Below are 57330 nucleotides of genomic sequence, written 5' to 3'. Positions count from 1 at the left end.
AATCAGCGGTCGAAGCGCCAACGCGACACCCTGTGTCATAACCGCAGTCGCTTTCGGAGCGTTGTGCGTGACACGCTGCGGTCGCGCCGGGCGCTCCGCTCTTGAGCGGCGGAAAAAATGGGGTACGACGCTCTGGATGCCACGAGTAACCGGGACCGGTGACAAGCGGGCCTGGAGACCGGTCGGAAGCGGTGCGGCGGGCGCGGGTAAGCGCTGCGGCACGTCGCCACGTGCCCGCGGACGGCAGCGGGCACGTGGTGGGTCAATCTGTCCAGTTCGATCTCTGAGCCGCCCGGACTCCGCACCTCACTTCTTTCCCTGGCGGTAGCGGCGGATCAGCGCGTTGGTCGAGCTGTCGTGCTTCAGGTCGGGTTCGGTCGCCGCCTCGAGTTCTGGCACGATCCGCGACGCCAGCGCCTTGCCCAGTTCCACCCCCCACTGGTCGAACGAGCCGATGTCCCAGATCACCCCCTGCGTGAACACGATGTGCTCGTACAGGGCCACGAGCGTGCCCAGCGCGAACGGGGTCAGCTTCTCCAGCAGCAGCACGTTCGACGGCCGGTTGCCCGGGAACGTCTTGTGCGGCACCAGCCACTCCTCGACCTTGTCGGCCCGCACCTGTTCGGCGGTTTTGCCGAACGCGAGCGCCTCGGCCTGGGCGAACACGTTCGCCATCAGCAGGTCGTGGTGCCGCCCCACCGGGTTCAGCGACTTGCTGAACGCGATGAAGTCGCACGGGATCAGTTTCGTCCCCTGGTGGATGAGCTGATAAAAGCTGTGCTGCCCGTTCGTGCCCGGCTCGCCCCAGTACACCGCGCCGGTTTGGTAATCGACCTCGGCCCCGCCCAGCGTGACCCGCTTCCCGTTGCTCTCCATCGTGAGTTGCTGGAGGTACGCCGGGAACCGCTTCAGATACTGGTCGTAGGGGAGCACCGCCGCGGTTTCGGCGCCGAAGAAGCTGCCGTACCACACGCTGATGAGCCCCAGGATCACCGGGACGTTCTTTTCGAAGGGCGTCGTCCGGAAGTGCTGGTCCATCGCGTGGAAGCCGTCGAGCATCTGCCGGAAGTGGGTCGGGCCGAGCGCGAGCACCGTGGCGAGGCCGACCGCGGAGTCCATCGAGTACCGCCCGCCGACCCAGTCCCAGAACCCGAACATGTTGGCGGTGTCGATCCCGAACTCTTTCACCTTCGCGGCGTTGGTGCTGACCGCCGCGAAGTGCTTCGCCACGCTCGCCGGGTCCTTCAGTGTCGCGAGCGACCAGGCGCGGGCGCTCTCCGCGTTGGTCATCGTCTCCTGGGTGGTGAACGTCTTCGAGCACACGATGAACAGCGTTTCCGCCGGGTCCAGGTCGCGCACCGTCTCGGCGAAGTCGGTGCCGTCCACGTTCGAGAGGAACCGGAAGGTGAGGTCGCGCTGCGCGTAAAAGCGCAGCGCCTCGTTCGCCATCACCGGGCCGAGGTCGGACCCGCCGATGCCGATGTTCACGACGCTCCTGATCGGCTTCCCGGTGTGCCCCTTCCACGCGCCCGAACGAACGCGGTCGGCGAACGCCGACATCGCGTCGAGCACCTCGTGAACCTCCGGCACCACGTTCTTGCCGTCGACGGTGACGACGGCCCCCTTCGGGGCGCGGAGGGCGGTGTGCAGGACCGCGCGGTTCTCGGTGATGTTGATCTTCTCGCCGCCGAACATCGCCTCAATGCGCCCCTTCAGGTCGCACTCGCCGGCGAGCGCGAACAGGAGCTTGAGCGTTTCGTCCGTGACGCGGTTCTTGGAGTAGTCCGCGAACACGCCGACCGCCTCGGCGGTGAGGCGGGTGCCGCGGCCAGGGTCGGCGGCGAACAGGTCGCGCAGGTGCGCGGCCTTGAGGCCCTGGAAGTGCGACTGCAGCGCGGCCCATGCGGGGCGCTGGGTCAGGAGCGTGTGCTCGGCCATCTGACGGCTCTCCGTTTCGGTTCGATCAGCGCGGGGAGGAACCGATGATACTACGATTTGTGGCCCGGGTGGGAATTTCGCTTGTGACAAGTCGTCGGCATGTTCTGCCAGGGTGAATTCCGGCTACGACTTGGCGGCCCGCCGCTCCGGCCGACTCGGAACGCCGGTTGGATCGCGCTGAGTTCGCCCAGCGGTGCCGGTTCTGCAATCGCGCGTTCAGTGACTCTCAGACGCCGAGCCCCACGGAGGTGGCCCCGCTTTCTGAGCCGGAGGGCGACTGCGGACGTACTGGCGGTCGCCGCGGCGCCCGCGCTCCGACCCGGGCGCGGTACGCGGTACAATGCGCCACTGAACGGCTACCCCGAACCAGGAGCAACTGATGTTCAGGACGTTGGCGCTCGCCGCGGTCGTTTCTGTCCTGTGTGTGTGCCCGTCGGCGCGTGCGGACGAGGCCGAGGATAGGGCCGTGGCGTTCGTCGAGAAGCTCGGCGGGAGGGTGACTCGCGACACGAGGCCGGCCGGCCGGCCCGTCACCAAGGTCTACTTGAGCTTCACACGAGTGACGGACAAGGGGCTGAAAGAGCTGGCCGGGCTTAAGAACCTCACCCACCTCAACCTGTTTAGCACGTGGGTAACGGACGCGGGCGTGAAGGAGTTGGCCGGGCTCAAGGGCCTCACCACCCTCGATCTGAACAGCACGTCGGTGACGGACGCGGGTATGAAGGAACTGGCCGCGCTCAACAACCTCACCACGCTCAGGCTGAGCGGCAAGGGCGTGACGGACGCGGGGCTGAAGGAGTTGGCCGCCCTCAAAAAGCTCGCTAACCTCGACTTGAGCCACACGAAGGTAACGGACGCGGGGCTGAAGGAGCTGGCCGCGCTCAAGGGCCTCACCACCATCCGCCTGAACAACACGGAGGTGACGGACGCGGGGCTGAAGGAGCTGGCCGCCCTCAAAAAGCTCGCCGACCTCGACTTGAGCCAAACGAAGGTAACGGACGCGGGGCTGAAGGAACTGGCCGCGCTCAAGGGCCTCACCTGCCTTGGACTGCTTGGCACGAAGGTAACGGACGCGGGGCTGAAGGAGCTGGCCGGGCTCAACCTCACCGACCTCCACCTGGCCGGCACGCCGGTGACGGACGCAGGGCTGAAGGAGTTGGCCGCGCTCAAGAACCTCACCCATCTCTACCTGTTTGGCACGAAAGTGACTGGCGTGGGGCTGAAGGAGCTGTCCGGGCTCAAGGGCCTGACCACCCTCTACCTGAACAACACGAAGGTGACGGACGCGGGTGTGAAGGAGCTGTCCGGGCTCAAGGGCCTCACCACCCTTGACTTGAGCTACACGGAGATGACGGACGCGGGTGTGAAGGCGCTGGCCGGGCTCAAGGGGCTAACAAACCTTGAGTTGTACGGCACGAAGGTGACGGACGCGGGTGTGAAGGAGTTGAACTCGGCGCTACCGAAGTGCAAGATCTTGAATTGACGTAAGGCCGCGGTCGGCACCACGCCACGGGCGGCGCCCCGGAGAGGTCGGGCGTGGCATCCGCGTTGGTGGGCCGCGGGCCGGCGCGGGTGCGTCAACGCGGTGCGGCTCGATCGGGACCGGTACAAGAACGTGCGGCCGGCGAAAACGAAGTCAGTGGACCGCATCGGCGGGGCGGTCGCGCGGCTGATGCCGCTCGCGCTCCCAGACCCGGGCGCGGCCGGAGCCGTCTGTGTACGAAGGGCGGGGTTCCGCACGCCGGGACCCGCGGCGCCGTAAGACCGTCCGGAACTGCCTCAGAACTGGAGACACCGATGCTCAGGGTGTGCGCTCTCGCCTTGGCCCTTGCGGTCCTGTGGGTGTGCCCGTCGGCGCGTGCGGACGAGGCCGAGGATAAGGCCGTGGCGCTCGTCGAGAAGCGCGGCGGGAAGGTGACTCGCAACACGACGCCAGACGGCCGGCCCGTCACCAAGGTCTCCTTGAGCTTCACGCGGGTGACGGACACGGGGCTGAAGGAGTTGGCCGCACTCAAGGGCCTGACCACCCTCGACTTGAGCTACACGGAGGTGACGGACGCGGGGGTGAAGGCGCTGGCCGCGCTCAAAGCCCTGACCGCCCTCGGGCTCAAGGGCCTCACCACCCTCGACCTGACCTTTACGCGGGTGACGGACGCGGGGGTGAAGGCGCTGGCCGCGCTCAAAGCCCTGACCACCCTCGACTTGAGCCACACGCTGGTGACGGATGAGGGGCTGAAAGAGTTGGCTGCGCTCGGGGCGCTAAATACACTCGGTCTGGGCGGCACGAGTGTGACGGATGCGGGTGTGAAGGAGTTGGCTGCGCTCAAGGGCCTGACCGCCCTCGACCTCGGTTCCATGGGGGTGACGGACGCGGGTGCGAAGGAACTGTCCGGGCTCACGGGCCTGACCGCCCTCGGCATGTCTTTTACGGGGGTGACGGACGCGGGTGTGAAGGAGTTGGCCGCGCTCAAGAACCTCACCCACCTCGAACTGGCTGCCACGGGGGTGACGGACGCGGGGGTGAAGGAGTTGGCTGCACTCAAGAGCCTAGTGCTGTGTCAGGCTAACGAATTAGGATGCCACGGGGTCCATTGGTATGATGGCAGCCCCCCCGTGAGGTGCCGCCGTGATGAAGAAGTATATCGTTCGTCTTTCGGATGCGGAACGGGCCACTCATCGCGATGCGATTGGGTCCGCCGCCCAAGGGCTTCGCCAACTGGAGCCTGCGGTTACTGGCCGAGCAGGTCGTCGCGTTGGAGGTTGTGGACGCCATCAGCCACGAGACCATTCGTCAGACGCTCAAAAAAACGCGATGACGCCGCGGAAGTTGGAGTACGGGGTGATCCCGCCAGACGCCGACGCGGCGTTCGTGGCGCACATGGAATTGGTCCTGGACACCTATGCCTTGCCTTACGATTGCCTCTACCCGGTACTCAACATGGACGAGCAACCGATCCCGTTGCTCAAGGAGACGCGGGCGCCGATTCCCGCGACGAAGGATCATCCGCGCCGGGTGGACTACGAGTACGAGCGGGCGGGCACGGCGAGCATCTTCATGTTCTGTGAGGCGCTGGTGGGGTGGCGCCAGGTGAGCGTACGGGAGCGGCGGACGAAGGTGGATTGGGCGTTGGAGGTGGCCGAGTTACTACGGACTCGCTACCGGGATGCCGTGAAGGTGATCGTGGTGTGCGACAACCGGAACACGCACACGATCGGTGCGTTCTACGAGGCGTTCGACCCGGAAACGGCGCGGGCGCTGGTGAGGCGATCGGAGTTCCGCCACACGCCCAAGCACGGGAGTTGGTTGAACGTCGCGGAATGTGAGCTGGGCGCGATGACGCGGCAATGCGTGCAGGGTAGGCGGTTCGCAACGATAGAGGAGTTGAGGGTAGAGACGGCCGCCTGGCAGGACTACACCAACGACAAGCAGCGTAGCGTCGATCGGCAGTTCCGCACCGACGATGCTCGCAACAGGCTCAAATCCCTCTACCCTAAAATCAAAACCTGACACAGCACTAGTTAGGGGGCGGAAACGAAAAACCCCAGTTCTCCGCGGCTCATAGCCGCGGCCGAATTGAAGCGACTACTCCGCTGCCGAGTACTCGTAGACTGTGATGGTTCCCGCTGCCGCTGGCCGAGGCCTTCCCCACCGCCCTCACCCCGCGCCTCCGCCCGCTGCTCCCGGCGGACGCCCGTCCGGCCGCTGTGCCGGCGAGCCGGAGCGGGCTGTCGGTCGTGGTGGTCGACGGGAAGAAGATCAAGCGGATGGCCAAGCGGCTGCTCCCGACCCGGAACCGGCCGGGCAAGCGGTACGGCGGGAAGCTGCTGGTCGCGTACCTACCGGCGGGGGGCGTGGCGGTCGGGCTGGCCGCCGACGCGGACGGGGAGGCCAATGACATCCGGTCCGTACCCCATCTGCTGCCGACCGTCCGCGAGGTGGTGACGGGTCCGCGGCTGCGGGTGGCCGACCGTCAGTTCTGCGACCGGATCCCGCCCCGCCGGTTCGCCGACGGCGGGGACCACTTCGTCGTCCGGTACGGGCACAACACCGGTTTCCACCCGGGCCCGACGCGGGCCGCGGTCACGGGCACCGATGCCGACGGCCGAACCGTTCGCCAGGAGTGGGGGTGGCTCGGGGCCGAGGTACAAGGGGAGCGCCGCTTGTACGTGCGGCGGGCCCCCCTGATCCGCCCGGGCGACGAGGACGTGGGGGTGATCACGGACCGTCTCGACGACCGGCTGCACCCCGGCGCCGATCTGCTGGCGGTGTACCTCACGCGCTGGCAAATCGAGAACGTATTCCAACAGATCACCGAGGTGTTCCACCTGCAGCGGCTGATCGGGTGCCGCCCGCCGGCGACCGTGTTCCAGGCGGCCTGTGCCTGGTCCTGTTCAACGTGCTGCAACTGGTGCGGGCGTACCTCACGGCCGGGCGCCCCGAGCACACGCCCGTCGAGGACGTGTCGGCCGAACCGGTGTTCGCGGACATGACCCGCGAACTGATCGGGTTGCACGAGGTGCTGACGCTCGACGAGGTGGCCACCACCCTCCCGGTGCCGGGCGACGATGCGCGGACGCGTGGGCGCGCACGAGAGCGGCTCTCCGGGCGCGAGTCATCGAAGTGGGTCAAGGTGCACAACCAGAAGCCGCGACCGGAGGAGCCCCCGCCGCGGAAGTCCGGGGGACACACCGCGGTTCACAAGCTGCTCCAGCCGAAACCGCCAAACGGTCGAACACGACGGTACGCATCAGATGTGCGCAGCAGTGACGCCTCGGCACCCTTCTTGAGGACCGCCTTCTTCCCGCCGTGGAGCCGGTTCTCGGTGGCCGAGGCGGCGCGCCACCTCGGCCACCGAGAGCTTCTGCTCGGTGATCATCTGGACCGCCTGGAGCTTGAACTCCGGCGTGTAGACCTTGCGCGTACCAGCCATTGTGGTGCCTACCTTGTACTTGGAGTTTACACCGCTTTGAGCTTGAACTCCGGCGTGTAGACCTTGCGCGTACCAGCCATTGTGGTGCCTACCTTGTACTTGGAGTTTACACCGCTTTCCCGCTGTTCACCATTCGTGGGGAACTTCAGTGGGTCACGGCGTTACGGAGCGCGGCCAGCACCTGCGGCGCGGCACCCCGGCGCATCCTCACGCAGGGTCACTTCGCACACGTCGTGGCATTGGTTCTGGATGAGCCGATGCGACCGGAGCCCGTCCAGAGGTGCTCGTGCGTCGGCTCGCTCGGCCGGCAAGCTGGTGATCCCGTGCACCAACTCCACGGTGGTCACACCTCGGATCGTCCGCTTGCGGGTCACCCGGCATCCTTGCTTCCGCCCGGTCCACCGGTCGTGGGCGGTTCGGGCCGGGGGGGGCGCACGGTCCGCGCCTCGATCCGCCCGTGCCCCGGGTCCACCGTCGTGGCCGGGCGCCCCAGTTGCTCGCTCGGGCGTGGGGAATGGCCCCCACCCGCGATCACCTGTCGGGCCAGATCCCGCGGACAGAGCATGGCGTCACCGGCGAGCACCGAACCGCCCACCGGTATGATCCACAACAACGTCTTGCTCGCTCTCCGCAAGCGACTTAAGCTCAAGGAGGAGCCTAAAAGCGCCCCCTACCTGCACCCGGCGCCGTGCCCGACCCGCCGAACACCTTTCCCCAGAGTGCCCGCATGCCAAGGCTCTCGTACCTACTCGCTGCAGCCGTTGTGGCGGGCGCGCCGGGAGCGGCCCGTGCGGGCGACGTTCCGTCGTTCACCGCGGATGTCGTCCCGCTGTTCACGAAAGCCGGATGTAACCAGGGCGCGTGCCACGGGAAGGGTGCCGGCCAGAACGGGTTCCGGCTGTCGCTCCGCGGGTTCGCTCCCGAGCAAGATTACAAGTGGGTCACCCGCGAGTTCGACGGCCGCCGCATCGACCGCACGAGGCCCGAAGAGAGCCTGCTGCTCCGCAAAGCCACCGGCCAGACCCCGCACGAGGGCGGCCGGCTGTTCTCGGCCACCAGCCGCGAGTACGGGTTACTCCTCGACTGGCTGAAAGCCGGGCACCCGGGGCCGAGCAAGGGAGACGTTCCGGTCAGCAAGCTCGAACTGGCGCCGGCGTCACAGGTGCTCAAGCCCGGCGAAGAGGTGCAACTGGTTGCGACCGCCACGTTCGCCGACGGCTCGCGGCGCGATGTCACCTGGCTCACCAAGTTCGATTCCAACGACCCCGCGTACCTCGCCGTAACACCAGGCGGCCGGGCGAAGGCGCTGCGCCACGGGGCCAGCGCCGTTCGCGCGATGTACCTCACGGAGGTCGCGGTCACGGTGATCGGCGTTCCGTTCGACCGGCCGTTGGACGGCGCGCGGTTCGCCGCCGCGAACAACTTCGTCGACACCCATGTGTTCGCGAAGCTGAAGGAACTGCGGGTCGAGCCGTCGGACCTGTGTACCGACGCGGAGTTCGTCCGGCGCGTGTTACTCGACGCCTGCGGCGTGCTGCCCACTGTTGACGAGGTGAAGGCGTTCGTTGCCGATCCGGACCCCAAGAAGCGCGAACAGTTGATCGACGCGGCGCTCGCGCGCCCGGAGTTCACCGATTATTGGGCGCTGCAACTGAGCGACCTGTTCCAGAACCGCAAGGAGCGGGACCACGACGTGCGCGGGGTGAAAGGCGTGCGGCAGTTCCACGCGTGGCTCCGCAAGCAGGTCGCCGCGAACCGCCCCTGGGACGCCATCGCCCGCGACGTGCTCACGGCCACCGGCCCGAGCACCGGGAGCCCCGCGGTGGGGTACTTCATCGTGACGGTCGGTGAGCACCGGCACGGCGAGAGTTCGGAAGCGCCCGAGTCGGTCGCGCAAGCGTTCCTGGGCACCCGGATCGGCTGCGCGAAGTGCCACAACCACCCGCTCGAACGCTACACGCAGGACGACTTCTACCACTTCGCGGCGTACTTCAGCCGCGTGAAGCTCGACCGTAAAGAGGCGAAGGACGGGGCGACCGTGTTGAGGGTCAGCCACCCGGATCAGAACCAGAACAAGAACCCGGTGGGCGTGAGCCAGCCGCGCACCGGCGCGTTCATGAAGCCGCAGCCGCTCGACCGCACGCCCACCGACGTGAAGCCCACCGACGACCCGCGGGCACAACTGGCGAATTGGATCACCGATCCGAAAAACGAGTACTTCACTGGGGCGATGGTGAACCGGGTGTGGAAGCACTACATGAACGTAGGATTGGTGGAGCCGGTGGACGACCTGCGGGCCACCAACCCGCCCACCAACCCGGCGCTGTGGGCCGCGCTCAACAAGGAGTTCGTGGACAAGAAGTTGGACCTGCGGGCGCTCATGCGTGTTGTGCTGAACTCCCGCGCGTACCAACTATCCAGCGCCACCCGCAAGGGCAACGAGACGGACCCACGGTTCTATTCGCACTACTACGCGCGCCGCCTGCCCGCCGAGGTGCTGCTCGACGCCGTCTGCGACCTCAGCGGCGTGCCGGAGCACTTCGCCGGGTACCCGATGGGCACCCGGGCGGTGCAGGTGCCGGACCCGGGGGCGAACTCGTACTTCCTGCGCGCGTTCGGCCGCAGCGACCGCGTAACCGCGTGCGCGTGCGAGCGCACCGGAGAGGTGTCCCTGCCGGCGGTGCTGAACCTACTGGGCGGCGAAACCGTGACCCAGAAGCTGAACGCCGGCGGGTGGGTGTCCGAGTTGCTCGCGGCCGAAAAGGACGACGACAAGGTGACGGACGCGCTGTTCCTGCGGGCGCTGGCCCGCACCCCGACCGCCACGGAACGCGAAACGGTGCGGGGGTTACTCAAGGACGCTTCGCGGAACGACGTGTACAAGGACATGCTGTGGGCGCTGGTGAACAGCAAGGAATTCCTGTTCAACCGGTGACCCGGTCGTTTCGAGTTCCAGCACCCGGCGTCACAGATCGTCGTAACGGATGAACAGTTCTTCGCCGGCCCGGACGTCGCGCAGCGTGAAGTAGTCGTAGTTGGCGTCGTGGGCGAGGTTCGGCTCGTCCGAATCGTTCAGATACCACCCCGCGCTGACCCGGTTAAAGTCGGCCGGTACGAAGCACTCGGTTTCGTACCGCGTCGCGAAGTTGTTCTTCACCTCGTCCGGCACGGTGAGTTCGGAAAACTCTTCCCAGGTCAGGCGCCGCACGTCGCCCGGCGCGAACAACTCCGGCATCAGGGTCCCTTTCGGGATGTCGGTCACCGCGAACACCCCGACCCCCGCGCCGGGGATCGTGGACGGTCGCAACCGGAAGTACACCATTCGCGCCTCTCGCCGTCTGTTGGTTCCAGCACGCGCCGCGTGCCTCATGCCGCGGCGTGAACACCCCTCGGCCGACAGCACATTACCACACCGGCGGCTGGATTGCCCTTACAGGAGCCGGCCGCCGCGGGGTATGCTGCACACAGGCGCCCGCGTTTGTCGCACCCGTCCGAAGGTGACATGGCCAAAGTGACAGAACCGCAGCCGGAACCGCAGGTCACCTTTTGGGGCGCCGCGCAGACCGTCACCGGGTCCATGCACCGGCTCGACGCCGCGGGCAAAACGCTCCTGCTCGACTGCGGGCTGTTTCAGGGCAAGCGAGCCGAAAGCTACGCCCGCAACCGCGACTTTCCGTTCCGCACCCGCGACATCGACGCCGTCGTACTCAGCCACGCGCACGTGGACCACTGCGGGAACCTGCCGAACCTCGTGCGCAGGGGGTTCGCCGGTCCGATCTACTGCACCCCGGCCACCCGCGCGCTGGCCGCGGTCATGCTCGGCGACGCCGCCAAGATCCAGGAAGAGGACGCCAACTACCTGAACCAGAAGCGGGACCGCGGCGACGCGAAGGTGCAACCCCTCTACGACGCCCGGGACGTGTACCGCACGCTCACCAAGATGCAGGCGGTTCCGTACGGGAAGCCGTTCCACATCGGCAAGGGCATTGAGGTCACCTTCGCCGACGCCGGTCACCTGCTCGGCTCGGCCACCGTTCACCTGCGGATCGGCGGCCCCGCCGGTGAGCGCCGCGTCACCTTTACCGGAGACATCGGCCGCCCGGGGCTGCCCATCCTGCGCGACCCGGAGCCGATCCCGCCCTGCGACCTGCTCATCACCGAGAGCACCTACGGCGGCCACACCCACGAGCACGTCGACGAGACGGCGGACAAGCTCGGCGCGGTGGTGCGGCAGACGGTCGAGCGCGGCGGGCGGGTCGTCATCCCGGCGTTCGCGGTGGGCCGCACGCAAACGGTCGTGTACTTCCTGCACCAGCTTATTTCCGCCGGCAAGCTGCCCGCGCTGCCGATCTTCGTGGACAGCCCGATGGCGTCGCGCGCGACCGAGGTGTTCCGCGCACACACCGAGTGCTTCGACGACGAGACGCTCGCGCTGCTCGGCGCCCACCCGGACCTGTTCGGCGAGAAGCACGTCCGCTACGTCGAGACGGTCAACGAGAGCGTTAAGCTGAACCGGTTCGACCGCCCGTGCGTGATCATCTCCGCGAGCGGCATGTGCGAGGCCGGGCGCGTGCAGCACCACCTGAAGCACGCGCTGGGCGACGCGCGGAACACCGTCCTCATCGCGGGCTACCAGGCCGCGGACACGCTCGGCCGCCGCCTCGTCGAGAGGCGGCCGGAGGTGCGCATCCTGGGCCGCCTGTGCCCGTTGAAGGCCGAGGTCGTCGTGCTGAACGGGCTCTCCAGCCACGCCGACCACCCGGACCTGCTGCGGATGCTCGGCCCGCTGGCCGGTTCCACCGCCCGCGTGCGGCTGGTCCACGGCGACCCCGAGCGGGCGGCCAAGCTCGCAGAGGGATTGAGAGGGGTCGGGTTTGCGGACGTCGAAATCCCCGTGCGTGGCGACGTGGTGCCGGTGTGAGGTAAAGAGTGTTCACCGCAGAGGGCACGAGAGGGCGCAGAGAGAACACAAGAACAAATGATCGTTCTCTGTTTTCTCTCTGCGCCCTCTGCGGTGAACACTCTTCTTCTACTCCACCTCGGTGCGGCAGTTGGGCATCTCGATGCGGCAGCAGCCGAGGTTGAGCGCGTCCTTGGGGACGCCGGCTTCGACGGCGTCTTCGAGCACCCCGGGGCGGAGCGAGTACAGCACGAACCGGCCGATCTTCTTGCCGCGGATCAGGTTCGCGTTTCTCAGTACGCTGAGGTGGTGCGACACGTTCACCACGTTCTTGAGCCGCAGCATATCAGCGATCGCGGTCACGTTCTGCGGGCCGTCCGCGAGGAACCGAACGATCTTCAGCCGCTCCGGCGCCGCGAGTGCGGAGAGCAGCTTCGCGCAGCGCTGTGGGTCGAGCGGGTCTTTGGCCACGGTACGCGCCTCCGCCGAAAAGTTCTGTACGCGCCTCCATTTTAACATTCTCCGCACGAACGGGAAGCTACGTCCTTTTCTCCGCGACCCGGAACAGTTCGACCGCCCCGCCGGCCTCGCCCTTCGCCATGTACCGGCCGTCCGCGGTGAACGCGAACCGTGTGGCCGACTCGCCCGGCACCTCCCACTCGCGCACCGGTTTCCCGGTGCGGAGGCTCCAGTTGCGCACCCGGAGGTCGTCGCCGGCGCTCACCAGCGTGTCGCCATCAGCCAAAAGCAGTACCGCGCGTACCGCCCCAACCGTTCCTTTCAGCTCGGCCCGCACGATCGGCTTGAGTGCGGCCACGTCCCACAACCGGATGACGCCGTCCTGGGCGCCCGTGGCGAGCGTCTTGCCATCGGCCGAGTACGCGACCGCGTTCACTTCGCTCGGGTGCGATAGCACCGCCCGCTCGGTCGAACGGATGCGCCCGACCGACCACACGCGCACCGAGCCGTCACACGCCGCCGTCGCCAGCCCGGTACCGTCGGGTGTGAACGCGACCGCCTTCACCGCGTGTGCGTGACCGACGAGCATCGCCCGCGGGTCGGCGCTCGCACCGGCCCGCGGTTCCCACACGCGCACCGTCCGGTCCGCGCCCGCTCCGGCCACTTGCTTGCCGTCCGCGGAAAAGCACAAACCGTCGACCGCCCCGCGCGCCCCGCGGAGCACGCCCGCCTCGACCGCGATCGGATCGGTAACGTCGTACAGCCAGACCATGCCGTTCAGCGCCCCGGACCCGACGGCCAGGGTGCGGCTGTTGGGCGCGAACGCGAGTGAATGGAACAGGTCCCCGGCTTTACGCAACACGGAGCGCTCGCCGACCTTCGAGCCGGACACGTTCCACACGCGGGCGGTCCCGTCGGCGGCGGCCGAGGCGAGCAGGCACCGGTCGGGAGAGAAGGCGAGGGCGAGGACTCCGGCCGTGTGCCCCTTCAGGGCCACAATCGTTTTTGCGGTTTCGAGTTGCGCGTTCACGGCTGCCCCCTGTCCGGTCCCCGCTGCGGCGGTGCCCAACCAGCACTCTACAACACAACTCGTGCCAGCGCGGACCGGTTCGCGGGCGAACGAAATCGCTATCCTGAATCGTGTCGCCCCTGGTGCCTGAAACGCGATCGCCCGCGGAGTGAGCCCGTGACGCACGAGGTGTTCGGCAAACTGCGGTTCAAGGAAGCCGACGAGTCGTGGGCCGGGTCCGCCGGGCTGCCGCGGTTCGCGGCCGTGGGTCAGATGCCCGAACCCGCGCCGCTCACGGAGGAAGAGGCCGTCCGGATGGCCGCCGACATGAGCGCGGCGCTGGAGGCGATGAAGGAACAGATGCGGGCGCAGTTCGGCGAACGGGTGGACCAGGCGCTCGCCGAACTCGACCGCGCGGCCGAGGCGCCCGAACCGGCGCCCGCCGAGTCCGACCCCAAGGACCAGGAGCGCGAGCAGCGCCGGGCCGCCCGGCGCGAGAAGAACGCGGCGCTGTTTGCGAAGGGGCGGTTCCCGGTGCGCGTCGCCGCCCCCGGCGGGGCCGAGCCCTCGCCCGCTCAACAGGAGTCGTACCGGTTCCTGTGCGACAACGAAGCCGCGGTGTACGACGCCGTGGTCGCGCAGGTGTGGGAGTCGTTCCAGAGCGCGTACGAGCAGGAGCACTGGCGCCAGGTAGCCGGGATCAAAGCCGCGGCCACCGTCGCGGACCTGAGCGGCCGGTTCGCGGTCACGCGGGTGGACATCGCCCGCGAGGCCCGGAACGGGTTCGCGCACCTCGTGTTCCTGCTCGAATCCGACTGGCAGGACGAGCACGGGATGGTGGTGACCTACGCGCCCGACACGCGCGAGGCGCACTGGACCTCGTGGGAGGGCCTGTACGACCTGCTCGAATCGGACGAGCCCGAGAGCGAGGCCGAACAGGAGGAGTACGTCCCGTCGCCGCACGACCTGCTGCTCGAAGCGATCCTCACGGGCGACGAGCCCCTCGCGCGCGAGCTGGTCGCGCGGGGCGCCGACATCAACGCCCTCGGCGAGGACGAGTACCCGCCGCTGTGGATCTCGGTGGACCAGATCGAGGTGGAAGAGGTGCGGCGGTTGCTGGCGTTCGGCGCGGACCCGAACCTGCCCAACCCGGACGAAAAGACGACCCCGCTGAAGCACGCGAAGCGGATGTACCGCGACATGGGGTTTGCGCCGGCGAAGAAGCGGGACGCGCTGCTCGACGGGATGATGTCGCTGGTGCGAGAAGCGGCCGGCGAGCGGTTTCACGACATCCAACTGCGGCTCGAAGAGATCATCCGGCTGCTCGAAGCTGCCGCGAAGACCGAGAGCTGACACGAATCGGTCACCAAAAACGAAGGCATGAAGAGAAACTGGCCACAAAAAAGCACAAAGGGCACAAAAGGAAAGCGAAGACCAAGACAATAGAGTGAGTTCAAACGCACTTGTCTATTGTCTTGGTCTTCGCTTTCCTTTTGTGCCCTTTGTGCTTTTTTGTGGCCAGTCTGCCTTTGTTCTGTGCTTTTTGTGGCCGATCTGCCTTTACTTTGCCACGGGCGGGTGAACGAACCCTTCGGCCAGCGCGGCGCACTGCTCGACGGTCATTTCCCCTTCCTGCACCCACACCCGGTACTTGAGCTTCAGCGGCTTGTCCGCGGTGAGGTCGTACTCGAAGTAGTCCCCGAACCGGCCGTAGTCGCGCTCGCTGCCGCGCGTCTCCTTCGGGTTGTCCGGGTGGTTGATGCGGACCACCGTGTACCGCTTCCCGCCGGTCACGAAGCTGCACGCGTTCCAGGGGAGGTTGATCGTCTTCGGATTCGGCTCCTTCGCCTTCGGCTCCCAGTTCCGCGTCTCGCCCACCTTCCCCTTGCCGTCCGGGCGCAGGTAATAGGTGTTCTCCTTACCGTTCTTCGACACCTCCTGGTTGGCCCGGAAGTGGAACCCGGCGTGCTGCGGGTCGCCGTCCAACCGCACCTTCGCGAGCGTGGTGGAGAGCGTCGTGGACCAGTCGATCAGCGTACCGCTCTTGGCGGCGTAGGCCGTGACCGCGCGCTCCTCGGTCGCGAAGGTGGCGCCGTCCTTGCCGTGCCACGAGATCTGCGAGACGTGCTTGCCGAACACCTCACCGGCTTCGGTCGCGAGCATCTTGTCGTGCTGCGAGAACACGCCGTTGGTGCCGTGCCACACGTCGGCGGTCTGCTTCTCGCCGTAGCTGATCCGGTTGAACCCGAAGAACAGCCCGCGGTGGTGCGGGAACTGGCCGTCCTTGTCGCTTTTCGCACTCGTGTTGGTCAGCAGGACCTCGCCCTTCGCCGGGTCGTAGACGTTGTGGAACGGCTTGAACGTGTAGTAGTGGTTGGCCGGGTCGCGCGGCAGGTTGAAATACTGGAGCACCTTGCGGCCGTCGAACGACAGGACCGTCGTGCCGTCCTTCTCAGTGGCGAACTTGAACTGCGGGGGCGCCTTGACGTAGTTGAGCATCGTCGGGGTAGCGGTGACGGTTTCGCCACCCTTGAGCTTCGGCAGGACGAACACCAGCGACTTGCCGTCGGCGGTGGCCTGGGCCGGGACGTGCAGGCCGTCGGGCAGCGTAACCGAGTTGGCGTTCGAGCCGGCCGGCAGCGGCGCGACCACGACGGCGTCGGCCGCATCGGCCTTACCGCCGGTCACCTCGACCTTCTGTGCGTGTGCGATCAGCGGGGTCGCGAGCAACAGCGCAAGTACGGGCAGCGTGCGTGTCATGGGTCGCTCTGTGGGAAAGGGTTCGGCGCGGCGCGGGTCGCGGCGTAAGATGGACACCAACTCGCCCGTTCAGGGGAGCTTCCCATGAGCGTATCCGCCGCCGAACTGACCGCCAAGAAGTGTACCGCGTGCGAGGGCGGCACGCCCCCGCTCGCCGCGGACCAGGTGGCCGCGCACCTTGCGGCCGTCCCCGGATGGGCGCTCTCGGACGACGGCAAGCTGATCCGCCGGAAGTACAAGTTCACGGACTTCGCGTCCGCGATGGCGTTCCTGAACCGGGTCGCCGACCTCGCCGAGGCGGAGGACCACCACCCGGACCTGCACCTGACGGGCTACCGGCACGCCGCGGTCGAGCTGAGCACGCACGCGATCGGCGGGCTGTCGGCGAACGACTTCATCGTGGCGGCCAAGATCGACGCACTGGGCTAACACAAACGGGGAGAAGAATGTCCGCACAGGATCGACTGAAAGAGCTGTTCCGCGCCCGCGCACTCCAGTTCGGGGACTTCACGCTCGCGTCCGGCAAGAAGAGCACGTACTACGTGAACTCGAAGAAGGTGCTGTTCCACGCCGAGGCGCTGACCTTGCTCGGCGAGTTGCTCTACGACGCGACCAAGGACCTCGAGTTCCAGGCGATGGGCGGTCTGGAGGTCGGGGCGATCCCGATGGCCGCGGCGGCGCTGACGGCGTTCCACCGGAACGGCCGGCACCTCGAAGGGTTCTTCGTGCGCAAGAAGGCTAAAGAGCACGGCGCCAAGGAACTCGTCGAGGGGCAGGTCAACGCCGGCGACAAGGTGGTGGTGATCGACGACGTGCTGACGACCGGCGGCAGCGTGGTCCAAGCGATCGAGGCGGTGGAGGCCAAGGGGGCAACGGTGCTCCGCGTGGTGTGCATTTGCGACCGGCTCCAGGGCGCGCGTGAAGCCCTCGCGAAGTACGACTTCCGCCCGCTGTTCACCATCCGGGACTTTGGCATCGAGCCGCCGAAAGCGTAAGGCCGCCGTGTCGGGAGTTCCGGAAACCGCAACTCGGCGCTTGCGGTCCGGTGCGGGCGACGCTATCCCCCGCGTTCTTGGGGGAAGCAACAATGGTTCGCACGTTCACGCGGCCGGGGCCGGCGCTCGCTCTTGCGCTGGCGCTGCTCGCCGTCGCGCTCGGGTGCTCCAGCCCGAGCACCGTCGGGGACCGGCTCGCGCCGTTCCGGAAGCACGGCGTGCGCGCCGAGCGCACCAGAGAGGAACTGAAGGCGTCCGTCGGGTGGCTGGACGTCGCGGCCCAGGAGGCCGGGCGCAGCACGATCAGCACCGCGGAGCTGCTCGCGTTCGCCGAAAAGTCGCGCGCCGCGGCGCGGCCGGCGGTCCCGTCCCCGAAGCGGAACATTCTCGTCGTCACCGGGGGCGGCTCCTACGGCGCATACCCGGCCGGCGTGCTCGTCGGCTGGACCGCGACCGGCACCCGCCCCGAGTTCGATGTGGTGACCGGGATCAGCACCGGCGCGCTGCTCGGCGCGTTCGCGTTCCTGGGGCCGGGCGAGGACGCCGAGTTGCAGCGGTGCTACACTACGCTCCGCGACCGGGACATCTACAAGCGGAACCGGATCATCCCGTCGCTGCTGTCCGAGTCGCTGGCGGACAGCGGCCCGCTGGCGCAGGTCATCGAGCGAACGGCGAACGACGAGCGGATCGCCCGGTTCGCGGCGGAGCACGCGAAGGGGCGGCGGTACTACGTCGGCACCACGGACCTGGACGCGCGCCGGGCGGTCGTGTGGGACATGGGGGCGATCGCGGCGCGCAACACGCCGGAGAGCCGCGAGCTGTTCCGCAAGGTGCTCCTCGCCTCGGCCGCGATCCCGGGGTTCTTCCCGCCGGTGCGCATCCCGATGACCGTGGACGGCCGGCGGTACGTGGAGCGGCACATCGACGGCGGCACCACGTCGTCGATGTTCTTCGCCCCGCCGTACGCGCCGCCCGGGCACGAGCCGCCGCCGGGCTGGCTGCACGGCTCGAACCTGTACATCCTGGTGGCGGGCAAGCTGTACCCGGACCCGTCCCCGGTGAAGCCGCGCACGTTCGCGATCGCGAGCAACGCGGTGTCGACGGTCATCTACGACCAGACCCGCAGTGACCTGCACAAGCTGTTCCTGCTCACCGCGATGACCGGGATGACGTACAACGTGTCCGTGATACCGCCCGAGATCAACTCGCCGCTCGAGAGCACCAAGTTCGACCCGAAAGAGATGTCGCGGCTGTTCTGTGCGGGCGCGCAGTGGGCGCAGTCGGCGCAGTCGGCGCAGTCGGGACCGAACTGGCGGATCACGCCCCCCGGGTACGAGCCCGGCGAGGGCGCGAAGTACCGCTCCGGAACGGCCCTTACCGACACCGGTCGTAATGCCGGAACCGGCATCCTCGGCCCGCCGGTGAGCCCCATCCCGAGCGCGCCAATGATCCCCATGGCGCCGGTCGTGCCGGAGAAATAACGCGGAGTTGCGGCGTGGGAAAACGACGCATGCCGAGCGTGGCGCCCACGCGCAGGAGAAATTCACTGGTGATTAGCAAAATTCTCGGGCAGCAAGTAGGCTGTCCCGATGACCCTCGAAGAGTATGAGCGGCACTTGGTCGAGCGACTCTGTTGGCGGTGCCACCAGGCCACACACCAGAGTTCGGCCCGGCAGCGGCAGTGCCCCAGTTGCCGGGCCGAGTGGAGCTCTCACCGGCGCAAGACGGAGTGGGAACGGTCAAGGGGAGCGTGTTCCACACGGACGAGTTCGCCGGCTACAACGATGTCCAGAGCCACGGCAAGCACGTCCCGATCAACCACCAGGAGACGTTCGGGGTGGGGGCCGCGCATATCAACGGGATCGAGGGCTTCTGGAGCTCCGTGAAGCGGCTGTACCGGCACGTCCACGGGGTCGAGCCGGGGAACTTGCCGCTGTACCTGGCCGAGTATGGATTCCGGCACAACCACCGCGGCGAACACCTGAGGACCTTCCTGTATAACAGACTCGTTGCGCAATAGGCGTGAGTTGAGGCGGCCCCCGTGCTCACCATTATGTGTGTGCATTAGCCGTACATGCGGTTGTGGAGCCCGGCCACATTCTTCATCATGACCGTGTGCCGGCGCGGCGGGTTGCGGTACCGGTCCGCCGCGATCCGCCAGATCTTCATCTTCCCGATCCCGTGCTCGGCCACGATCCGCTCCCGTGCCAAGCGCCGATTGGATCGCTTCTCCTCGTCGCTCAGCGCACCGTTCCTCGGCTTCTTCCTGGGCACCCGCAGGTTGCTCCCCTGGTACCCGCTGTCACCCGACTTCGGTACTTCGGGGGCGATTCGCAGCCGCGACTGGTCGTACATCTTCTTGTCGTGAACGCGACCCTTGGCCGCCTTCGACACCGCCTTGATCCGCACCTTCTGCTTGCCCCCCGGCTCCTTTCGCTTGCGCGTCACCACCACCTGGTGCTTCACCGTGTGACGCTTCTTCTTCCCCGAGTAGCTGCGCCGCTGCCTCCGACTCGGGCGGTTGACCGGTTGCTCGGTCGCGTCCACGAACACCGCGACCAGATCGTCCGGGTCGATCCGCACCTGGCGCTCGGGGATGCGGAACACCCCGGCCATGCACAGTCCCAGTTCCTGAACGCCACGAGACACGGTTCCCTTATCGACCCCGAACAAGAACCCGACGAACTCCTGCGGGACGTACACCCGATCGTACAGCAACACCATCAGCAGCCGCTCGGTGAACAGCAGCTTCACCGGGCGCCCGGCCCCGGGCTTGCGTTGGCGCGGGCGGCCCGCGGCTCGTTTGGCCTTGCGGGCGAGCCACACCGGTTCGAGATCTGCCACCAACTGGTCGAACTCGGCGGCCGACAACCCCGTGAACATCCGGAACAACAACGGCTTACGACACAACTTCTCGTAATTCGTCATGCCCTATGAATAGCCCACCGACCGCTATTGCGCAACGAGTCTAACCGTCTGATCCGGGCCGCCGCCCCAACCCAAACCCAGCCCTAGAATTTTGCTAATCACCTTAACAGAGCACCGTTCGGCCCGCGCGAGCGGTACGAATGGAACCATAACTTTGTAGTCACTGGTAAAGGCGCAAAACTCGTCTTTTCCGGCGAGCGACAGAGTGGCGCGTGACCGCCGCGGCCGACGGGCTATCATTGGGGATACCCTCCCGAGGCCCGACGATGCCCGACGATCTGTCCGCGACCCGCGTGTCGGGACCGAACTCGCCCCACGCGCCCGATTCCAGTGCGACCGTCGCCCGGTTCACCGATCCGCTCGCGGCGCGGCGGCAAATGCTGGGCGAAGAGGTGCCCGCCGTGCCCGGGTACGAGGTCGCCCGCGAACTCGCCCGCGGCGGCATGGGGCGCGTCCTCGCCGCCCGCGAACTCACGCTCAACCGCCCGGTCGCGATCAAGGTGCTGCTCCCGCGCGCCGGCCGCGACGGCGCCCGGCGGTTCGTCATCGAAGCCGAAATCACGGCCCAGCTCCCGCACCCCAACATTCCGCCGGTTTACGCCCTGGGGCGGTTCGGCGACGGTACGCCGTTCCTCGTAATGAAGCTGATCGAGGGGCGCACCCTCACAGCCCTGCTCCGCGACCGCGCCTCCCCGGCCGACGAGCTGAACCGGTTCGTCCAGATCTTCGAGCACGTGTGCCTGGCCGTCGGGTTCGCGCACGCGCGCGGCGTCGTCCACCGCGACCTGAAGCCCGCGAACATCATGGTGGGCGAGTTCGGCGAAGTGCAGGTCATGGACTGGGGGCTCGCCAAAACCGCCGGGGGGCCGGACGCGCCGACCCGAGCACAGGGAACCGGAGACGAGCCGAAAACGCTCGGCGACCGCACCGGGTCGTCGGACGCGTTCTCGTCCGACCACAGTACCGAAGTGACGGCCGCGGGACAGGTGCTCGGGACGCCCTCGTACATGGCGCCCGAGCAGGCCCGGGGCGAGCCCGTGGACCCGCGGGCCGACGTGTTCAGCCTCGGCGCCGTCCTGTGTGAGGTGCTCACCGGCTCGCGCCCGTTCGCGGGGCGCCACTCGACCGAGGTGATCGGAGCGACCGCCGCGGGCATCCTCGACGAACCGCTCGCCGCGCTCGGCGCGAGCGGCGCGCCCGCGGACCTGGTGGAGTTGGCCCGCCGCTGTCTGGCCCCCTGGGCCGCGGACCGCCCCGCGGACGGCAAGGCGGTCGCGGACGCGGTCGCGCGTTACCGCGCCGGGGTGGAAACCCGGCTCCGGGCCGCCGAGTCGGAGCGCGCCGCGGCCGAGGTGAAAGCGACCGAGCAGCGCAAGCGCCGCCGGGTGCAACTGGCGCTACTCGCGGCGGTGGCGCTCATGCTCCTCGGCGCCGCCGGAACCGGCTGGTGGCTCGATCATAAGGCCGCCGAGCGGCGGATCGAGGCCGAGCGGGCCGAGCGCGAGCGCGCCGCCGCCGACCTGCGCCAGAGCGAGAAGGACGCCCGCGCCGCCGCCGACAACCGCCGCGCCCTGGCCGCCGACCTCGACCGGTGTGAGGCCGCGCTCCGCAACGACGACGCTGCTACCGCCGCGCTCGCGCTCGCGGATGTCACCCGCCGGGAGGGCCAGCCCGGCGGCGAGGAGTTCGGTGCGCGCATCGCCCGGTGCCGCACCGACCACGCGCTGCTCACGCGCCTCGACGAGGTCGAGACCTTCGCCTGGACCCCGGTGAACGGGCAACTGCCCCTGGCCGCCGACCTCCAGACCCGGTGGGCGACGGCGCTCGCGCAAGCGGGAATCGTACCGAACGCCCCGCCGGCCGAGGCCGCGCGCCGCGTGAACGACTCGCTGATCCGCGACCGGGTGCTGCTCACCTTGGACCTGTGGCTCGGGGCCGCCGGCACGGCCGACCTCGCGGCCCTCTTGCACGAGGCGGACCCGGACCCGACCCGCGACGCCGTCCGCGCGGCGGTTCAGGCGCGCGACGGGGCGGGACTGGCCCGGCTCACCGCGGCGGGGCTCGGCGACCAGCCGGCGCGGTTCGTGATCGCGCTGGCCGCGGCGGTGCGCCCGGGGCTGTCCCCCGCCCGGCGGCGGGCGCTGCTGGCGGCGGAGTGGGACCGGGCGCCGGGCAGCGTGCGGGTGCTGATGGAACTCGGGGGCACGTACCCGATGAACTCCAAGGAGGGCGCGGCCGAGCGGGCGCGGTGGTTCCAGGCGGCCGTCGCGCTGCGCCCGCAGAGCGTGCTGGCGTGGAACAAGTTGGGGATCGCGCTGCGCGACGGCGAGCAGTACGACGAAGCGCTGGCCGCGGCCCGCGAGGCGCTCCGCCTCGACCCGCGCGACCTCAACGCGCTGAACATTAAGGCGATCGCGCTGCGGGCGAAGGGCGACGGCCCCGGCGCGGTTCGGGTGTACGAGGAACTCATGCGCGCCGACCCGGACTGCCCGTACCCGGAGTTCCACAACAACTACGGTTCCGCGCTCGCCACCGCCGGCGACCTGCGCGGGGCGATCGTCAAGTTCCGTCAGGCGCTGGAGATGAACCCGAAGTTCGCGGCCGCGCACGCCAACCTCGGGAACGCGCTGCTGCGGACCCGCGAACTGGACGCGGCGGTGCAGAGCTTGCGCGCGGCCGTCGAGTGCGACCCGCGGTCCGCGGTGGCCCACGCCGAACTCGGCCGCGCCCTACAGTTGAAGCGCGACACGACCGGTGCGATCCGCGCGTACCGTGAGTCGCTGAAGCTGAACCCGGCGAACCCGGGCGCCGCTTCGGCGCTGGGGCACTTGCTGTGGGACCGGGAAGACCTGGACGGCGCGATCGGCGCGTTCCGCGACGCCCTTCGTTACGCCCCGGCGGAACCCGGGCTGCACAACAACCTCGGGATGCTGTTGCGCCAGACGGGCGACCCGCGGGGCGCCGCCTCCGCCTACAAGGAAGCGATCCGGCTCGACCCGAAACATCTGCGGGCGCGGTACAACCTGGGCGTCGCTCTGCGGGCCGCGAAGGACCCCGCCGGGGCCGTGAAAGCGTACCGGGAGCTGCTCGCGCTCGACCCGAACCACTCCGCCGGGCACAACGGCCTGGGCAACGCTCTTCGGGATCTGGGCGACCTCGACGGCGCGATCGCCGAGTTCCGCGCGGCCCTGAGCATCAACCCGAGCAACGGCCCCGCACAACAGAACCTCACGGACACGTTGAAACAGAAGGACCGCACCGCTCCGCGGCCGCGCGAGGTGAAGCGCTCGTAATCTGTGCGGGGCCGAACGCGAAGACCGGCATCGAGCAGGGCCGCAAAGCGAGTTCAAAATAGAAACGTTCGGGGCGCGGCGGCGGGAAGGTTCCTTCCCGCCGCCGCGGCGCCGAACGTTGATGCCACGTACCACCGCCCGATCAACGACCACAACCGGGCGCGAGGAACGCGATTATCACCACCGGCAGCGGCAAGCCCAACAGCAGGGCCGCAAGCCCCCAGCGGATCTTACCCAAACGGCTCGTCGGTTGTTCGTGCGGGGTCATATCGGCACTCCGTCAACGGAGGGTGAGAAAAGGCGATCGAGTCCGGCGGCCGTCTCTGACTGGCCGTGTGTGTTAATGCAACACTCGTGCCGGAACCGCGCCCGACCCAATCCAGTAGTTTCAAGTTTCAGGTTCCAAGTGAAGTCACGACGGCACGAGGCACCGGAGCTTTTTGACGAGCCAAGTTCCGACCTGGAACCTGGAACTTGAAACTACCGCAATCGTGAAGATTGCGCGAAGAAGCGGCAGTGACACTTGTTTTGAAAGCCCCAAGTCGAACTACCTAGTGGTGAGGGACTTGTGAATCGCTCAGAGGCGTGGTGATGGATTTTTGGAACGCGGTCGGTGAAATGGGCGGCTGGCCGCTGGTTTTCCTGTTCGTCGCTCTGCTGGTGGCGTTCGCGTTCGAGTTCATCAACGGCTTCCACGACACCGCCAACGCCGTCACCACGGTCATTTACACCCGCACGCTCTCGGCCACGCCCGCGGTGCTGTACTCGGGGGTGATGAACTTCCTCGGCGCGCTCCTCACGGTTCTGGCCGGCGGGGCGGCGGTGGCGTTTAGCATCGTGAACCTGCTGCCCGTCGATTTGCTCATCGACGCCAACTCCAACGCCGCCCTCGTGATGGTCCTGGCGCTGCTCTTCGCCGGGGTGATGTGGAACCTCGGAACGTGGTACCTGGGGCTCCCGGTGTCGAGTTCGCACACGCTCATCGGTTCGATCCTCGGGGTCGGGATGGCCAACAGCCTCTGGAAGGGCGAGGGGCTCAGGGGGGTGAATTGGGCCAAGGCCGGCGAGGTCGGGGCGGGGCTGCTCCTGTCGCCGTTATTCGGGTTCGTTGTGGCCGCGGCCCTGCTCCTGGTCATGCGGCGCACGCTGAAAGAGCCGAAGCTGTACGAACCGCCGCACGACGGCGACCGCCCGCCGCGGTGGGTGCGGGTGGTGCTCATTTGCACCTGCGGCGGGGTCAGCTTCGCCCACGGTTCGAACGACGGCCAAAAAGGGATGGGGCTGTTGCTGCTGGTGCTGATCGGGTTCATGCCGGTCCACTACGCGCTTAACGTCAACGACCCTGAGAAGGTGCCGCAACTCCTGCACGCCACAAACGAGGTGCGTGCGGCGTACGCGAAGTACGAGGTGCCGCTGCCGGACGCGCTGGACCGGGACCTCCGGTACGTTGCGGGACACCTCGACGGGCTCGGCAGCCTCAACGACCTGCGGACGCGCGAGGAGAAGGACGAGAACGGCCAGCCGAAGAACGTGCGGTGGGAGGTGCGCCAATCGCTGTTCCGGACGAACCGCGAAATCAAGCGGGCGGGGGCCGACCGCGGCACCCCTGCGGAGTTCCGGGCCGAACTGGAACGGGTGAGGAAGACCCGCATCGCGCCGACGATCGAGTTCGTGCCGGTGTGGGTGGTGGTCGGCACCGCACTGGCGCTCGGGATCGGGACGTGCGTCGGGTACAAGCGGATCGTGGTGACGGTGGCGGAGAAGATCGGCAAAACGCACCTCACCTACGGGCAGGGTGCGGCGGCGGAGGCGGTGGCGGCGGCGACGATTCTGGCCGCGGACATGGTCAAACTCCCTGTGAGCACGACGCAAGTGCTGTCGAGCGGCGTGGCGGGCACGATGGTCGCAAACGGGTCGGGGGTGCAGGGCGGGACGTGTCGGAAAATCTTACTCGCGTGGGCGCTGACGCTGCCCGCGTGCATGTTGCTGGCCGGACTGCTGTTCACCCTCGGCCGGCTCCTGGTCGGCTGACGCCGGAGAACTTGATCCTCGGGTCTGTCTGGGGTGAAATGTTCGCTCCGGGACGGGCATCATATCCGTGCCGAGAACCGCTGCCCTCGGCGCACCCTGCTGTTGCGACTCGCAGCACCTCCCGCGCCCGAACCGTCCCACCCGCGCGACGCGGGCCGCTACGAAACGGTTCCTCCGCCGCGCTCGTTATTGAGGGCTGCAACCGGCGGACCGCCGCAGGGACCGTATTCCGCGCGGGGGCGCCGCGCGGAAATGCGATAGAATAGGGTGCCCGCACTCTCCGCCCACTGTCGCTCGGAACCGCGCATGGCAACGCGCCTCACTTGCCCTTGCGGGAACGTTTGGGAGCACCCGACCGGTGAGCCGGTCCCGGACGACCCGCGCACCGTCTGCCCGGTCTGCGCGTTGGCGAGCGAGAACACCCGCGAGAACACTCGTCCCCCTGCGACCGGACCGATTTCGCCCCCGCCCCCGGAAGCCGGTTCGGCGCCCGCCCGCGGGGCCGCGATCGGACCGGGCCGGGTCATCGCCGGCTACGAGATCATTGAAGAGATCAACCGCGGCGGCATGGGGGTCATCTACAAGGCCAAACAGCCGGGCGTGAACCGCCTGGTGGCGCTCAAGGTCATTTCCCCGGGGAAGCTCGACCAGCCCGGCTCCCGCACGCGGTTCAAACGCGAGGTGCGCGCCTCCGGGCGCCTGAGCGACCCGTGCATCGTCACCGTGTTCCAGACCGAACTGGACGGCGAGATCCCGTTCGTGGCGATGGAGTACGTCCCCGGAATCGACCTGCTGCGGCTGGTGAAGCAGACGGGGCCGCTCCCGGTGGTGGACGTGGTGTACTACGCCCGCCAGGTGGCCGAGGGGCTCCAGCACGCCCACGAGGTGAAGCTGGTCCACCGCGACATCAAGCCGTCGAACCTGATGATCAGCCCGTCGCCGCTGGCGCCGGCCGAGGGCCGCACCGGCCGGCTGCCGAAGGTGAAGATCCTCGACATGGGGCTCGCGCGGGTCGCCGACGTGGACCACGTCGACCCCGAGACCGACGACCTCACGCAGCCGGGCGTGTTCGTGGGCACGCCGGACTACGTCGCGCCCGAGCAGGCCGAGAACCCGCGGGCCGCGGACAGCCGCAGCGACCTGTACTCGCTGGGCGGGGCCATGTACTTCTGCCTCACCGGCGAGGTGCCGTTCCCGGGCAAGACGCTGGCGGCGAAGCTCCGCAAGCAGCTCACCGAGCCGCCGCCGTCCGCCGCCGCCAAGCGGTCCGACGTGCCCGTCACCGTGGACGCCGTCATCCGCAAGCTGATGTCCCTGGACCCCAAGGACCGGTACCAGACGCCCGCGGAACTGGCGGCCGTGCTCGACGCGATCCTGAAGGAGGCCCCGCCGAAACCCGGGACCCGGGCCGCCCCGGTGGTGGCGTCGGTGTACGCGAAGGGGCACGACGGCGCGATCGGCGCGATGGCCGCGGCCCCGGACGGGGCGTTCCTGCTCACCGGGGCCGACGGGGCGCTGAAGCTGTGGCACCCCGCGACGCTGAAGGAGCAGAAGGCGATCCTGGGCGACCTCGGGCCGGTGGAGCACCTGGCGATCGCGCCGAGCGGCAAGTGGGTGGCGACGTGCGCGATCCGGCTGAGCGCGTCGGACATGGGGGTCCAGTTGTGGGACCTGAGCACCGGCAACCAGGGGCGCCCGCTCCGCGGCCCGACGGACAACATCCACGGGGTCGACGTGTCGCCGGACGGACAAGGCATCGCGGCCGGGTCCGCGGACAAGATGGTGTGGCTGTGGCTCCGCGAGGCCGGCCGGCCCACCTCGGCGGTGTGCGTCAAGGGCCACACGTCGGCGGTCACCGCGGTCGCGTTCGTGACCGCCGACTCGCTCCTCTCGGCCGGCGCCGACGGCACCGTGCGGCAGTGGGACCTGAAGACGGGCAAGTCGAAGGGGGTGCTCCCGGCCCAGGTTGGGGCGATCGGGGCGATGTCGTACGCCGCGAAGCGGGTGGCGGTGGCCGGGCGCGAGGGGCTGGCCGTGCGGCAGCCTAGTTCGGGCACGTTCACGAAGCTGAGCGGCCACGACGGCGCCGTCGTGTGCTGCTCGCTCAGCCCGGACGGCAAGCTACTGGCGAGCGGCGGCGCGGACGCGACCGTGCGCGTCTACCGCGCCGAGGACGGGCTTCCGCTCGCCGCGTTCGTGGGCCACGACCGGCCGGTGCGGACGGTCGCGTTCGCCCCGACGGGTGACGCGGTGTACTCGGGTGACGAGGGGGGCACGCTCCGCCGCTGGCCCGCCCCGAAGCAGAAGTGAGAACCGCCCCCATCTTCGTTGTGGCCCGCTCGCTCCGCGAGCGGTTGCAAAGCCGCCGATGATGCGCCACGGCCGGTCTGACGGGCAGAGCACCGCTCGCGGAGCGAGCGGGCCACACCGAAACCAGAAATGCCGACAAACAAGCCCTTTTCGGGGCGAGTGGCGAGCGCTAAACCGGGCCCGCCCCGCCGCTCACCCGAAGGCGGTTGCGGCCCGGTACACCAGGGCCAGCGCGCCGTCCTCGCGCACGCGCGCCGCGAACGTCCGGACCAGCGGCTCGCCGTCGACCGCACACGCCGCGACCAGCTCGTTCGGATCGATGCGCTCGGCGAGCAGGAACTGGAGCACCTCGGGGCGGGCCTGTGCGTACAGGACCCGCAGCGCGGGCGCGAGCCGCGCCCGCACCAGCCCCCGCACCAGTTCGGGCGGGAACTCGTCCCACGGCCCCGCTTCGTCCCGGTGGGCCTCAAGCATCCGCGCGAACGCGGCCAGTAAAGCCGCTTGCGGGCCGTTCACCCGGTCGCACTTCCGCAGCGCCTCGGCCGGCGCCGCCCGCGCCCACTCTGAGACCGCCCGCAGCGCCCCGCGCCGGCCCGGCCCCCAGCCGAACGCCACCGCCCGCCGGATCGGCTCCGGAACCAGCAGCGAGCGGTTCCACAGCTCGGCTAACGTCCAGTCGCGGTCGATCCGGTCGAACGCCTCCGGGTGGCGCAGCTCGAGGTGCTTGAGGTTGCCCAGGTGGGGCGTGCATTGCAGCGCGACAGACGGCTGCCGGCACGCGATGCGGCCGATCACGTTCGCGAGGTGGTTCAACCATAGCACCTCGTCCAGCTCGCGCACCCGGCGGGCGAGCGCGTCGAGGTCGAGTTCGATCTTCAGCCAGCACTCGTGCGCCGCGGCGGCGTCCAGCCGGAGGGACGCAAGGGCGAGGAGAGCGGCCCCCGGTGCCTCCGGGTGGTCCAGCAGCGCCGTGTACGGGCCGTAGAGGGCCTCGGGGGCCGCCGCGAGTTCGCGCCGGTACAGTTCGACCGCCGGGCCGCCCAGCCCGGCGCGCGTCAGCGCCAGCGCCAGCCAATCGTGTCGGGTGCGGTCGGCGTCGAGCGCGGGCCGCAGCGCGAGCAGCCAGTACAGTCGGAGCGGCACGTCGGGACGGTCGCCCCCCTCGCGCTCGACGGCGGCCAGCGCCGCGTAGGCGTCCGCAAAAGCGCCCCGCCCGGCGTCGGCCCACGCCGCGGCGACCGGATCGACGAACGGCCGCGGGGTTCCGGGCACCGGTTCCGGAGACGCGCCCCCCTCGGGTGCCGAAAACGTGGCGGCCGGGAACGGTGGGGGCACGTCCGGGGCGTGCGGCGGCGCGTCCCGGTACCAGCGGCTCATTTCGATCGCCGCCTCGTAGGCCTCGCGGATGCGGCGGAACTCGTCCGGCGCGTGGTCCGGTTTGTACTTGCGGATCAGCCGCGTGTACGCGCGCTTGAGGTCGGCCTCGCTCACCGACCGCGGCACCCCGAGCAGGGCGAACGGGTCGGCGGGCCAGTCGCGCGGGTCGTCGGGCAGCGGCGGTGCGTCCATCGGGGCGGGCTACGGTGAAGTTGTTTGCTGCGGGATGATGTAGGACCCTGGTTTCGTCGGCCGGCCGGCGCGGACCCAGTCGCCGTACCGAAAGGGGGGAGCGGTGCTCACGCGCTCGTGCCGCTGACATGCGGCGATCAGGAACGCGTCCAAGTACACGCGGACCTCGTTCGGCCCGGGCTCGCGCCCGTCGGTCGCCTCCGGCCGGCCGGCGCTCAGCCACCTTTCGTAGATGGGCGGGCGGACGGCGGAGCGGTCACGCGCGTGCTCGCTCTCGTATAACTGGCACGCGGCGACCTCCTCCGCCGTGAATTTCGCATCGGAACGCTTCGGCCCGGTGTCGGCAATCGGCGGCAGCGGCTCCGGCTTGCCGGCGGCGATCCAGGCCGCATAGTCACGCGGCGGCGCGTCGTTCCCTTTGAACCCACGGCTCTGTTCGTACCTGCGAAACTCGGCCACTTCGGCGACGGTAAACAGCGGGCGCTGGGGCTTCTCAAACGTTGGCATTCGAACCGAGCTGTTCGGCACCCAGGGGCCGTCGCTCGGCCGTTTGCCGTCCGTGGGTCCGGTGAGCAGGGCTTTGAGCAGCAGGATGACGCCGATCCCGATAGCAGGGCTGGCGACCTGCCGCCAGTTCGCCCCGCGGCTTCCGTGCGACGCGGCCGGCTCGTGCGCGCCGAACTGGTGCGCGTGCGGGTGAAAACCAGCCGGCCCTCCCGCCCGGACCGTGGGCGCGCGGGCGCCGGCGGCCAGCGCGGCGGGGCCGAACGCCGGGTCGAGGGCGGTCCGCAGCCGGGGCTCGAGCGCGACCAGGGCCGGCGCGTCGCGCTGCACCACCGGCAGCGCCGACCGCCACCGGTCAATGTCGTCGGCGCGGGCGAGGAGCCACTGCGCCCGCTGGATCGCCCGCGCCCGCGGCGGCAGCACGAACAGCGTGCGGAACTGTTCGGCCAGTTCCTCCGCAACGGGGTCGCCGAGCGCGGCGGAGGCCGCGTCCAGCCCCGGTTCGAGTTCGCGCAGCCGCACCGGGTTCGCGCCGCGGTGCGAGAGGCGGTCCCACTCCAAGAGCCGCTCGGCGGGGGGCAACGACCAGAACCGCCCCGCGAACGCTTCCACCTCCGCATCGAGCGCCGTCTCGCGCCCGTCCTCCAGCCCGGTCGGGAGTTCGGCACCGGCGAGTTCACCGGCCGCCAGTGCCTGCACGGGCGCGGGCACCAGGTCCGCCGGCAGGCTGCGCAGAAACGCCGCCGCCGCCTCGTCCGGGGGCGCGTCGGCGGGGATTCCGAACTGCTCGGCCCACCGGGCGCGGGGGTCGGCGGTCATGGGGCGTCTCCGTTCGGCCCATCGGTCTGCGGGTCGTACAGCGCGAGGAACCGTTCCAGCTCTTCGCGGTGCTGGGCGATGACGGCCGGGTCCTGCCTCCCGAGCGCGGCCTCGAACCCGTCGAGGAGCAGGCCCAGGGCGTCCCGCAGCTCGGCCGGCAGCTCCTTGAACGCGCGCTCGGCGCGGAGCAGCACGAACCGGTTCACCTCCTCGTCGCGCGGGTGCGTTTTGAGCTTGGCCATCGCGGCCACGGCGGCCCGCACCTGCGCCTCCGTCATGCCCTGGGCGTGCCGCGCGATCACGTGCGAGGTCGTCTTCTTGGTGGCGACCACCGTGGCCTCGACCTCGAGCACGCCGTTCAGGTCGTAGGTGAACCGGATGTCCACCGGCTGGTGCGCCGGGCCGGGCGGGACGCCCCGCACCTCGAACTCCCCGAGCAGCAGGTTGTCGTCGGTGCGGCGCGACTCCCCTTGGTACACGCGCACGCTGATCGCCGTCTGATTGGGGTGTACGGTCGAGTACCGCTTCACGCGGCTCACCGGGATCGTCGTGTTGCGGTCGATCACCGGGTCGAAGTACCCGCTGCGGCTCTCCGGGCCGAGGTCCTTGCTCACCTCGACGCCGAGGGTGAACGGGGCCACGTCGGTGACCACCAGCTCCTCGACCGCGGCGGCGCGGCCGACCAGCCCGGCCTGGACCGCCGCCCCGAGCGCGACCACCTCGTCCGGGTTGAGGCGCCGGCGCGGCTCCTTCCCGAGCAGCTCGGTGACGCGGCTCACCACCAGCGGCATCCGGGTCGCGCCGCCGACCAGGATGACCTCGTCGATCTGGTCGCGGGTCAGCCGGGCGTCGCCCAGCACGCGCCGGACGGGCAACTCGGCCCGCGCCAGCGTCGGCGACACCCACGCGTCGAGCTGCGCCCGCGTGACCGGCACCTCCGCGCACCCGGCGCCGAACTCCCCGTGCTCGTCGGGCACCCGAACGGTAACGGTTTCCTCGCGGCTGAGGGCGCACTTCGCCCGCTCGCACTGCTGGATCAGCCGCGACACGCGCTTCGGGGTGCGGGCCTCCGCCTGCTCGTAGGACACGCCCTGCGCGGCCAGGAGCCGCGCCGCCAGCGCCCGGGTGAAGTCCTCGCCTCCCAGCGCGCTCTCGCCGCTGGACGCTTTCACCTCGAGGGTGCCCTCGAACAGCTCCACCACCGACACGTCGAACGTTCCCCCGCCCAGGTCGAACACGAGCAGCTTCTTGTCGGCCCCCGCGTCGTGGAACCCGTAGGCGATGGCCGCGGCCGTCGGCTCGTTCAGGATGCGCTCGACGGCCCAGCCGGCGATCCGGCCCGCCGCGATGGTCGCCTTGCGCTGCCGGTCGTTGAAGTACGCCGGCACGGTGATGACCGCGCGCGACACCGGGCGCTTGAAGTACGCTTCGGCGTCGGCCTTGAGCGCCCGCAGCACCAGGCTCGACAGCTCTTCGGGGGTGAACTCGCGCCCGCCGGCGGTGAGCTTGCGGTCGGTGCCCATGTACCGCTTGAACAGGCTCGCGCAGCGGTCCGGCTTCAGCACTTGCAGCTCTTTGGCCGCGGCGCCGACCAGCACCGCGCCGCGCTCGTCCACGCCGACGACGGAGGGCGTGAGACGGCCGCCGATCGCGTTGGGGATGATCTCGGGGCCGTCGTCGGTGAGGAACGCGGCGGCGGAGTTGGTGGTACCGAGGTCGATACCGATGACCGGGTCCATTCGCGGGCGTCCGTGGAGCGCAAGGCAGGGCGACCGGAAGGACCGCCGCACGCCGCCGGAGGTTCAGTTGCTGCGCTATCGTACCCGTTCGAGAACCGTCCGGGTAGTCACGGGAGACCCAGTTGTCTCAAGTCGGCACGTCGAACGTGCGTAAAGTGGAAGGCACTGTGAGCGTGTCCGTAACGCGCTGCGTGCGCCGCCGGCGGTCAGTCGCCGCCCCCGCCGCACCCGCCGCCGCATCCACCGCCGCCGTCGCCCCCGCCACATCCCGATCCGCACCCGGAACTGCACCCGCTCGGCGACGCCTCACCGGTTTGCCGCGGGTACCACGCCTGGAGCGGCGCGACCGCGGTGCCCGCCAGCACGGCCGTTCCGAACAGCGCCACCGCCATCCCCGCGTCGCCAGTGCTCTCCCACCGCGCCGCGGCCTTCAGCGCTTCGTGGCGCTCCTTCTGCGTCGCAAGCACTGCCCGGCCGCGGTTGGTGAGGCGGAGCGAGCCGGACAGCAGGACGGCCAGTCCGGCCACCCCGCCCACAACCGACGTGATCAGGAGGTAAAAAGTCGGTCGGCCGGCCCACGCCGCGAAAACGAACTGCGGGAGCACGAGGCACAAATAGACCAGCGCGAACGGGAGCAGCGAGGCCAGCGCGATGCGAACCTTTCGCGCCACCGGGAGGGTGACGCCGTCGCGCGCGAGCCGCTCGGCTTCCTGAGCGAACGCGGCCCCCACGGCCAGTTCCACCGGCTTCAGGGCGGTCACCTCGTTCGACACCGGCAGCGAACCGAGGACCGCGCGCTCCACCGCGCTCGCGTCCTCCGGCGCCGGGCCGACCGCGCAGAGGGTCTTGCCGTCCGGAGCGACTTCCGCCAGCCCGCGGCCGACGACCCGCGCGAGCGCCGCGGTCGTCAGCCGCTCCGTCCCGCCGCCGAGGTACGCGGTCTGCGCCCAGTTCAGCACAACGGCGTCGTCCCCGGGCGTCGCGTTCGGGGTGCGCAGCACCGACCGGATCACCCGCCCGCCGCACACGGCTGCGACGAGCGCCAGCACGAGGGGGAAGAGAATGTCGGCGCGTTTTAGCGCGAACGGGTTGAACGAGTCGTCGCACCCCGGCAGCAGGACCGCGACCAGCGCGAACCCTGCAGCCAGGCCTGCGGCCCGCTTGATGGGGGCCTTCGGGATGACCCAGTTCCGGGCGGTGTTGACGACGCGGTGCCGGGTGTCGTCGCCGAACCGCGCGTCCGCGCCGGGCCACACGTCCGCCGGCGGGGTGCGCCCGAACGCCCGCTCGTAAGCGTCGAGTGTGGCGGTGTACATCGCCAGGTGCTTATCGCCCTCTGCCGGTCCGCCCGTCGTGGGCTCGTGGTGCAGCGGGCGGCCGATCAACTCGCCGCAGAGCCTTTGCCAGTAAGACTTGGTGTACGTGAGGTGCAGGTGCCACGCGGCGTCAACGTCCTCGGACGGGCACACTTTGAAGCCGGTTGTGGCGGCCAGAAAGACGTACCGCTTGTACTCTTCGATGACGCGCTCGGCATAGGAGCGTGACCAACCGTGCTCGCGGGCGAGTCGGGCGGCAAACGGTAGCGCGACCGCGCCGCCGTCGATGTCAAACGCGAGGAGCCGCCCGAGCAGTTCCGCGTCAGCCGGGACCAAAGGGCGAGACATGAGATTGCCCCGAAGGAAGTAAGTGCGTTCTACTCACAGTGTACTTCGCTCGCGGACCTGGGGCGTTCAAGAAGAACACAAGAAGAGGGGTGGGCGCAAGAGACGTTGGGAAGACAAAGCCATAGAAGAGATTGGCCGCAAAAAAAGCACAAAGGGCACAAAAGGAAACCGAAGACGAAGACAGAAGAGTGAGTTCAACACTTTATCTGTCTTCGCCTTCGGTTCCCTTTTGTGCCCTTTGTGCTTTTTTGCGGCCAATCTCTCTTCTGAATTTACTTCGGCGCGTTGGCGGCGAGGGTGGCCTTCACGATCTCGACCAGCTTGTCGAACGCGGCCGGGTCGTGGATCGCGATCTCCGACAGCGACTTGCGGTCGAGCGCGATGTGCGACAGTTGCAGGCCGTGAATGAACTCGCTGTACCGCATGCCGCGCATCCGGCAGGCGGCGTTGATGCGGACGATCCAGATCCGCCGGTACTCGCGCTTCTTCGCCTTGCGGTCGCGGAACGCGTACGTGCGGGCGCGGAGCAGCGTGGTCTTCGCCATCCGGAACAGGTTGTGCCGGCCGAGGCGGAAGCCTTTAGTGAGTTTGCGGAGCCGCTTCTTGCGACGAGCGGTTGTAGCCTTACTACGAGCGCGAACCATGACCTAACCCCTGGTGTAAGAATGCCGATGAGACAAGAGTGCGGGTGAGCAACAACTCACAGAACGCCGAGGGCGATCTTGTACTTCTTCTGCACCCGGGGGCGGTCGCCGATGATCCCGGCCTTGCGGAGCTGACGCTTCCGCTTGGTCTTGATGTGGGCGTTCAAGTGGCGCCGGCCGACCTTGCCGTACTTCAGCTTGCCGGTGGCGGTCACGCGGATCCGCTTCTTGACGCTCTTGTTCGTCTTGTTCTTGGTGGCCATGACTCGACAGCTCCGTGCTCGGGAGCGGGGCTCGGACGGCCCCGACTTGGTTCCCCGCGGCACTCGGTTAACGACCCTCGCCGGCTCCCAAAGGGCGCGCGGTCCGAGGCGGGTCGTTCGCGTCGGCCGGGACGCCCGTCGCCTCGGCCGGAATTACTCGGAACTGCGATTGTAGGGAGTGTGACGCGGGGCGAAAAGGGGCCACTGGCGGCGCCAAACGCGGCGGGTTACCATGTGGGACGAAGCGACCCTCCCGCTCCACCCGGAGATGCCCCGTGAGCCGATTCGCTGTCCTGCTCGCCGCGTTCGCCGTTGTCCCGTCCGGCGCGGCCGCCCCGGTGCCCAAGCACCTGATGAGGACCCCGGAGCCGGTGTACTACTACCCGCTCGTGCCGGGCACGAAGTGGGTCTACACCGACTGCACCCTGATCATCGACCGGGTGGAGGACTCGAAGGACGTGAAGGGCGCCAAGGTGGTGACGGTCGTGGCCCCGAACGGGCAAGGCGTCAACGCCGTGAACGACGTGATGCAGGTGACCGACGGCGGCCTCGCCCGGCTGGGCCTGGGCAGCGGAACGTTCAACGCGCCGCTCGTCTTTCTCCAGTCGCCGGTCCGGGTGGGCACCACCTGGGAAGTCAAAACCAGCGGTGCGGAGGGCACCGGAACCATCGCGGCGCTCGAGAAAATCACGGTCGCGGCCGGAACGTTCGACGCCGTCCGGGTCGACCTCGCGCAAACCCAGGCTAATGGGCAACGGATCGTTTCCGCGTGGTACGCACCGAACGTCGGCCTCGTGCGGATGACCGACAACGGCAAGGACGTCTGGGTGCTCCAGTCGTTCGAGCTCGGCAAGCCGGCCCAAAAGTAGCTCACCGGTCGTCGCCCTTCCGGTCGTCCGTTCGCCGCTGCTCGCCGCGGTTAGCCCCGTGCGAGGAGCACCAGCACGAGCACGACGGCGCTCACGATGGCCGCCGTTAAGAGGAGCACCGCGCGGGGCGTTCCGTGGCGCGTGGCCCGGAACGAGGGCCGCTTCACGAACGCGAAATCGGGAGCCGGTGCGACCCCCTGGGCCACCGCGAGCAGCGACTCCGGCGGGATCGCGTTCATATCGGGCACGAACCCGAGGGCGGCCAGCGCGACCGGCGGCACTTCAACGGCGTCGAACGCGTCGGCCGCGGGAGACAGCCCCTGCAGGTTCTGCACGACGAGTTCGACCAGTTGCTCGGCCACTTCAGAGGGCACGCCCCCGGCAACAAGGGCGGCTTCGATTTGCGTGAACGAGATGTGACGGGTCAGCAGATACCGGACCGCCCGCAGGAGCAACTCGTACCGCTCGTGCGGCTCCAGTTGGTGGGGCGGAGGGAACGCGGGGAACTCGTCCCCGTTGTTCGGTGCGAGCATGGGCGGCTCTGGAGTTTAGATACGACGGATGCGGTAGATGGTGCCCTTGGTGCGCTCGCCCCCGGGTTCGCCGGCCCGTGCGAAATCGGGCGTCACGCTGTACCCCGCCTCTTCGAGCTTCCACCGGAACACGCGGGCGGGAAGCCGGTCCGGGTCGGCGATCAGGCACACGCCCCCGGGCGCGAGAACCGACTCCAGGAGGTGTACGAGCGGCTCCACCAGGCGCTCCTCGTACATCAGGTCCGACCCGATCACGACGCCGTATTTCTCGTCGTCGGGCGGGCAGCGGAAGTCAACGGGCCGCGTCGTGAACCCGCGGCTGAAGCCGTTCAACCGGGCGTTCCGCGCCGCGAAGGTGAGGGCCGTTTCGTCCACGTCGGAGAACGTGACCTGAAGCCCCTTCGCCAGGCACGCCACGCCCGCCAGCCCTAGCCCGCACCCGATCTCCAACACCTCCACGGGCTGCGGGTACGTGTCCCACGGCTCGCGCAGCACCGCCTTCGCGAGCATCCGCGCGCTGGGCCACAGCGTCGGCCAGTACGGGACGTAGTCGTCCGCCGCGTAGGCGGACCGGCACCACGGGTGGTCGAGCAGCTTATCGCCCTCGGCGGGGCGGTCGATGCGGAACGTGTAATCATCGACGAACACCGTTTCGCGAACGGTTTCGGCGACGGCTTCCGGCGGGGTGCAATGAAATCGCGGCGGCATCCGGGGTGATGTTACAACGTCGGTCGGGAGAAGCCAGAGCGCAGGGCAATCGCGAAGGCACTGGGGCGCGTGTCTGAATGACATCCGCCCGGGTGCCACTGCCGGCCAAAGGCGGGCCGTGTGGCACCAACGTTCGATGGAGGAGCCAAGACGAATTTGACAGGATTTACAGGATGAACCGGCTTTCAAATCGATCGGTCTTGATCCGGTTCATCCCGCCGATCCCGTCAAATTCGTCTTCGTGAACACGAGGCCCGTGTGGGCCGAAACGAAGCCGCGAGCACCCGCCGATTCGCCGCTCACACGTTGTAGGCCTTGCTGGTGGTGGTGCCGCCGCGGCCGGTCCAGTTGGTGTGGAAGAACTCGCCGCGCGGCTTGTCCAGGCGCTCGTAGGTGTGCGCCCCGAAGTAGTCGCGCTGCGCTTGCAGCAGGTTCGCCGGCAGCCGGGCCGTGCGGTAGCCGTCGTAGTACGCCAGCGCGCTGGAGATCGCCGGCAGCGGGATGCCGCTCGCCGCCGCCGCCCCGACCACCCGCCGCCACCCGGCCTGTGCCTTGCCCAGCTCGCCCGCGAAGTACGGGTCCACCAGCAGGTTCACCAGCGACGGGTTCTTGTCGAACGCTTCCTTGATCTTGCCGAGGAACGCGCTGCGGATGATGCACCCGCCGCGCCACATGAGCGCGATGCCGCCGTTGTTCAGCGTCCACCCGTTGGCCTTCGCCTGGGCGGCCATCAGCGCGTAGCCCTGGGCGTAGCTCACGATCTTCGCGGCGTACAGCGCCATCTCCACGTCCGCGACGAACTGCGCCTTGTCGGCCACCGGCTGGGCGGTCGGGCCGGCCAGCAGCGGCGCCGCGGCCACGCGCTCGGCCTTCTGGGCCGACAGGCACCGGCTGAACACCGCCTCGGCGATCAGCGTCAGCGGGACGCCGTTCTCGGTGGCGCTGTCCACGGTCCACTTCCCGGTGCCCTTCTGGCCGGCGGTGTCGAGGATCACGTCCACCATCGGCTTGCCGGTCTCGGGGTCGACGAACGCGAGGATGTCGGTGGTGATCTCGACCAGGTAGCTGTCGAGCACCCCCTTGTTCCACTTGCCGAACACCTGGCTCATCTCGGCGGGGGCCATCCCGCACAGGTCCTTGAGCAGGTTGTACGACTCGCAGATGAGCTGCATGTCGCCGTACTCGATGCCGTTGTGCACCATCTTCACGAAGTGCCCGGCCCCCTCCGGCCCGACCCAGTCGCAGCACGCGGCCTCGCTGCCGTCGGTGTCCTTCACCTTCGCGGCGATGGCCTGGAAGATGGGCTTCACCTCGGGCCACGCGGACTCCTCGCCGCCCGGCATGATGCTCGGCCCCTTGAGCGCGCCCTCCTCGCCGCCGGACACCCCCGAGCCGATGAACCGGATGCCCTTCTCCTTGAGGCTCTTCATCCGCCGCGAGGTGTCCGGGAAGTGGGTGTTCCCGCCGTCGATCAGGATGTCGCCGGCCTCCAGGTACGGGAGCACGCTCTCGATGGTGTCGTCCACGGCCTTGCCGGCCTTCACCATCATCATGATCTTGCGCGGCCGCTTGATGCTGGCGACGAAGTCTTTGAGGGAGTGCGCGCCGACGAACTTCTTGCCCGCCCCGCGGCCGTTGACGAACTCGTCGACCTTGGCGGTGGTGCGGTTGTACACGGCGCACGTGAAGCCGTGCGACTCCATGTTGAGGACCAGGTTCTCGCCCATGACGGCGAGCCCGATGAGCCCGATGTCGGCGGTGGCGTTAGCCATTGCGGAGCCCCGAGTTGGGTGGTGAGGAGACTGCGGCGGGCACATTTTAGCGACCGGGGGCGCGGAACCCAGGTTCCGCGCGAAGATCGCGGGCGCGTTGCGCCTTTGAACCTTCCCCCCGCGCCCCGTATCCTTCACTGAATCACCAACACCGGGCCGGCCCGTTTCATACCGGTAGCCCCGACCCCTGGCATGCAACCAATGTCGCAAAAAGTCTACATCGAAACCGTCGGCTGCCAGATGAACGTGCTCGACAGCGAGCTGGTCATCGGCGCCCTCCGCAAGCGCGGGTACGACCTAACCGACGACCCCGCCGCCGCCGACGTGCTGCTCTTCAACACCTGCTCCGTCCGCGAGCACGCCGAGGACAAAACCTACTCCGCGCTCGGCCGCGTGCGGCTGGTGAAGCGCGACAAGCCGGGCGCCGTGATCGGCGTGCTGGGATGCATGGCGCAGAAGGACCAGGACGCGATCCGCAAACGCGCCCCCTACGTGGACATGGTCGTCGGGACGGGGCAACTCGGGGCCGTCCCCGATCTGGTGGACAAGGTCCGGGCGACCCGCGAGCCGCAACTGGCGGTCAGCCTCGGGCGCGCCGACGGCGGCCGGAACGAGGTGGAAGCGAGCTTCGTGAGCTACGACCCGGCCCGCGACCCGTCGATGCGCCCGACCCCGTTCCAGGCGTACGTGCGCATCCAGATCGGCTGCGACAAGTTCTGCACCTACTGCGTCGTCCCCTCGACGCGCGGCCCGGAGCAGAGCCGCCCGCCGGAGCACATCTGGAACGAGGTCCGCCAACTGGTCGATCAGGGGTGTAAAGAGGTCACGCTCCTCGGGCAAACGGTCAACAGCTACGTCTACGAGAGCGGCGACACGCGCACGCGCCTCTCGGACCTGATCGCGGGGATGCACGACGTCGCGGGGCTGGAGCGGATCAAGTTCGTGACCAACTACCCGAAGGACATGACCGACGACCTGCTCGACGCCGTCCGCGACCTGCCCAAGGTGGTGAAGTACCTGCACGTGCCGGTTCAGTCCGGGTGCGACGAGGTGCTGAAGCGCATGAAGCGCAGCTACACGGCCGCGTACTACATGGAGATGCTGGCGCGGTGCCGGGAACTGGTCCCCGGCGTGTCGGTCAGTTCGGACTTCATCGTGGGGTTCTGCGGCGAAACGGAGGAGAGCTTCCAGAAGTCGATGGAGCTGGTGCGCGAAGCCAGGTTCAAGAACTCGTTCATCTTCAAATATAGCGAGCGCGGCGGCACCAAGGCGGCGGAACGCTACCCCGACGACGTGCCCGAAGAGGTGAAGAAGCGCCGCAACAACGACCTGCTCGCGGTGCAGAACGAGAACAGCCGGCTCGACCACCGCGCCCAGGTCGGCCGGGTGGTCGAGGTGCTGGTGGAGGGGCCGAGCCGGCGCGAGCAGTCGAACCGCGAGCGCGGCGCGACGATGCAACTGACCGGGCGCAGCATGGCGGACCATATCGTCGTGTTCGACGGCACGGAACGCCTGATCGGCGAAACGGTGAAGGTGACCGTTACGGACGCCTCGCCGTTCACGCTGTACGGGGACGTGCAACTGGACGAAGTCGTGGGCACGACGGGCGCCGATCCCTCGCGCGCGAGCCGGGGCGTGCCGCCGGCGCGCCCGGACCGCTTCTCACTTCCGCTTGTGTGAGAAGGCGACGTACAATAGGGTGCGACCGCGAACCGTCGGAGCGCGTCGCCCGTGAAGTTGTACCGCGTGATGAAAGTGGATGCCGGTGGGAAACCCCTTATCGGCACGAGGCGAAACATGCTCGGTGTGCGCCCAACGGACCCGACCAACAAGGACCCGCGTCGGCTGCCGGATGTTGGAGCGGTGAACGATGCGGATGTCATTTCACCAGGCGAGGGTCTGTCCACATCACAAGACGTAAAGCAGCTTCGAGCCAATCCAGGTGAGGCGATCTTTGAGATCGAATCCGACGACCTCGGGTCCACACTCATGGCGAATCCGGATCGCCCGCCGCACTGCCTGATTCAACCGGCCACGACTTGCACACTCGGCCAGTTTCAAAAGGAACTGGCCGATACTCGCGACCTGTGGCGGCCAGTACAGTAGGAGCGGTGGATTATGATTACCCTCAATGTGCTTCGTACTGCCGCCCTTTCCGAACGACCGTGGACCGCGCTTGATGCGTTGGTACGCGTTGAACTTGCGTCCGGTCGTCTGACACGGGCGATCTACGACGACATCATCGGGCTTCAAGAAGAACTCCGACAAGCACCCGATTACAGCGAAGAGGCCGACGATGCAATCGGCGATACGCTTGACCTTCTCATAGGCTTTTGCCCAGCGGGACGAGAGTACAAGAATCCGCCTATATTGCCGACCGAAGAAGAAATCGCGGTGTTGCCCCGCTGGGCGCGGGTCGCATTTGCGGTTCGGTGCGCTTGGCGTGTGCTTCCACTGTATGTACGAATCGACCAACCGCGTTGGTTGAAGCATTCCCGTGTCCTGATGGATGTCCTCGACGTCGCGAGCGACGCGGCAGACGCGGCAGAATTGCCTCAATCGTTTGCTGCCATCCGAGAGGACATTAGTCACATTGCAACGGCTGGTTGGACGAACCTCGATAAACTGGGGCAGGCCGAGTATCCGACGGGCGGTTACCTCCTCGTTCGCACTGTGTGGCACGTCGCACACACCGCCGATACGAATCAATTTACAACGCGCTTTACTACGAGGTCAGCAGATTACGCAGCAATGAAAGCGGCTGAGGCGGCAGGGTTCAGCGTGACGCCCGCTATCCGTCGCGACTTCGACCACCTATCTCAACTCGCCGAGGCTCAGCGCTGGGACGACGACACGCCCGTTTCGCCCGGGGTGTTTGGTCCCCTGTGGCCGGAAGGTTTGCCGAAAGGTTGGCCCGTAGCAAGCCACATTCCGCAATGGACCGAACTCGTAGTCGAGGCGTTTGCGTGCGAACGGGCCACCGAGAAGATGCTAGAAGACGATCTCGTGAACCTGTTTCACGTGCTAAACCGCTATTACATCGTCCGAAGCGGCTCCCGACTCACGCTCGATCAGTTCAATTCACTCCTACCCGCACTCGTGCCGGCCGAGGTGTAATCGTGGCCGAAGACGCGAAGCAGAAATTCGAACTCCGACTCGTGCCTGCCGAAGGGCGGCCCGATCCAGTGGTGTTTGACGATCTCGTGAAGCTCATCAGACAGGGCATTGCGACCGCGCCGAAGCAGGCGCCGCAAATCAGCACGGCGGGTGAGTTCAGCGCCCCGTCGGACGGCTCGCAGAACGCACTCGAAACGCAAGTCCGGCATCGCATCGAGCAGGTAAGCAATTTGAGCGTAGCCGACGTTGCGAAGCGGGCCGAAATCGCCAAGCAGCCCGATGGCGAAGTCCAACTTGCGGACGAGGCGCTTGCCGCAGCTCAAGAGGTTGTCGCGGCCGTCCAGCGCATGCTCCTGCGCGGAATTGCAGTTCAAGTGCCCCCAGACACGAAGTGAGCCAGCCGCGACCCGAGTGACCAGCGACCAGCGCGGACCCAGATGGCGCTGTAACCCCCGTTACAGTGCCGCTCGGTCGCAACGGGCGGGGCACCGACGGGACATTCGCGGGCGTCCGACCGGTCCGGAGCTGGCGGTTCGCTGGTACACTGCTACCACCGCATCGCGCCGTCATGTTCGGCACAACCCTTCAATACGACCAGGACCGAGGGCGGTGCCATCTGGGTAGATAGTGGCAATCCGTCGGGAGTTACCCGCTCCCACCGAACTCCGTTCGGCGGCTATCATCTACCTCATGCCGGCACCCGAAGACACCATCCTGAAGGCCGTCCGCGACACCGACCGCGGGCGCCGCAACCTCGCCTCGCTCGCGTCGCACCTCGGCGAGCGGGCAGCAGCCTTGTTTCCCCCGCTCGGGCGGCTCCTGCCCCGCGCGCCCGACCCCGACATGGCGCTCAATAACCTCGAGCGCCTTTTTGCCCGGTCCGAAGCCCAATCGCACCTGCCCGCGCTGCTCGAGAACCGCGCCCGCGAACTCGACGCCACCCTCCTGCTGCTCGCCACCTCGCAGTTCTTCGCGGACGCCCTCGCGGCGTACCCCGAGTTCCTCAGTACCGTGTTCCACGTCCCGCGCCGCAACCCCACCACGGCGGAACTGACCGCGCAGCTCCGGGCCGAGATCGAGGCCGCCGGCGACGACCCCGGGGTGCTCCGCGCCTTCCGCCGGTTCCGCGACCGGCACACGCTCCGCATCGGGATCGGCGACGTGATCCGCGACCGCCCGCTGGAGGAGATCACCCGCGAGTTATCGCGCCTCGCCGACGCCTCCATTGAGGTCGCGATGCAGCACGCGGCCCGCACCGTCGGCGCGCGGTTCGGCACCCCGCTCACCCCGGCCGGGCGCCCGGCCAAGCTCACCGCGCTGGCGTTCGGGAAGCTCGGCGGGGACGAGCTGAACTACTCCAGCGACATCGACCTGATGTTCGTGTACGACCTCGACGGCGAAACCAACCGCCGCTCCGGGGTCACCAACGCCGAATTCTTCGACCGCGTCATTAAAGACGTGGTGCGGCTGCTCTCCAGCCACACCGACCGCGGGCAGGCGTACCGCATCGACCTGCGGCTGCGCCCCGAGGGCAACCGCGGCCCGCTCGCCCGGTCGATCGCCAGCACGCTGAGCTATTACGACACGATGGGCCGCACCTGGGAGCGGCAGGCGCTCATCAAGCTGCGGCACGTCGGCGGCGACGCGGGGCTGGCGCGCGACTTCCTGTCCGCCATCGAGCCGTTCGTGTACCGCAAGTATTTCAGCTTCGCCGAGATCAACGAGGTGAAGGCGCTGAAGCGCCAGATGGAGCAGAAGGCCCAGCGCGCCCAGCTCCAGGACGCGGACTTCCCGCGCGACGTGAAGACCGGGCGCGGCGGCATCCGCGACATCGAGTACACGGTGCAGTTCCTCCAGTTGCTCAACGGCGGCGACCTGCCGGCGGTGCGCCAGCGGAACACCTTGCTCGGCCTCGAAGCGCTCGAAATCGCCGGGTGCCTGAACCCCCAGGAGACGTACATCCTCGCGGACGCGTACCGCTTCCTGCGCAAGACCGAGCACCGGCTGCAACTGCTGTTCGACCTGCAAACGCACAAGCTCCCGGCCGGGGGGGACGAGCTGCGCAAACTCGCCCGCCGGATGGGCTACGCCGAACCCGCGCGAGCCCCCGGGGCCGGCGCCCGGGGCGAAAGCAAGAAGCCCGAGGAGCCGCCCGCGCCGGAGTCTGAACTCCGGGCGCCGGGCTCCACGCTCGCCGCACAGCGGCGCTCGCCGCTCGACGAGGCCGAGTTGCCGCCGCTCGACACCCGCGACCTGCTGGTCGACCCGCTCGACCAGTTCCTGAAGGACCTCCAGGACAAGACCGCGCTCGACCGCGCCATCCTGAACCACCTGTTGCACCAGTCGTTCCCCGGCGAAAACGGGCACACCGAGCCCGAAGCCGACTTGATCCTTCACCCCGACCCGGACCCCGACACGGTGCGCGCGGTGCTCGGCCGCTACCCGTTCCGCGATGTGCCGAAGGCGTTCGCGAACCTCTCGGGCCTGGCGCGGGAGAGCGTGCCCTTCCTGTCCGCGCGGCGGTGCCGGCACTTCCTCGCGAGCATCGCCCCGGCCCTGTTGCGCGCGGTGGCGAGCCGCCCGGACCCGGACGAGGCGCTCACCAACCTGGAGCGGGTCAGCGCCTCGCTGGGCGCCAAGGCGGTGCTGTGGGAGCTGTTCAGCATCAGCCCGCCGAGCCTGAAACTGTACGTCGAGTTGTGCGCCGGCAGCCCGTTCCTCTCGGGGCTGCTGATCAACAACCCCGGGATGGTGGACGAACTGCTCGACTCGCTCGTGCTGAACCAGCCGCGCACCGCCGACGACCTGCGCGCCGAGCTGACGGAGCTGCTCCGCGGCGCCACCGACCCGGACCCGATCCTGCACAGCTTCCAGGACAAGGAGTTCCTACGCATCGGCGTCGCCGACCTGCTCCACAAAACCGACATCCGGGCGAACACGGCCGCCCTCTCCGACATCGCCGAGACGCTGCTCAACCAGGTGGTAGAACTGGTCGAGCCGGCCGTGACGGCCAAGCTCGGCGCGCCGGGGAAGCCCTCCGGCACCGGGGCGGACGAAGCCTGCCCGTACGTCCTGCTCGGCCTGGGCAAGCTCGGCGGGCGCGAGATCAGCTACCACAGCGACCTCGACCTGCTCCTCATCTACGAAACGGACGGCACTACCTCGCGCGGCGAGTCGAACCGGCTGCACTTCACCGAACTCGCCCAGCGCGTCATCAAGCTGATGAGCCACATCGGGCCGCGGGGGCGGCTGTACGAGGTGGACATGCGGCTCCGCCCGACCGGCAAGTCCGGGAGCCTCGTTCTGCCGCTGGCGGAGTTCCGCCGGTACTTCGCCGGGTCCGCGTGCCAGTTGTGGGAGCGGCAGGCGCTGGGCCGCGCGCGGGTGGTGCGCGGGGCCGCCGCGTTCGCCGCGGAGGTGACCGCCGTCGTGCGGGACGCGATGCTCGGCCCGGCGTGGCGGCCGGACGTGGTCGAGGACGTGCGGGCGATGCGCCAGAAGCTCGAATCGACCGCCGGCCCGCGGAGCTTGAAGCGCGGCCCCGGCGGGCTGACCGACGTCGAGTTCGTGGTGCAACTGCTCCAGCTCAAGCACGGGCGCGAGCGCCCGGAGGTGCTCGCACCCAACGTCTGGGACGCCCTCGACGCGCTGGCCGCCGCCGGGCTCTTGCCCGAACCGGACGCGACCGCGCTCCGCGACGGGTACACCTTCCTCCGCCTCGTCGAGGCCCGGCTGCGGATCGTCACCGACCGACCGCTGACCGAGCTCCCCGAAGCCGAGGGCGAGCGGGCGAAGCTCGCCCACCGGCTCGGGTTCGATGCGCCGGCCGATTTCCTGGCCGCGTTCACCCGGATCACCGCCGGCGTCCGCGCCGCGTACTCGGCGGTGCTGGCCCGCGCCCGCGCGTAATCGGTCTTGCCGTCCCAACTTCTCAGCCGATAGAGTGGCACGCCCTGTGCCGTAGGGGTTTGTGAAATCGCTCGAAACCGGCCCCGGCCGGGTCGGGTAGAATACGCCGTGACCGGCCCGCCCGGCACGCACCACCTCGAAAAGGATCGGAGCTCATAATGCGTCTGTCCCGCCTGGGCCTCGCGGTGACCCTCTGCGCCGCGCTCACCGGACCGGCCCGTGCCGCCGAGCCGGACAAGCTGCTCCCCGCCGACGCCGACACCGTCGCGTACGTCAACTTCAAGCAGATCCTCGAAGCCGACGTCATCAAGAAGTACGCGCTCGAACAGATCAAGCAGGCGCTCGCCGGCCAGGACGCCAAGAAGATCCTGGAGGAAATGGGCCTGGACCCGATGAAGGACATTGAGAAGGTCTGGATCGGCATGTCCGGCTCCGGCCGCGACGACACCAAGGCGCTGGTCGTCGTCCACGGCAAGTTCGACCCCGAGAAGCTGCTCAAGGCGGCCGAGGTCGCGTCCAAGAAGGACGGCGACAAGTTCAGTGTGGTGAAGGACGGCGGGAACACGCTGTTCAAGTTCCAGCCGGAGAACGGGAACCCGGCTTACGGCACCGTGGTCAACGACAGCACCGTGGTCATGGGCACCGACAAGAAGATCATCGCCACGGCGCTGAAGCAGAACGAAGACGCCAAGAAGGCGCCGATCGCGGCCGAGCTGACCACCCTGATCAAGGGCCTGGACGAGAAGGCGTCGCTGTTCGCCGTGTCGCAGGTGAAGGGCAAGCTGGACTCGGTCAAGCTGCCGGCCGACCCGATCGACCTGAGCGGGCTGGCGAAGGCGCTGCCGAAGACGAACACGATGAGCATCGTGCTGCGGGTGTCCGCGGACGTGAACATTGAGGTCACGTTCGGGATGAAGGACGAGGACGCCGCCGAGGACATGGGCGCGGCTCTGGCCAAGGTGATCAAGGACGTGGGCGGGTTCGTGCCGGCGCTGGTCGCGTTCGAGCCGAAGGCCAAACCGCTCGGCGAGATCCTCAAGACCATCACCTCGGACGTCAAGAAGAACAGCGTGGTTGTGAAGGGCAAAGTGACCGGTGACACCATCGGCAAGATGATCACGCCCGAGGGCTGATTACGGGCAATGAATGGCTGAAGGCCGAGCCGGAGCGAGTCGCTCCGGCTCGGCCTTTTTATGCCGCGGGTGGGGTTTCGCTGCCAGGTGGCGCCGGCGGAGGGGGGCTGGGTTGCGCCCCGCCGCGCGGGTGAAACTGCCGGTGCAGCGCCTTCAGCCGGTCGCGGTCGACGTGGGTGTAGATCTGCGTGGTGGCGATCGACGCGTGCCCGAGCAGTTCCTGAACGGTGCGCAGGTCCGCGCCGCCGGACAGTAAGTGCGTCGCGAAACTGTGCCGCAGCGTGTGGGGGCTCACGGTCTTGGGCAGCCCGGCGCGCTTGCAGTACTTCTTCACCAGCGCCCACAGGTGGATCCGCGTCAGCGGGCGGCCTGTTTTGCTCGTGAACACCACCTCAGGACCGGCCGCTGGGCGGCCGCCTTCGTCAACGCCGCCACCCAGGTACGCCCTCAGAGCGGTGACCGCGTGCCGGTTCAGGGGCACCACCCGCTGCTTGCTCCCTTTCCCGACACACTTACAGAACCCGGAATCCAGGTACACGTCGTTGAGCTTCAGGTTCACCACCTCCGACGCGCGGCACCCGGTCGCGTAGAGCACCTCCAGCATCGCCCGGTCGCGCAAGTGGAACCGGTCGCCCGGTTGCGGCGCGGTGATCAGCGTCTCGACCGCCGGGGGCGGGAGCACTTGCGGCACCCGCTCCCACAGATTCGGTGAGCTGAGCAGGTTCACCGTGGTCGCGGACGCACGTTCCTCGAGTTGGAGGAACCGGTAGAACATTTTGAGCGCGACGAGGTGCCGCGCGATGCTCGGCGCGGCGAGTTGCTCTTCGTGGAGGAACGCGACGTACGCCGCGAGGTGCTTGAGCGTCGGGTGGGTGTAATCGGGGAGTTGGACCTGCTCCACCCAGTGGGCGTACCGGGCGAGGTCACGCCCGTATGCGAGAAGGGTGTTCTCCGCCAGCCCGCGTTCGGACTGGATGTAGTCGCGGAACGCGACGATGTCGGCCAGTAACTGAGAGTAGCCCATCCGTCAGCCCCGGTTCTGCCCCCGCTTAAGGATTCGGTCGAGCACCCAGCACCCGCGGGCGTGAGACTCGGCCGGCGCGTGGCGGCAGTGGTTCAGAATTTCGGCGCTGTCGCACCCGGCGTCCTCAAGGGCGTCGCCGAGCACGGGCATCTGGCCGAAGTCGTTTGAATCGTACACCGCCCGGGCTACACCGAGAACGTCGGAGGTGCGCCAGGCCGCCGGAAACGGGACGAACCGGTAGGGGTTGTAGTACACCTCGCGGAGCAGAGCCGTTGAGTGCAGCTCCCGCGGCACCCACCGGAACGGCGGTGTCTGCAACATAAACGGCAGGTACACCAGCGCCGCCAGCCCGCGCCACTCGTCGTCCCCCACCGACGGCTCGAGTTCCCGTCCGCCGGCATGATCGGCCGAGAGTTTCAGATGATCGGGGCCGAGTAAGGTGCGTTTGGCCGCCCCCAGCGCGGCCCCGGCGATGCCCAGATCTTCTTCCGCACCGTCGGAGCCCATGAGCCCTTCGGCGATCGGCTCCAGCGCGGCCCGCAACGGCTCGCGCTCGCGCGGCCGGTCGGCGTAGTACTCCGCCAGTTCGACCAACCCGCGGCAAACGCCCGGGAGCCGTTGCCACTGGCGGCGCGCACAGGCGATCAGGTACAGCCGGCACTGGCGCACCTGGTGCTGGCCGCTGCCCAGCGTGCTCGGCGGGTACAGGTCTTCGAGGAGTGCGAGGGGGTCATCCCCCTCACGCCAGAGCGTGTCGCTGTCAGGGTTCATGGTCGCCGCGAGTCCGGAGGACCGGCGTTACGGGTTCGACGTGGGCGGCTTTTGTGGCGCTCCGAGCTGAGCCTCCAGAGCCGCGACCCGGGTCTTGAGCGATTCGATCTCCGCCAGCGCCGCCGTCAGCCGCGCGTCGATGCCCGGCGGCGCCGAACGCGCCACCGGTGCTGCCGCATCAGAAATCGACACCGGGCCGCCGGCGTGAAGGGCCTTGAGGCGGCTCAACTCGTCGTCCGTGTGGAACCCGTGGGTGACGACCGCCCCGCGGCGGTCGGGGCCGGTGAGGTACACCACCAGCCGCCGTTCGACCAGCGGGTGGAGCACCTCTTCGAGCGCGTCGAGCGTATCGATCGGTGCCATCCGCGCCGCCCGGGTACGCAGGTCGCCCTTGGTCTGGGCTCCGCGGAGCAGCAGTTCGGCGAGAACGGCGATCCCGGGACCGGACTGCGTCCACTGGTTGTACATCTCGTGCCGGTAGCGGTCCGTGCGGCCGCCCTCGATCCGGGTCACGAACCCGCGCTCCTGGAGCGATTCCAGCCCGTCCTCGACCTCGATCTCGTCGAGTTCGACCACCGGGTCGCGGTTCGACTTCTGGTTGCAGCCGGTAACCAGCGCGTTCAATGTGAGCGGATAGGAGTCCGAGTTCTTGGAAGTCTTCTGCTTCTCGATCAGGACCCCGAGGATACGGCGGTCGAGTGGGGAGAGCGGCACCCAGGCCGGCGCAGGCGGTTGTTCGGGCGCGGGGGACGCGTCGGAAGACATACCGGCCGACTCCGTGAAGATGAAAGCAGCCCGCGGAACGTGTCCGTGGGCTACCGTTGTAGCAATTTCACGACCGCCGGGAAAGACCGGACGGTCGTGCCGAACGGCCCCTTTACCGCCCCGGGAAGGCGTCCGGGTTGGCAACGATCGGATCCAGCGGTTCGCCGTTCAGCGCCTTGAGGAACAGCACCAGGTCGGCCTTTTCCTGCGCACTAAGGTTCAGCTTCAGCGGGATAATCGGCTTCTTGGACGGGCCGAACGTCTTCACCGCCGGGTCGACCGGTTTGCCCTCGGCCCGGGCCTTGACGTACGCCGCTTCGGCAGCGGTGTCACGCATCTTCTCGCTCAGCCACGGGTTCACGTTCCCGCCGCGGTCGTAGAACTCGACCACCTCTTCGAGGGTCTTCTCTTCGCCCGAGTGCATGTACGGCGCGGTCCACAGCAACCCGCGGGTGCCGGGCGTCTTGAAGGCGCCCACGAACGTCTGGTCCTTGTGGCCCGTGGCGAGCCGGACGAACCGGCCGAACTCGTCCAGCGGCAGCGAGCCGTCCTTCACCCCGACGCCGAGGTTGTGGAACCCGTGATCGGTGTAGGTGTCGCCGGTGTGGCAGTTCGTGCAACGGGCCTTATCGAAGAACAGCGTGCGGCCGTTCAGGATGCGCTTGCCGACCTCGTCTACCTTGCCCGCGTCCTTCTCGGGGTCGAGGCCCAGGTCTTTGAGGGCCGGACCTTTGGCCGCCAGTTCGGCCTTCAGCACGGTCGCGTAGTCCTCCGGCTTCAGCACGAACTTGCCGCTCTCCTCTTCGGTCACGCGCGCCCGCATCTGGGCGTAAGCGCGGTCGTCGAGGCTGTTGCCGAGCAGCACCGTGCGCTCGTAAGTGGCGACGGCCTTCGCGGCGGCGTCGCGGGTCGGGGCGTGGCCGAACACGCGGTTGAACGCCTTAACGTACTCGGCGTCGGCGCGGAGCCGGACGACCGCCTCTTCCCACGGGTCGCCCTTCCCGCCGAACATTTCTTTGTTGTTACCGACCGGCCCTTGCGCCTGGTCCTCGAGCGACGACCCGCGCCCGTCCCAGAACTGGAACCGGTTGTACGCGGTGTTGAACACCGTCGGCGAGTTGATCGGCCCGAGCGCGCTGTTGATGCCGGTGGACGTGCGCCGCCCGTCCGCGAACCCCTTCGTCGGGCTGTGGCAGCTCGCGCACGCCACGGTGCCGTCGGTCGAGAGGATCTTGTCGTAGTACAACTTCTTGCCCAGCACCCACTTCTCGGCCGTCATCGGGTTCTCCGCCGGCACCACCGGCGCCTGCGTGAGCCCCAGCGGCACCTTGATCTTGACCACCTTCTGCGCGAACGTGGCCCCGGACGTGGGGTCGGCGGCGTTCTGCGTGCCCTCGCTCCAGAAGCCCTTGAGGCTTTTCCACTCGGGCTGGTTGCTGGTCACGAAGACGATCGGCACGCGCTCCCGGAACGGCGTCATCTTGGACTCGTCGGGGAGCAAGAAGTCGGCCGCCTCGACGGGCGGGGTACCGGGCGGCGGTGCGGTCTTGGTGCCCGGTTGCGCGGCCGACCGCGGCAGCGCGAGCGCGGCGGCCGCGAGCAACGCGACGACGGGTAACAAGGTGCGAAAGGTCATTGGCAATCCTTTTCCTGAGCGGCCGGGCGGGCTGGAAAGGGGCGAGGCCAGCGGACGAGACGTTAGCGGTTACCGTATCGTTATTCTCCCCGCGCCGGTCCGTCAACGCGGGGCGCATCGGGCGGCCGATCATGAGGGATCGGCGGAACCGATGGCAGGGCCGCAATCAAATCGGCAACCGCCGGTCGATCGGTCGGGTCGGCTGAGCGGTGTGCGAAGATCACGTGACGGTCGCGCGAGAGGATGAAGTCGCCGCCGAGCTGGAGCACGTCCTCGCCCACGTAGGGCTTCTTCACCCCGTACCCGCGCAGCATGCCGCGGAAATACCCCCACAGCACCGCCGGTTTGAAGAACGTGAGCCAAGTCGTCCGCCCCAGCCCGAACGCGGCGTACGCGCCGCGAGTGGGATCGCACACGATCGGCACAGATCGTGCTTGGCGGGACAGGTAGCGTTTCAGCACCTCGGGTTCGGCTTGGGCCACGACGAGCACGGAGCACCCGCGTGCCGCGAGCCGGTCACGGGCGGTTTCCACCTCACCGAGGTGGGCATTACAAGGGATTCAGGCCAGGTGCCGGAGGAACACGAGCAGCAAGGCATCAGACGTGAAGAATTGCGACAGCCGAACGGGGGTGCCGTCCGGCCAAAGGAACGTTACATCGGGTGCGGTAATTTCAGGGGGCATTTGTTGACACGCTCCGGCACCGCCCGCCTGCGTCCACGATCCAGCCCGGCCTCTGTCGGTTCGACCCGAGAGACCAAAACGAGTGACCAACCGGCTGGCCGCGCGATCAAAGGCGTCAGGAGGAACGGCGGCCCCGCGAGTGTACCACGATTCTCCCGCGCCGAGAACACTGTGGCGGTGGTGCCGTTCGTGTCGCGATCACGCGCGACACGAACGGCACCACCGCCCTCGCGTCCGGTCAACCGACCGCCGGCCGACTCACCAGTCGTTGCCGGGCAGGTCGCCGCCCATCGCGGTGCTCAGCGCCCGCCAGGTGCCGACGCTGATCGAGTTCGGGACGAACCGCACGCTCCCGTCGCACATCGAGGTGACCACCCCGCCGGTGTGCCGGCTCCGGGCGACGATCATACGCGGCCGGGTCGTGGTCGACGTGGTCGTGCAGGGCGGGTTCGGCGACGGGCCGCACCCGGCCCCGGTGATTACGTCCTGGTCGGTGCTGTTCGGCTGGCTGTAGGCCGTGAACCCGGCGGTCCCGCCCCACCAACTGAACCCGCGGTAGTCGCTCCCCCCCTGGCCCTGGATGATCTCCGAAGCCATCAGCGTGTTGCTGGTCCCGTCGGAAATCTCGGCGATTTTGCGCTGGCGACCGCACCGGCCTTGTTCCGGGTTGCCGCCGGTGTAGTCGGCCGGCGACGAATCGCCGCCCGCGGCCAGCGCGGCCGGATCCTCGTACCACCCGAACGGCGCCCCACCGAACGCGGTGCAGGTGGTGCTTGTGACCGACGGGTTCGAGCAGCCGATCGGGATCGACACCTGATAGAAGCTGGTGTTACCGGCGTTCAGCACGTAGTTGTGCTGGGTGATCGAGCCGAGGGTCTGCGGCGTGTCGCTCGGGCAGGTGAAGGTCGAGAGCCGGGTTCGTGCGACGGTCGAGTTCGGGGCCGAGCCGTACCGCGGGGCGGCTCCCAGCGTGGCGTACCCCTGCCCGCCGAACCCGACGTAGATCTTGAACAGACTGTCCTGCTCGATGTACGGCAGGATCGGCACCTGCCAGGTGCCCCAGCAGCACCCGGAGCGGCTGATCCCAGGCAGGAAGGTGCCGATCGCGCTCTCGTAGCTCATGTTCGCCAGGGCGATCTGCTTGAGGTTGTTCGTGCACTTCATACGCGCGGCGGCCTCGCGCACCTTTTGAACCGCGGGCAGCAGCAACCCGATCAGGATCGCGATGATCGCGATCACCACCAGCAGCTCGATCAGCGTGAACCCGGCGCGCGACGCGCGGACTGACATGCGAGCGGCCATAAACCCTCCACGAGAACGAAAGAAATGGAATGGAGAGAACCGGAGAATGGCCCTGTCGTGCGAACGGCAGGGAGGGCGGGCGATTCGATCCCGGTCGCGCCCGCCCGTTGTGCGCGGAGCACCCGGGCACAACGGGCGGGCTGGCGACCGGGGCAGAGATTACTTAAGGGATGTTGAAGTCGAAGTTATTCGGATCGTCCTGCTTAACGACGCTTCGCTCCTCCTTGGAATTGACGTTCCAGGAGGCCGGCACCAATTCCTTGGAAATGACGTTGGTGCCGCCCCCGGGACCGGGCGGCTGGTCGGCGTTCACCGGGTTTATCGCCGTCTTGCCGTCGCCAGCAGAAACGCGAATCAGGTATTTGCCAGGAACCAACCCGGACGCTTTCGGGATCTTGAACGCGCCTGCGGTTACAGGCGCGCTGGCACGAGTCGCTTGTCCTTCGAGCGGTTCAAACGAAACCGTACCGTCCTTGATCGGCTGCCCTTTGAGCTTGGCCGTGCCGGTGATCTCCTGGCGTCCCCCGTGCGAATCGGAGCAGCCAGCGAGCAGGGACAGTAACGCGAGCGCGAAAAGAGAGCGGGCAATGATCATAAACGCCCCCGGAATTAGGGGAGAGGGCTTTGTTGCGAGTCACATACTTTTCTCACAAGCGCCAAGAGGAGTCAAGAACTATGTGGCGAAAATCTGTGCGCCACAAAGGATAGTGCGTATGCGTGGCGAGTGGTTCGTAATCGAAATATCACGCACCTGCTGATTCTTGTGATGAAATGTCGACCGCACCGACCGTACCGAGGCGGTCGCGCCGATGCCATTACGAGATCGCGGGCGTGCCGAAGAGGTGTGATCAGCCGTTCGTGAAGAGGGAAGCGACCGCCGTCCAGCGTTCGGCGCGTTCTTGGTAAAGCGCGCGGAGCCGGTCGAGAGGGGGTTCGGTAGGCGTGGGGGCCTTATCGGCTGCGTGCTTCGCGGCGCGCTCCAGTACTTGCCGGGACGCCTCGTTTTGAAGCGCCGCGATCTCGGTCGTGAGGCCTTCGATCCGACCCAACTCGTGCAGCATGAGGGGCCGGTGCCCGGGTTGGACCTGGGCGAGCAGCCGCGGGAGCAGGTCCAGCCACTGGGCGAACGCGTCGGCCCCACGGTCGTGCAGGACGGCCATCTGACGCAGCAGCGCCCCGAGCCCGGCCGCCGCGGCGTCTCCGGTCGGATCGAGTAACTCGGTCGCCGACCCGTTCGAGCCCGCCGCCGGGTGCTGCCCGGTTCCGCCGGACACGAGTATCGGGTTCGACGCCGGCCCACCCAGCGCGGCGCCGCGGAACGCGTCGGCCATGATGTGCGACGCGGGTAGGTCCGCGGTCAGGTCCGGCACGGCGCCCAATTCGACTTCGTCTTCAATGGCCGCGCGGGCGCCGGGCGGAGTACCCCGCGCCGCGCGGGCGCCGGGCGGGGGCGTGGGCTGGGGACCGGGTAGCGTCTGGCACCCGATCAGGAACCGGCCGACCCACAGTTCCGCCCCGTGCGGCAGCGGCGCGACGCGCATCCGCTCGCCGTTCACCACCACCCCACGGCCCGACAGGTCCACGACCCACAACCCGTCGACCGTCAGCACCAGACCGCAGTGGTACGGGGAGATGTCGTCGGCGGTGAGGTGGATCTTGCACTCCGGCGAGCGCCCCACGAGCGTCAGCAGCCGGTTCACGGTCCACCGATCGCGGGCCCGCTTGCCGTTGCGGAACTCGAGGGTCGTGAGCGGGCGGTTGAGGGTGTTCGGGTCGGCGGCCAGCGGGTTGTAACCGGAGGGGGCGCCCGCCGGGGGCGGCGCGCTGGTGGCGCCGAGCCGCAAGGAGAACGGGCCGAGCTTCGCCCCGGTGCCGTGGTCGAGCCAGCCGGACCCCCGCGCCCCTCCGGGCCACACCACCCCGCTACGGCTCCCCAGGTCCACGACGTACACGCGCCCGGCCAGCACCTGCAGCCACGCGTGCCGGGGGTTGATGTCGGAATCCGAGAGGGTGACGTCGCAGGCGTCGTCGCGACCGACAAGCGTGAACGGCTGGTCCACGGCCCCTTCGGCCAAAACGCCCCCGCCAACGAGGTCGACCCGCAGCTTGAGCGGGCCGAGCGCGCCGCAGGCATCGGCGAAGCGGGCGATGAGTGGGTCACTCACGGACCGGTGTCCAGGCAGGAGGTCGGGCGAGCGCCGCGGGCGGGGCGCCGGTGGGGTACACCCCGGCCCCAACCAATAATGTTAGTATGCGTGCGGGGCCGGAGCGCCGCGGGCGGAAAATTTTGCGCGAAAACGCAACCGCTCGGCGTGTCCTAGGCTACACGGGTGACCCGACCGGGGTGACCATTTGCCGCCGGTTCTGGTATAAGTTGAATGCGCCCCTGCACACCGCGGAGATGTGACCTCGTGAGTTCCGCAAGCCCCTCTTCCCACTCGTCGCGGTCGGCGCCGGCGGCCGAAGTGGTCCGCACGCCCGCCTGGATCGCGACCATGCTCGCCCTGGTCGGGGTGCTGACCTTCCTGTACGCCGCGCTGTTCCAGTACTGCTTCACGCAGTGGCTCAAGCCCGACTACTCGCACGGCTTTCTGGTGCCGTTTTTCGCCGCGTACCTGGCGTGGCACTGGCGCGCGTGGGCGCCGGAGCGCGTCCGGTGGCCCGAGCCGTGGGGGCTGGCGTTCATCGCCGCCGGCGGATCGCTGTTCGTCCTCGCCGGGGCGCTGAACATCGCGAAGGAGTGGCTCCAGGGCCTGTCGCTGGTGATCAACGTCTGCGGGGCCGTGCTGCTGCTCGGCGGGTGGAAGGCGCTCAAGTGGCTGTGGCCGGCGGCCGCGTTCCTCCTTTTCATGTTCCCGCTGCCGTACAAGGTCGAGCACCGGTTCGGGTGGGAGCTGCAGAAGATCGCGTCCGTCGCGTCCGAGTACGTCCTCCAGACGATCGGGTACGCGACCTACCGCGAGGGCATCGTCCTGACCGTCCGGGACCACACCCTCCGCGTCGAGGAGGCGTGCAGCGGGCTGAGCATGCTGCTCACGTTCGCGGCGCTCGCGACCGGGATGGCGATCCTCGTGAAGCGGCCGGCGCTCGACCGGGTGCTGATCCTGGTCTCGGCGGTGCCGGTCGCGGTGCTCTCGAACGTGCTCCGCATCGCCCTCACGGGGGTGCTGTACAACGAAGCCGGTAAGGAGCTCGGCGACCGCGTGTTCCACGACTTCGCCGGGTGGATGATGATGCCCCTGGCGCTGCTCGTCCTGTGGGGCGAGCTGAAGCTCCTGGACTGGGTGCTCGTGGACGAGGGCGGCCGGGCCAGCCGCGAGGACATGGTGAAGACGAACGCGGCCCTGGGGCCGGCGTACCTGATCATGACCGCGCTGCCGCCCGAGAAGGGCGGGACCGCCGCGCCGCCGAAGCCCGCCGCCCAGCCCGCGTCGAAAGGTGCCCGTTGACACCGAACCGCCGGGCGCTCGCGTGGGTCGCGGCCGGGACGGCCGCGTTCGTCGTGTACGGCAGCCTCGTGCCGTTCCACTTCGGCCCGCGCACCGACAGCTTCGTCCGCGTCATGTCGGCGGGCGTGCGGATCGTGTCGCGGTCGGACGCGATCGCGAACGTGCTCCTGACCGTGCCGCTCGGGTTCGCGCTGCTCGGCTCCGCCGCAGCCGACCGGGGGTGGTCGCGGGCCAAGGCGGCCGCGGCCGGTGGGCTGGCGGTGGTGCCGGCCTGCGCGCTGCTCGCCGCGGCCGTCGAGTGCGCCCAGCTTTACACCCCCGGGCGCAACTGCTCCGCGTCTGACGTCGTGGCGCAGACCCTGGGGGCGCTGATCGGGGTGGGGTGCTGGGTCCTGTTCGGCCAGACGCTCGCCGCCCGCGCCCGCGCGATCTGGGACCGGTCCGCGGTGAACGCCGCGGGGCAACTGCTGCTCGCGTACCTGGGGCTGGTGTTGCTCATCCAGGTGCTGCCGCTCGACCTCAGCCCCAGCCCGGCGGACTTCTACCGCAAGGCCCGCGCCGCGGCCCGGTTCGGGCTGTTCGGCGAGTTGAAGGAAATGTCGGATGCGGAAAAGTGGAAGCGGTACGGCGACCTGGCGAAGCTCGCCGCGCTGTACTTCCCGGCGGGGCTGCTCGCGGCCCGGCTGAAAGGACGGGTCGAGCGGTGGAGTATCGTTCACGTCCTGGGCGCGGCCCTGGCGCTCGGGCTGTGCTTCGAAGCGGCGCAACTGGTCGTGCAGTCGCGCACGCCGAGCCTCAGTGACGTACTCGTCGGCGCGCTCGCGGCCGTCGCGGGCTGGTACGCCGGGCGTGTCCACGACGAAGGGCTGGCGGTGCCGTTCGCCCTGAGCTGGTTCGTAGTGT

The 57330-nt window shown here is 68.5% G+C and carries 49 protein-coding genes and 2 pseudogenes (2 of these 51 cut by a window edge); 25 read left to right on the top strand and 26 right to left on the bottom strand.

Features of this window, described 5'->3' with window-relative positions:
* On the top strand, positions 1 to 41 hold the 3' end of the coding sequence (locus GobsT_RS33840; RefSeq protein ID WP_010042298.1) for a hypothetical protein. It extends 352 nt beyond the left edge of the window; the window shows 41 of its 393 coding nt (coding positions 353–393); its start codon lies off the left edge, out of view; its stop codon occupies positions 39 to 41.
* 265 nt (positions 42 to 306) lie between these two features.
* Here the strand turns inward: GobsT_RS33840 and pgi are convergent, their stop codons facing one another.
* Positions 307 to 1938 carry a glucose-6-phosphate isomerase gene (gene pgi, locus GobsT_RS33835; RefSeq protein WP_010042300.1) on the bottom strand — a complete coding sequence of 544 codons (1632 nt, stop codon included), beginning with the start codon at positions 1936 to 1938 and terminating at the stop codon, positions 307 to 309.
* A 379-nt stretch (positions 1939 to 2317) separates the two neighbouring features.
* Here pgi and GobsT_RS33830 point away from each other — a divergent pair, with 379 nt between their 5' ends.
* The 5 genes and pseudogenes from GobsT_RS33830 (at position 2318) to GobsT_RS33815 (ending at position 6429) form a co-directional block, all read left to right on the top strand.
* The gene (locus GobsT_RS33830; protein WP_010042302.1) at positions 2318 to 3421 is read left to right on the top strand and encodes a leucine-rich repeat domain-containing protein; all 1104 of its coding nucleotides are present in this window, start codon (positions 2318 to 2320) and stop codon (positions 3419 to 3421) included.
* A 314-nt stretch (positions 3422 to 3735) separates the two neighbouring features.
* Positions 3736 to 4182, top strand: a pseudogene (locus GobsT_RS40195) (leucine-rich repeat domain-containing protein); the annotation flags it as partial.
* A 437-nt stretch (positions 4183 to 4619) separates the two neighbouring features.
* A complete protein-coding gene (locus GobsT_RS40690; RefSeq protein ID WP_261341495.1) occupies positions 4620 to 4754 on the top strand; it encodes a hypothetical protein in 135 nt (44 codons plus the stop codon).
* Positions 4751 to 5446, top strand: coding sequence for an IS630 family transposase (locus GobsT_RS33820; protein ID WP_010042311.1), 696 nt, complete (start codon positions 4751 to 4753; stop codon positions 5444 to 5446). The genes GobsT_RS40690 and GobsT_RS33820 overlap by 4 nt, the downstream gene beginning before the upstream one ends.
* A 197-nt stretch (positions 5447 to 5643) precedes the next feature.
* Complete coding sequence (locus tag GobsT_RS33815; RefSeq protein ID WP_010042313.1) at positions 5644 to 6429, top strand: transposase; 786 nt, start codon at positions 5644 to 5646, stop codon at positions 6427 to 6429.
* Positions 6430 to 6706: 277 nt separating this feature from the next.
* Here GobsT_RS33815 and GobsT_RS33810 read toward each other — a convergent pair.
* Together GobsT_RS33810 and GobsT_RS33805 are read right to left on the bottom strand one after the other, a co-directional pair.
* Positions 6707 to 6869 (bottom strand): annotated as a pseudogene (locus GobsT_RS33810) (transposase); the annotation flags it as partial.
* A 370-nt stretch (positions 6870 to 7239) separates the two neighbouring features.
* On the bottom strand, positions 7240 to 7434 hold the full coding sequence (locus GobsT_RS33805) for a hypothetical protein (RefSeq protein ID WP_148087973.1): 195 nt from the start codon (positions 7432 to 7434) through the stop codon (positions 7240 to 7242).
* A 162-nt stretch (positions 7435 to 7596) separates the two neighbouring features.
* Between GobsT_RS33805 and GobsT_RS33800 the strand changes: the two genes are divergently transcribed.
* On the top strand, positions 7597 to 9804 hold the full coding sequence (locus GobsT_RS33800; protein WP_029600997.1) for a DUF1549 and DUF1553 domain-containing protein: 2208 nt from the start codon (positions 7597 to 7599) through the stop codon (positions 9802 to 9804).
* A gap of 30 nt (positions 9805 to 9834) precedes the next feature.
* Here GobsT_RS33800 and GobsT_RS33795 read toward each other — a convergent pair whose 3' ends face one another.
* Positions 9835 to 10191: an SET domain-containing protein gene (locus tag GobsT_RS33795; protein WP_010042317.1), complete on the bottom strand. Its 357-nt coding sequence runs from the start codon at positions 10189 to 10191 to the stop codon at positions 9835 to 9837.
* Positions 10192 to 10371: 180 nt separating this feature from the next.
* Between GobsT_RS33795 and GobsT_RS33790 the strand changes: the two genes are divergently transcribed.
* Positions 10372 to 11790 carry an MBL fold metallo-hydrolase gene (locus tag GobsT_RS33790; protein WP_109571423.1) on the top strand — a complete coding sequence of 473 codons (1419 nt, stop codon included), beginning with the start codon at positions 10372 to 10374 and terminating at the stop codon, positions 11788 to 11790.
* A gap of 108 nt (positions 11791 to 11898) precedes the next feature.
* Here GobsT_RS33790 and GobsT_RS33785 read toward each other — a convergent pair whose 3' ends face one another.
* Both GobsT_RS33785 and GobsT_RS38470 read right to left on the bottom strand, forming a co-directional pair.
* Positions 11899 to 12240, bottom strand: coding sequence for an ArsR/SmtB family transcription factor (locus GobsT_RS33785; RefSeq protein ID WP_010052459.1), 342 nt, complete (start codon positions 12238 to 12240; stop codon positions 11899 to 11901).
* A gap of 67 nt (positions 12241 to 12307) precedes the next feature.
* The gene (locus GobsT_RS38470) at positions 12308 to 13258 is read right to left on the bottom strand and encodes a WD40 repeat domain-containing protein (RefSeq protein ID WP_010052458.1); all 951 of its coding nucleotides are present in this window, start codon (positions 13256 to 13258) and stop codon (positions 12308 to 12310) included.
* A gap of 156 nt (positions 13259 to 13414) precedes the next feature.
* On the opposite strand from GobsT_RS38470, the gene GobsT_RS33775 reads away from it, so the two are divergent.
* Positions 13415 to 14590, top strand: coding sequence for a DUF6985 domain-containing protein (locus tag GobsT_RS33775; protein ID WP_010052456.1), 1176 nt, complete (start codon positions 13415 to 13417; stop codon positions 14588 to 14590).
* A 207-nt stretch (positions 14591 to 14797) separates the two neighbouring features.
* Here the strand turns inward: GobsT_RS33775 and GobsT_RS33770 are convergent, their stop codons facing one another.
* Complete coding sequence (locus GobsT_RS33770; RefSeq protein WP_109571424.1) at positions 14798 to 15997, bottom strand: DUF6807 family protein; 1200 nt, start codon at positions 15995 to 15997, stop codon at positions 14798 to 14800.
* A gap of 84 nt (positions 15998 to 16081) precedes the next feature.
* On the opposite strand from GobsT_RS33770, the gene GobsT_RS33765 reads away from it, so the two are divergent.
* The 4 genes from GobsT_RS33765 to GobsT_RS33750 all read left to right on the top strand — a co-directional run bounded on the left by GobsT_RS33765 (position 16082) and on the right by GobsT_RS33750 (position 19012).
* Entirely contained in the window at positions 16082 to 16426 is a 345-nt protein-coding gene (locus GobsT_RS33765; RefSeq protein ID WP_010048993.1) for a 4a-hydroxytetrahydrobiopterin dehydratase, read from the top strand.
* Between the two features lie 17 nt (positions 16427 to 16443).
* Positions 16444 to 16992, top strand: a complete 549-nt coding sequence (gene pyrE, locus GobsT_RS33760) for an orotate phosphoribosyltransferase (protein WP_010048995.1) — start codon at positions 16444 to 16446, stop codon at positions 16990 to 16992.
* Between the two features lie 92 nt (positions 16993 to 17084).
* A complete protein-coding gene (locus tag GobsT_RS33755; protein WP_010048996.1) occupies positions 17085 to 18473 on the top strand; it encodes a patatin family protein in 1389 nt (462 codons plus the stop codon).
* Positions 18474 to 18721: 248 nt separating this feature from the next.
* On the top strand, positions 18722 to 19012 hold the full coding sequence (locus tag GobsT_RS33750) for a transposase (protein WP_010048997.1): 291 nt from the start codon (positions 18722 to 18724) through the stop codon (positions 19010 to 19012).
* Positions 19013 to 19056: 44 nt separating this feature from the next.
* Here the strand turns inward: GobsT_RS33750 and GobsT_RS33745 are convergent, their stop codons facing one another.
* Positions 19057 to 19920 (bottom strand): IS5/IS1182 family transposase, encoded by an 864-nt coding sequence (locus tag GobsT_RS33745; protein ID WP_010048999.1) that lies wholly within the window; start codon positions 19918 to 19920, stop codon positions 19057 to 19059.
* Positions 19921 to 20186: 266 nt separating this feature from the next.
* Between GobsT_RS33745 and GobsT_RS33740 the strand changes: the two genes are divergently transcribed.
* A complete protein-coding gene (locus GobsT_RS33740) occupies positions 20187 to 23213 on the top strand; it encodes a serine/threonine-protein kinase (RefSeq protein ID WP_010049000.1) in 3027 nt (1008 codons plus the stop codon).
* A 142-nt stretch (positions 23214 to 23355) separates the two neighbouring features.
* Here the strand turns inward: GobsT_RS33740 and GobsT_RS40685 are convergent, their stop codons facing one another.
* Entirely contained in the window at positions 23356 to 23481 is a 126-nt protein-coding gene (locus GobsT_RS40685) for a hypothetical protein (protein WP_261190226.1), read from the bottom strand.
* 323 nt (positions 23482 to 23804) lie between these two features.
* On the opposite strand from GobsT_RS40685, the gene GobsT_RS33735 reads away from it, so the two are divergent.
* Both GobsT_RS33735 and GobsT_RS33730 read left to right on the top strand, forming a co-directional pair.
* Positions 23805 to 25244, top strand: coding sequence for an inorganic phosphate transporter (locus tag GobsT_RS33735; RefSeq protein ID WP_010050974.1), 1440 nt, complete (start codon positions 23805 to 23807; stop codon positions 25242 to 25244).
* Positions 25245 to 25550: 306 nt separating this feature from the next.
* On the top strand, positions 25551 to 27554 hold the full coding sequence (locus GobsT_RS33730) for a WD40 repeat domain-containing serine/threonine protein kinase (protein WP_109571425.1): 2004 nt from the start codon (positions 25551 to 25553) through the stop codon (positions 27552 to 27554).
* Positions 27555 to 27746: 192 nt separating this feature from the next.
* Here the strand turns inward: GobsT_RS33730 and GobsT_RS33725 are convergent, their stop codons facing one another.
* The 6 genes from GobsT_RS33725 to rpmI all read right to left on the bottom strand — a co-directional run bounded on the left by GobsT_RS33725 (position 27747) and on the right by rpmI (position 34756).
* A complete protein-coding gene (locus GobsT_RS33725) occupies positions 27747 to 29123 on the bottom strand; it encodes a J domain-containing protein (RefSeq protein ID WP_010049873.1) in 1377 nt (458 codons plus the stop codon).
* Between the two features lie 9 nt (positions 29124 to 29132).
* Complete coding sequence (locus GobsT_RS33720; protein WP_010049876.1) at positions 29133 to 30446, bottom strand: hypothetical protein; 1314 nt, start codon at positions 30444 to 30446, stop codon at positions 29133 to 29135.
* Entirely contained in the window at positions 30443 to 32185 is a 1743-nt protein-coding gene (locus GobsT_RS33715) for an Hsp70 family protein (protein ID WP_010049878.1), read from the bottom strand. The genes GobsT_RS33720 and GobsT_RS33715 overlap by 4 nt, the downstream gene beginning before the upstream one ends.
* Before the next feature lie 206 nt (positions 32186 to 32391).
* On the bottom strand, positions 32392 to 33849 hold the full coding sequence (locus GobsT_RS33710) for a TIGR04222 domain-containing membrane protein (RefSeq protein ID WP_081471979.1): 1458 nt from the start codon (positions 33847 to 33849) through the stop codon (positions 32392 to 32394).
* A 272-nt stretch (positions 33850 to 34121) separates the two neighbouring features.
* Positions 34122 to 34493 carry a 50S ribosomal protein L20 gene (gene rplT, locus GobsT_RS33705; protein ID WP_010044580.1) on the bottom strand — a complete coding sequence of 124 codons (372 nt, stop codon included), beginning with the start codon at positions 34491 to 34493 and terminating at the stop codon, positions 34122 to 34124.
* Positions 34494 to 34549: 56 nt separating this feature from the next.
* Positions 34550 to 34756 carry a 50S ribosomal protein L35 gene (gene rpmI / locus GobsT_RS33700; RefSeq protein ID WP_010044582.1) on the bottom strand — a complete coding sequence of 69 codons (207 nt, stop codon included), beginning with the start codon at positions 34754 to 34756 and terminating at the stop codon, positions 34550 to 34552.
* A gap of 275 nt (positions 34757 to 35031) precedes the next feature.
* Between rpmI and GobsT_RS33695 the strand changes: the two genes are divergently transcribed.
* Positions 35032 to 35625 carry a hypothetical protein gene (locus GobsT_RS33695; protein ID WP_010044584.1) on the top strand — a complete coding sequence of 198 codons (594 nt, stop codon included), beginning with the start codon at positions 35032 to 35034 and terminating at the stop codon, positions 35623 to 35625.
* A gap of 50 nt (positions 35626 to 35675) precedes the next feature.
* On the opposite strand, the gene GobsT_RS33690 is transcribed toward GobsT_RS33695, so the two are convergent.
* The 3 genes from GobsT_RS33690 to gnd all read right to left on the bottom strand — a co-directional run bounded on the left by GobsT_RS33690 (position 35676) and on the right by gnd (position 38638).
* Positions 35676 to 36158, bottom strand: coding sequence for a hypothetical protein (locus GobsT_RS33690; protein WP_010044587.1), 483 nt, complete (start codon positions 36156 to 36158; stop codon positions 35676 to 35678).
* Positions 36159 to 36173: 15 nt separating this feature from the next.
* Complete coding sequence (locus GobsT_RS33685) at positions 36174 to 36866, bottom strand: class I SAM-dependent methyltransferase (RefSeq protein ID WP_010044589.1); 693 nt, start codon at positions 36864 to 36866, stop codon at positions 36174 to 36176.
* 299 nt (positions 36867 to 37165) lie between these two features.
* Entirely contained in the window at positions 37166 to 38638 is a 1473-nt protein-coding gene (gnd, locus tag GobsT_RS33680) for a decarboxylating NADP(+)-dependent phosphogluconate dehydrogenase (RefSeq protein WP_010044592.1), read from the bottom strand.
* A gap of 192 nt (positions 38639 to 38830) precedes the next feature.
* On the opposite strand from gnd, the gene miaB reads away from it, so the two are divergent.
* The 6 genes from miaB to GobsT_RS33650 all read left to right on the top strand — a co-directional run bounded on the left by miaB (position 38831) and on the right by GobsT_RS33650 (position 46797).
* On the top strand, positions 38831 to 40318 hold the full coding sequence (gene miaB / locus GobsT_RS33675; protein ID WP_071529318.1) for a tRNA (N6-isopentenyl adenosine(37)-C2)-methylthiotransferase MiaB: 1488 nt from the start codon (positions 38831 to 38833) through the stop codon (positions 40316 to 40318).
* Positions 40319 to 40369: 51 nt separating this feature from the next.
* On the top strand, positions 40370 to 40744 hold the full coding sequence (locus GobsT_RS33670; protein WP_148087970.1) for a hypothetical protein: 375 nt from the start codon (positions 40370 to 40372) through the stop codon (positions 40742 to 40744).
* A 12-nt stretch (positions 40745 to 40756) separates the two neighbouring features.
* Complete coding sequence (locus tag GobsT_RS33665; RefSeq protein ID WP_148087969.1) at positions 40757 to 41755, top strand: hypothetical protein; 999 nt, start codon at positions 40757 to 40759, stop codon at positions 41753 to 41755.
* 2 nt (positions 41756 to 41757) lie between these two features.
* A complete protein-coding gene (locus tag GobsT_RS33660; RefSeq protein WP_010044605.1) occupies positions 41758 to 42150 on the top strand; it encodes a hypothetical protein in 393 nt (130 codons plus the stop codon).
* 295 nt (positions 42151 to 42445) lie between these two features.
* Positions 42446 to 45664, top strand: coding sequence for a bifunctional [glutamate--ammonia ligase]-adenylyl-L-tyrosine phosphorylase/[glutamate--ammonia-ligase] adenylyltransferase (gene glnE, locus GobsT_RS33655; protein WP_010044608.1), 3219 nt, complete (start codon positions 42446 to 42448; stop codon positions 45662 to 45664).
* 158 nt (positions 45665 to 45822) lie between these two features.
* On the top strand, positions 45823 to 46797 hold the full coding sequence (locus GobsT_RS33650) for a hypothetical protein (RefSeq protein ID WP_010044611.1): 975 nt from the start codon (positions 45823 to 45825) through the stop codon (positions 46795 to 46797).
* A gap of 58 nt (positions 46798 to 46855) precedes the next feature.
* Here the strand turns inward: GobsT_RS33650 and xerD are convergent, their stop codons facing one another.
* From xerD to GobsT_RS33610, 8 genes are all read right to left on the bottom strand, one after another.
* On the bottom strand, positions 46856 to 47821 hold the full coding sequence (gene xerD / locus GobsT_RS33645; RefSeq protein ID WP_010044612.1) for a site-specific tyrosine recombinase XerD: 966 nt from the start codon (positions 47819 to 47821) through the stop codon (positions 46856 to 46858).
* Positions 47822 to 47824: 3 nt separating this feature from the next.
* A complete protein-coding gene (locus tag GobsT_RS40190; protein WP_010044613.1) occupies positions 47825 to 48592 on the bottom strand; it encodes a hypothetical protein in 768 nt (255 codons plus the stop codon).
* A gap of 27 nt (positions 48593 to 48619) precedes the next feature.
* Positions 48620 to 49357 carry a YceH family protein gene (locus GobsT_RS33635; protein WP_010044614.1) on the bottom strand — a complete coding sequence of 246 codons (738 nt, stop codon included), beginning with the start codon at positions 49355 to 49357 and terminating at the stop codon, positions 48620 to 48622.
* Positions 49358 to 49469: 112 nt separating this feature from the next.
* Positions 49470 to 50993 (bottom strand): cytochrome-c peroxidase, encoded by a 1524-nt coding sequence (locus GobsT_RS33630; RefSeq protein ID WP_010044620.1) that lies wholly within the window; start codon positions 50991 to 50993, stop codon positions 49470 to 49472.
* Positions 50994 to 51073: 80 nt separating this feature from the next.
* On the bottom strand, positions 51074 to 51676 hold the full coding sequence (locus tag GobsT_RS33625) for a peroxiredoxin-like family protein (protein WP_241392849.1): 603 nt from the start codon (positions 51674 to 51676) through the stop codon (positions 51074 to 51076).
* Positions 51677 to 51934: 258 nt separating this feature from the next.
* Positions 51935 to 52978: a DUF1559 family PulG-like putative transporter gene (locus tag GobsT_RS33620; RefSeq protein WP_010046439.1), complete on the bottom strand. Its 1044-nt coding sequence runs from the start codon at positions 52976 to 52978 to the stop codon at positions 51935 to 51937.
* Positions 52979 to 53141: 163 nt separating this feature from the next.
* Positions 53142 to 53573 (bottom strand): hypothetical protein, encoded by a 432-nt coding sequence (locus tag GobsT_RS33615; RefSeq protein WP_010046443.1) that lies wholly within the window; start codon positions 53571 to 53573, stop codon positions 53142 to 53144.
* Positions 53574 to 53826: 253 nt separating this feature from the next.
* Complete coding sequence (locus GobsT_RS33610) at positions 53827 to 55143, bottom strand: FHA domain-containing protein (protein ID WP_010046445.1); 1317 nt, start codon at positions 55141 to 55143, stop codon at positions 53827 to 53829.
* Positions 55144 to 55389: 246 nt separating this feature from the next.
* Here GobsT_RS33610 and GobsT_RS33605 point away from each other — a divergent pair, with 246 nt between their 5' ends.
* The gene (locus GobsT_RS33605) at positions 55390 to 56427 is read left to right on the top strand and encodes an exosortase/archaeosortase family protein (RefSeq protein ID WP_157506925.1); all 1038 of its coding nucleotides are present in this window, start codon (positions 55390 to 55392) and stop codon (positions 56425 to 56427) included.
* Positions 56424 to 57330, top strand: partial view of a VanZ family protein gene (locus tag GobsT_RS33600; RefSeq protein ID WP_010046456.1) — the 5' portion only. The gene runs 407 nt beyond the window's last position; 907 of the gene's 1314 nt are visible here — the first part of the coding sequence; its start codon is at positions 56424 to 56426; its stop codon lies beyond the right edge, outside the window. Before GobsT_RS33605 ends, GobsT_RS33600 begins: the two co-directional genes overlap by 4 nt.

This window comes from Gemmata obscuriglobus (assembly GCF_008065095.1).
GTDB lineage: Bacteria > Planctomycetota > Planctomycetia > Gemmatales > Gemmataceae > Gemmata > Gemmata obscuriglobus.
This window is presented reverse-complemented; position numbering and strand designations above follow the sequence as displayed.

Coding starts and splice junctions, on each gene's coding strand:
- GobsT_RS40190 (WP_010044613.1), bottom strand. CDS start 48,592: ATGAACCCTGACAGCGACACGCTCTGGCGTGAGGGGGATGACCCCCTC.
- rplT (WP_010044580.1), bottom strand. CDS start 34,493: ATGGTTCGCGCTCGTAGTAAGGCTACAACCGCTCGTCGCAAGAAGCGG.
- GobsT_RS33770 (WP_109571424.1), bottom strand. CDS start 15,997: ATGACACGCACGCTGCCCGTACTTGCGCTGTTGCTCGCGACCCCGCTG.
- GobsT_RS33710 (WP_081471979.1), bottom strand. CDS start 33,849: ATGTCTCGCCCTTTGGTCCCGGCTGACGCGGAACTGCTCGGGCGGCTC.
- GobsT_RS33765 (WP_010048993.1), top strand. CDS start 16,082: ATGAGCGTATCCGCCGCCGAACTGACCGCCAAGAAGTGTACCGCGTGC.
- GobsT_RS33790 (WP_109571423.1), top strand. CDS start 10,372: ATGGCCAAAGTGACAGAACCGCAGCCGGAACCGCAGGTCACCTTTTGG.
- GobsT_RS33630 (WP_010044620.1), bottom strand. CDS start 50,993: ATGACCTTTCGCACCTTGTTACCCGTCGTCGCGTTGCTCGCGGCCGCC.
- GobsT_RS33830 (WP_010042302.1), top strand. CDS start 2,318: ATGTTCAGGACGTTGGCGCTCGCCGCGGTCGTTTCTGTCCTGTGTGTG.
- GobsT_RS33800 (WP_029600997.1), top strand. CDS start 7,597: ATGCCAAGGCTCTCGTACCTACTCGCTGCAGCCGTTGTGGCGGGCGCG.
- GobsT_RS33635 (WP_010044614.1), bottom strand. CDS start 49,357: ATGTCTTCCGACGCGTCCCCCGCGCCCGAACAACCGCCTGCGCCGGCC.
- GobsT_RS33755 (WP_010048996.1), top strand. CDS start 17,085: ATGGTTCGCACGTTCACGCGGCCGGGGCCGGCGCTCGCTCTTGCGCTG.
- xerD (WP_010044612.1), bottom strand. CDS start 47,821: ATGGGCTACTCTCAGTTACTGGCCGACATCGTCGCGTTCCGCGACTAC.
- GobsT_RS33620 (WP_010046439.1), bottom strand. CDS start 52,978: ATGGCCGCTCGCATGTCAGTCCGCGCGTCGCGCGCCGGGTTCACGCTG.
- GobsT_RS33720 (WP_010049876.1), bottom strand. CDS start 30,446: ATGACCGCCGACCCCCGCGCCCGGTGGGCCGAGCAGTTCGGAATCCCC.
- GobsT_RS33665 (WP_148087969.1), top strand. CDS start 40,757: ATGATTACCCTCAATGTGCTTCGTACTGCCGCCCTTTCCGAACGACCG.
- GobsT_RS40690 (WP_261341495.1), top strand. CDS start 4,620: ATGCGATTGGGTCCGCCGCCCAAGGGCTTCGCCAACTGGAGCCTGCGG.
- GobsT_RS33820 (WP_010042311.1), top strand. CDS start 4,751: ATGACGCCGCGGAAGTTGGAGTACGGGGTGATCCCGCCAGACGCCGAC.
- GobsT_RS40685 (WP_261190226.1), bottom strand. CDS start 23,481: ATGACCCCGCACGAACAACCGACGAGCCGTTTGGGTAAGATCCGCTGG.
- glnE (WP_010044608.1), top strand. CDS start 42,446: ATGCCGGCACCCGAAGACACCATCCTGAAGGCCGTCCGCGACACCGAC.
- pgi (WP_010042300.1), bottom strand. CDS start 1,938: ATGGCCGAGCACACGCTCCTGACCCAGCGCCCCGCATGGGCCGCGCTG.
- GobsT_RS33740 (WP_010049000.1), top strand. CDS start 20,187: ATGCCCGACGATCTGTCCGCGACCCGCGTGTCGGGACCGAACTCGCCC.
- GobsT_RS33685 (WP_010044589.1), bottom strand. CDS start 36,866: ATGCCGCCGCGATTTCATTGCACCCCGCCGGAAGCCGTCGCCGAAACC.
- rpmI (WP_010044582.1), bottom strand. CDS start 34,756: ATGGCCACCAAGAACAAGACGAACAAGAGCGTCAAGAAGCGGATCCGC.
- GobsT_RS33690 (WP_010044587.1), bottom strand. CDS start 36,158: ATGCTCGCACCGAACAACGGGGACGAGTTCCCCGCGTTCCCTCCGCCC.
- pyrE (WP_010048995.1), top strand. CDS start 16,444: ATGTCCGCACAGGATCGACTGAAAGAGCTGTTCCGCGCCCGCGCACTC.
- GobsT_RS33715 (WP_010049878.1), bottom strand. CDS start 32,185: ATGGACCCGGTCATCGGTATCGACCTCGGTACCACCAACTCCGCCGCC.
- GobsT_RS33615 (WP_010046443.1), bottom strand. CDS start 53,573: ATGATCATTGCCCGCTCTCTTTTCGCGCTCGCGTTACTGTCCCTGCTC.
- GobsT_RS33795 (WP_010042317.1), bottom strand. CDS start 10,191: ATGGTGTACTTCCGGTTGCGACCGTCCACGATCCCCGGCGCGGGGGTC.
- GobsT_RS33805 (WP_148087973.1), bottom strand. CDS start 7,434: ATGCTCTGTCCGCGGGATCTGGCCCGACAGGTGATCGCGGGTGGGGGC.
- GobsT_RS33650 (WP_010044611.1), top strand. CDS start 45,823: ATGCGTCTGTCCCGCCTGGGCCTCGCGGTGACCCTCTGCGCCGCGCTC.
- GobsT_RS33725 (WP_010049873.1), bottom strand. CDS start 29,123: ATGGACGCACCGCCGCTGCCCGACGACCCGCGCGACTGGCCCGCCGAC.
- gnd (WP_010044592.1), bottom strand. CDS start 38,638: ATGGCTAACGCCACCGCCGACATCGGGCTCATCGGGCTCGCCGTCATG.
- GobsT_RS33730 (WP_109571425.1), top strand. CDS start 25,551: ATGGCAACGCGCCTCACTTGCCCTTGCGGGAACGTTTGGGAGCACCCG.
- GobsT_RS33735 (WP_010050974.1), top strand. CDS start 23,805: ATGGATTTTTGGAACGCGGTCGGTGAAATGGGCGGCTGGCCGCTGGTT.
- miaB (WP_071529318.1), top strand. CDS start 38,831: ATGCAACCAATGTCGCAAAAAGTCTACATCGAAACCGTCGGCTGCCAG.
- GobsT_RS33745 (WP_010048999.1), bottom strand. CDS start 19,920: ATGACGAATTACGAGAAGTTGTGTCGTAAGCCGTTGTTGTTCCGGATG.